The organism is Burkholderia cepacia GG4 (assembly GCF_000292915.1).
GTDB lineage: Bacteria > Pseudomonadota > Gammaproteobacteria > Burkholderiales > Burkholderiaceae > Burkholderia > Burkholderia cepacia_D.
The window spans coordinates 2346286-2401648 of record NC_018514.1 but is presented as its reverse complement, the minus strand read 5'-3'; the positions used below and the strand labels follow the sequence as shown (position 1 = coordinate 2401648).

The 55363-nt window shown below is 66.8% G+C and carries 55 protein-coding genes and 1 pseudogene (1 of these 56 cut by a window edge); 39 read left to right on the top strand and 17 right to left on the bottom strand.

Features of this window, described 5'->3' with window-relative positions; translation table 11 throughout:
- Window positions 1–74: 74 nt before the first annotated feature.
- Entirely contained in the window at window positions 75–734 is a 660-nt protein-coding gene (locus GEM_RS26420) for a response regulator (protein ID WP_014900487.1), read from the top strand.
- 81 nt (window positions 735–815) lie between these two features.
- Window positions 816–3824, top strand: coding sequence for a hybrid sensor histidine kinase/response regulator (locus GEM_RS26415; protein WP_014900486.1), 3009 nt, complete (start codon window positions 816–818; stop codon window positions 3822–3824).
- 235 nt (window positions 3825–4059) lie between these two features.
- Here the strand turns inward: GEM_RS26415 and GEM_RS26410 are convergent, their stop codons facing one another.
- Complete coding sequence (locus GEM_RS26410; RefSeq protein ID WP_014900485.1) at window positions 4060–5076, bottom strand: 1-aminocyclopropane-1-carboxylate deaminase; 1017 nt, start codon at window positions 5074–5076, stop codon at window positions 4060–4062.
- 191 nt (window positions 5077–5267) lie between these two features.
- On the opposite strand from GEM_RS26410, the gene GEM_RS26405 reads away from it, so the two are divergent.
- The 3 genes from GEM_RS26405 to GEM_RS26395 all read left to right on the top strand — a co-directional run bounded on the left by GEM_RS26405 (window position 5268) and on the right by GEM_RS26395 (window position 6852).
- A complete protein-coding gene (locus GEM_RS26405; protein ID WP_014900484.1) occupies window positions 5268–5768 on the top strand; it encodes an Lrp/AsnC family transcriptional regulator in 501 nt (166 codons plus the stop codon).
- A gap of 110 nt (window positions 5769–5878) precedes the next feature.
- Window positions 5879–6382, top strand: coding sequence for an antitoxin Xre/MbcA/ParS toxin-binding domain-containing protein (locus GEM_RS26400; protein WP_014900483.1), 504 nt, complete (start codon window positions 5879–5881; stop codon window positions 6380–6382).
- On the top strand, window positions 6379–6852 hold the full coding sequence (locus GEM_RS26395; RefSeq protein WP_014900482.1) for an RES family NAD+ phosphorylase: 474 nt from the start codon (window positions 6379–6381) through the stop codon (window positions 6850–6852). Before GEM_RS26400 ends, GEM_RS26395 begins: the two co-directional genes overlap by 4 nt.
- Window positions 6853–6912: 60 nt before the next feature.
- Here GEM_RS26395 and mdeB read toward each other — a convergent pair whose 3' ends face one another.
- A complete protein-coding gene (mdeB, locus tag GEM_RS26390) occupies window positions 6913–9639 on the bottom strand; it encodes an alpha-ketoglutarate dehydrogenase (RefSeq protein ID WP_014900481.1) in 2727 nt (908 codons plus the stop codon).
- A gap of 164 nt (window positions 9640–9803) precedes the next feature.
- Here mdeB and GEM_RS26385 point away from each other — a divergent pair, with 164 nt between their 5' ends.
- Both GEM_RS26385 and poxB read left to right on the top strand, forming a co-directional pair.
- Window positions 9804–10331: an Lrp/AsnC family transcriptional regulator gene (locus GEM_RS26385; RefSeq protein WP_014900480.1), complete on the top strand. Its 528-nt coding sequence runs from the start codon at window positions 9804–9806 to the stop codon at window positions 10329–10331.
- A 217-nt stretch (window positions 10332–10548) separates the two neighbouring features.
- On the top strand, window positions 10549–12270 hold the full coding sequence (gene poxB, locus GEM_RS26380) for a ubiquinone-dependent pyruvate dehydrogenase (protein WP_014900479.1): 1722 nt from the start codon (window positions 10549–10551) through the stop codon (window positions 12268–12270).
- Window positions 12271–12690: 420 nt separating this feature from the next.
- Here poxB and GEM_RS26375 read toward each other — a convergent pair whose 3' ends face one another.
- The gene (locus GEM_RS26375) at window positions 12691–13344 is read right to left on the bottom strand and encodes a TetR/AcrR family transcriptional regulator (RefSeq protein WP_014900478.1); all 654 of its coding nucleotides are present in this window, start codon (window positions 13342–13344) and stop codon (window positions 12691–12693) included.
- Window positions 13345–13755: 411 nt separating this feature from the next.
- Between GEM_RS26375 and GEM_RS26370 the strand changes: the two genes are divergently transcribed.
- From GEM_RS26370 to GEM_RS26365, 3 genes are all read left to right on the top strand, one after another.
- The gene (locus GEM_RS26370) at window positions 13756–14004 is read left to right on the top strand and encodes a hypothetical protein (RefSeq protein WP_014900477.1); all 249 of its coding nucleotides are present in this window, start codon (window positions 13756–13758) and stop codon (window positions 14002–14004) included.
- Window positions 14005–14042: 38 nt separating this feature from the next.
- Window positions 14043–14249: a hypothetical protein gene (locus tag GEM_RS30615; protein ID WP_014900476.1), complete on the top strand. Its 207-nt coding sequence runs from the start codon at window positions 14043–14045 to the stop codon at window positions 14247–14249.
- 149 nt (window positions 14250–14398) lie between these two features.
- Window positions 14399–14848 (top strand): hypothetical protein, encoded by a 450-nt coding sequence (locus GEM_RS26365; protein WP_014900475.1) that lies wholly within the window; start codon window positions 14399–14401, stop codon window positions 14846–14848.
- A 205-nt stretch (window positions 14849–15053) separates the two neighbouring features.
- Here the strand turns inward: GEM_RS26365 and GEM_RS26360 are convergent, their stop codons facing one another.
- The gene (locus GEM_RS26360) at window positions 15054–15971 is read right to left on the bottom strand and encodes a LysR family transcriptional regulator (protein WP_014900474.1); all 918 of its coding nucleotides are present in this window, start codon (window positions 15969–15971) and stop codon (window positions 15054–15056) included.
- A 119-nt stretch (window positions 15972–16090) separates the two neighbouring features.
- On the opposite strand from GEM_RS26360, the gene GEM_RS26355 reads away from it, so the two are divergent.
- From GEM_RS26355 to GEM_RS26335, 5 genes are all read left to right on the top strand, one after another.
- Entirely contained in the window at window positions 16091–17074 is a 984-nt protein-coding gene (locus GEM_RS26355) for an aldo/keto reductase (protein WP_014900473.1), read from the top strand.
- Window positions 17075–17305: 231 nt separating this feature from the next.
- Window positions 17306–17896 carry a class I SAM-dependent methyltransferase gene (locus GEM_RS26350; RefSeq protein ID WP_014900471.1) on the top strand — a complete coding sequence of 197 codons (591 nt, stop codon included), beginning with the start codon at window positions 17306–17308 and terminating at the stop codon, window positions 17894–17896.
- Between the two features lie 154 nt (window positions 17897–18050).
- On the top strand, window positions 18051–19484 hold the full coding sequence (locus GEM_RS26345; RefSeq protein ID WP_041491029.1) for an alkaline phosphatase: 1434 nt from the start codon (window positions 18051–18053) through the stop codon (window positions 19482–19484).
- Window positions 19485–19516: 32 nt separating this feature from the next.
- A complete protein-coding gene (locus tag GEM_RS26340; protein WP_014900469.1) occupies window positions 19517–20908 on the top strand; it encodes an alkaline phosphatase in 1392 nt (463 codons plus the stop codon).
- 33 nt (window positions 20909–20941) lie between these two features.
- Entirely contained in the window at window positions 20942–21685 is a 744-nt protein-coding gene (locus tag GEM_RS26335; RefSeq protein ID WP_014900468.1) for a hypothetical protein, read from the top strand.
- Window positions 21686–21809: 124 nt separating this feature from the next.
- Here the strand turns inward: GEM_RS26335 and GEM_RS26330 are convergent, their stop codons facing one another.
- A complete protein-coding gene (locus GEM_RS26330; RefSeq protein ID WP_014900467.1) occupies window positions 21810–22949 on the bottom strand; it encodes an acyltransferase family protein in 1140 nt (379 codons plus the stop codon).
- Window positions 22946–23767, bottom strand: a complete 822-nt coding sequence (gene blaOXA, locus GEM_RS26325) for an OXA-1043 family class D beta-lactamase (protein WP_041491028.1) — start codon at window positions 23765–23767, stop codon at window positions 22946–22948. Before blaOXA ends, GEM_RS26330 begins: the two co-directional genes overlap by 4 nt.
- Before the next feature lie 305 nt (window positions 23768–24072).
- Here blaOXA and GEM_RS26320 point away from each other — a divergent pair, with 305 nt between their 5' ends.
- Together GEM_RS26320 and GEM_RS26315 are read left to right on the top strand one after the other, a co-directional pair.
- A complete protein-coding gene (locus GEM_RS26320) occupies window positions 24073–24438 on the top strand; it encodes a hypothetical protein (RefSeq protein WP_014900465.1) in 366 nt (121 codons plus the stop codon).
- A 118-nt stretch (window positions 24439–24556) separates the two neighbouring features.
- Window positions 24557–25123: a hypothetical protein gene (locus tag GEM_RS26315; RefSeq protein ID WP_014900464.1), complete on the top strand. Its 567-nt coding sequence runs from the start codon at window positions 24557–24559 to the stop codon at window positions 25121–25123.
- Between the two features lie 30 nt (window positions 25124–25153).
- Here the strand turns inward: GEM_RS26315 and GEM_RS26310 are convergent, their stop codons facing one another.
- On the bottom strand, window positions 25154–26029 hold the full coding sequence (locus GEM_RS26310; RefSeq protein WP_014900463.1) for a LysR family transcriptional regulator: 876 nt from the start codon (window positions 26027–26029) through the stop codon (window positions 25154–25156).
- A 161-nt stretch (window positions 26030–26190) separates the two neighbouring features.
- Between GEM_RS26310 and GEM_RS26305 the strand changes: the two genes are divergently transcribed.
- Together GEM_RS26305 and GEM_RS26300 are read left to right on the top strand one after the other, a co-directional pair.
- Window positions 26191–27510: a DUF3422 family protein gene (locus tag GEM_RS26305; protein WP_014900462.1), complete on the top strand. Its 1320-nt coding sequence runs from the start codon at window positions 26191–26193 to the stop codon at window positions 27508–27510.
- A 30-nt stretch (window positions 27511–27540) separates the two neighbouring features.
- Entirely contained in the window at window positions 27541–27741 is a 201-nt protein-coding gene (locus GEM_RS26300; RefSeq protein WP_014900461.1) for a hypothetical protein, read from the top strand.
- Between the two features lie 192 nt (window positions 27742–27933).
- On the opposite strand, the gene cynR is transcribed toward GEM_RS26300, so the two are convergent.
- Window positions 27934–28863 (bottom strand): transcriptional regulator CynR, encoded by a 930-nt coding sequence (cynR, locus tag GEM_RS26295; protein ID WP_014900460.1) that lies wholly within the window; start codon window positions 28861–28863, stop codon window positions 27934–27936.
- Window positions 28864–28976: 113 nt separating this feature from the next.
- Between cynR and GEM_RS26290 the strand changes: the two genes are divergently transcribed.
- From GEM_RS26290 to GEM_RS26280, 3 genes are all read left to right on the top strand, one after another.
- On the top strand, window positions 28977–29636 hold the full coding sequence (locus tag GEM_RS26290; protein ID WP_014900459.1) for a carbonic anhydrase: 660 nt from the start codon (window positions 28977–28979) through the stop codon (window positions 29634–29636).
- A 30-nt stretch (window positions 29637–29666) separates the two neighbouring features.
- Entirely contained in the window at window positions 29667–30137 is a 471-nt protein-coding gene (cynS, locus tag GEM_RS26285; protein ID WP_014900458.1) for a cyanase, read from the top strand.
- Window positions 30138–30246: 109 nt separating this feature from the next.
- Window positions 30247–30714: a nucleoside deaminase gene (locus tag GEM_RS26280; protein WP_014900457.1), complete on the top strand. Its 468-nt coding sequence runs from the start codon at window positions 30247–30249 to the stop codon at window positions 30712–30714.
- A gap of 155 nt (window positions 30715–30869) precedes the next feature.
- Here the strand turns inward: GEM_RS26280 and GEM_RS31600 are convergent, their stop codons facing one another.
- Window positions 30870–31349 (bottom strand): hypothetical protein, encoded by a 480-nt coding sequence (locus GEM_RS31600; protein ID WP_148283897.1) that lies wholly within the window; start codon window positions 31347–31349, stop codon window positions 30870–30872.
- On the opposite strand from GEM_RS31600, the gene GEM_RS26275 reads away from it, so the two are divergent.
- From GEM_RS26275 to GEM_RS26260, 4 genes and pseudogenes are all read left to right on the top strand, one after another.
- Window positions 31348–32448, top strand: a complete 1101-nt coding sequence (locus GEM_RS26275; RefSeq protein WP_051138043.1) for an ABC transporter ATP-binding protein — start codon at window positions 31348–31350, stop codon at window positions 32446–32448. The genes GEM_RS31600 and GEM_RS26275 overlap by 2 nt on opposite strands.
- Window positions 32449–32458: 10 nt before the next feature.
- A complete protein-coding gene (locus tag GEM_RS26270; protein ID WP_041491027.1) occupies window positions 32459–33445 on the top strand; it encodes an ABC transporter permease subunit in 987 nt (328 codons plus the stop codon).
- Window positions 33442–34286, top strand: a pseudogene (locus tag GEM_RS26265) (ABC transporter permease subunit). The gene GEM_RS26270 and the pseudogene GEM_RS26265 overlap by 4 nt, the downstream one beginning before the upstream one ends.
- Window positions 34287–34450: 164 nt before the next feature.
- Window positions 34451–34885 carry a GNAT family N-acetyltransferase gene (locus tag GEM_RS26260; RefSeq protein ID WP_014900453.1) on the top strand — a complete coding sequence of 145 codons (435 nt, stop codon included), beginning with the start codon at window positions 34451–34453 and terminating at the stop codon, window positions 34883–34885.
- 37 nt (window positions 34886–34922) lie between these two features.
- On the opposite strand, the gene GEM_RS26255 is transcribed toward GEM_RS26260, so the two are convergent.
- The gene (locus tag GEM_RS26255; RefSeq protein ID WP_014900452.1) at window positions 34923–35513 is read right to left on the bottom strand and encodes a GNAT family N-acetyltransferase; all 591 of its coding nucleotides are present in this window, start codon (window positions 35511–35513) and stop codon (window positions 34923–34925) included.
- A gap of 639 nt (window positions 35514–36152) precedes the next feature.
- Between GEM_RS26255 and GEM_RS26250 the strand changes: the two genes are divergently transcribed.
- Together GEM_RS26250 and GEM_RS26245 are read left to right on the top strand one after the other, a co-directional pair.
- Window positions 36153–37313, top strand: coding sequence for a porin (locus GEM_RS26250; RefSeq protein ID WP_014900451.1), 1161 nt, complete (start codon window positions 36153–36155; stop codon window positions 37311–37313).
- A gap of 192 nt (window positions 37314–37505) precedes the next feature.
- Window positions 37506–38165, top strand: coding sequence for a M24 family metallopeptidase (locus GEM_RS26245; RefSeq protein WP_014900450.1), 660 nt, complete (start codon window positions 37506–37508; stop codon window positions 38163–38165).
- 67 nt (window positions 38166–38232) lie between these two features.
- Here the strand turns inward: GEM_RS26245 and GEM_RS26240 are convergent, their stop codons facing one another.
- A complete protein-coding gene (locus GEM_RS26240) occupies window positions 38233–38580 on the bottom strand; it encodes a hypothetical protein (RefSeq protein ID WP_272148412.1) in 348 nt (115 codons plus the stop codon).
- A 272-nt stretch (window positions 38581–38852) separates the two neighbouring features.
- Between GEM_RS26240 and GEM_RS26235 the strand changes: the two genes are divergently transcribed.
- Window positions 38853–39344, top strand: coding sequence for a molybdopterin-dependent oxidoreductase (locus GEM_RS26235; RefSeq protein ID WP_014900448.1), 492 nt, complete (start codon window positions 38853–38855; stop codon window positions 39342–39344).
- A gap of 100 nt (window positions 39345–39444) precedes the next feature.
- Window positions 39445–39768: a winged helix-turn-helix domain-containing protein gene (locus GEM_RS26230; RefSeq protein ID WP_014900447.1), complete on the top strand. Its 324-nt coding sequence runs from the start codon at window positions 39445–39447 to the stop codon at window positions 39766–39768.
- A gap of 35 nt (window positions 39769–39803) precedes the next feature.
- Here the strand turns inward: GEM_RS26230 and GEM_RS26225 are convergent, their stop codons facing one another.
- Window positions 39804–41147 carry a DUF2325 domain-containing protein gene (locus GEM_RS26225; RefSeq protein WP_014900446.1) on the bottom strand — a complete coding sequence of 448 codons (1344 nt, stop codon included), beginning with the start codon at window positions 41145–41147 and terminating at the stop codon, window positions 39804–39806.
- 109 nt (window positions 41148–41256) lie between these two features.
- Entirely contained in the window at window positions 41257–41760 is a 504-nt protein-coding gene (locus GEM_RS26220; RefSeq protein ID WP_014900445.1) for a hypothetical protein, read from the bottom strand.
- Window positions 41761–41844: 84 nt separating this feature from the next.
- Between GEM_RS26220 and GEM_RS32040 the strand changes: the two genes are divergently transcribed.
- Together GEM_RS32040 and GEM_RS26210 are read left to right on the top strand one after the other, a co-directional pair.
- Entirely contained in the window at window positions 41845–42048 is a 204-nt protein-coding gene (locus tag GEM_RS32040; protein ID WP_041490838.1) for a hypothetical protein, read from the top strand.
- Between the two features lie 148 nt (window positions 42049–42196).
- A complete protein-coding gene (locus GEM_RS26210; RefSeq protein ID WP_014900444.1) occupies window positions 42197–42601 on the top strand; it encodes a nuclear transport factor 2 family protein in 405 nt (134 codons plus the stop codon).
- Between the two features lie 354 nt (window positions 42602–42955).
- Here the strand turns inward: GEM_RS26210 and GEM_RS26205 are convergent, their stop codons facing one another.
- The 3 genes from GEM_RS26205 to GEM_RS26195 all read right to left on the bottom strand — a co-directional run bounded on the left by GEM_RS26205 (window position 42956) and on the right by GEM_RS26195 (window position 46459).
- On the bottom strand, window positions 42956–44437 hold the full coding sequence (locus GEM_RS26205) for an aldehyde dehydrogenase family protein (RefSeq protein ID WP_014900443.1): 1482 nt from the start codon (window positions 44435–44437) through the stop codon (window positions 42956–42958).
- Window positions 44438–44458: 21 nt separating this feature from the next.
- On the bottom strand, window positions 44459–45409 hold the full coding sequence (gene speB / locus GEM_RS26200) for an agmatinase (protein ID WP_014900442.1): 951 nt from the start codon (window positions 45407–45409) through the stop codon (window positions 44459–44461).
- Window positions 45410–45571: 162 nt separating this feature from the next.
- The gene (locus tag GEM_RS26195; RefSeq protein WP_014900441.1) at window positions 45572–46459 is read right to left on the bottom strand and encodes a helix-turn-helix transcriptional regulator; all 888 of its coding nucleotides are present in this window, start codon (window positions 46457–46459) and stop codon (window positions 45572–45574) included.
- 197 nt (window positions 46460–46656) lie between these two features.
- On the opposite strand from GEM_RS26195, the gene GEM_RS26190 reads away from it, so the two are divergent.
- The 4 genes from GEM_RS26190 to GEM_RS26175 all read left to right on the top strand — a co-directional run bounded on the left by GEM_RS26190 (window position 46657) and on the right by GEM_RS26175 (window position 50878).
- Window positions 46657–47001, top strand: coding sequence for a cupin domain-containing protein (locus GEM_RS26190; protein WP_014900440.1), 345 nt, complete (start codon window positions 46657–46659; stop codon window positions 46999–47001).
- Between the two features lie 84 nt (window positions 47002–47085).
- Complete coding sequence (locus GEM_RS26185; RefSeq protein ID WP_041490837.1) at window positions 47086–48546, top strand: NAD(P)/FAD-dependent oxidoreductase; 1461 nt, start codon at window positions 47086–47088, stop codon at window positions 48544–48546.
- An 87-nt stretch (window positions 48547–48633) separates the two neighbouring features.
- Entirely contained in the window at window positions 48634–49824 is a 1191-nt protein-coding gene (locus GEM_RS26180) for an MFS transporter (protein WP_014900438.1), read from the top strand.
- Between the two features lie 133 nt (window positions 49825–49957).
- Window positions 49958–50878, top strand: a complete 921-nt coding sequence (locus GEM_RS26175) for a LysR family transcriptional regulator (protein WP_014900437.1) — start codon at window positions 49958–49960, stop codon at window positions 50876–50878.
- A gap of 15 nt (window positions 50879–50893) precedes the next feature.
- On the opposite strand, the gene GEM_RS26170 is transcribed toward GEM_RS26175, so the two are convergent.
- Entirely contained in the window at window positions 50894–51724 is an 831-nt protein-coding gene (locus tag GEM_RS26170; protein ID WP_014900436.1) for a helix-turn-helix transcriptional regulator, read from the bottom strand.
- Between the two features lie 238 nt (window positions 51725–51962).
- Here GEM_RS26170 and GEM_RS26165 point away from each other — a divergent pair, with 238 nt between their 5' ends.
- From GEM_RS26165 to GEM_RS26155, 3 genes are all read left to right on the top strand, one after another.
- Window positions 51963–53687, top strand: coding sequence for an amidohydrolase (locus tag GEM_RS26165; RefSeq protein WP_014900435.1), 1725 nt, complete (start codon window positions 51963–51965; stop codon window positions 53685–53687).
- A gap of 210 nt (window positions 53688–53897) precedes the next feature.
- Window positions 53898–55013, top strand: coding sequence for a polyamine ABC transporter substrate-binding protein (locus GEM_RS26160; RefSeq protein WP_014900434.1), 1116 nt, complete (start codon window positions 53898–53900; stop codon window positions 55011–55013).
- Window positions 55014–55110: 97 nt separating this feature from the next.
- Window positions 55111–55363, top strand: the start of a protein-coding gene (locus tag GEM_RS26155) for a DUF3138 family protein (protein WP_014900433.1). It continues 1331 nt past the right edge of the window; only the first 253 of its 1584 coding nucleotides appear in the window; its start codon is at window positions 55111–55113; its stop codon lies off the right edge, out of view.

Below are 55363 nucleotides of genomic sequence, written 5' to 3'. Positions count from 1 at the left end.
GCGGGATCGACTTGAATCACGGCGCGTCGTACAACATGGCACGTTAGGCCGCGTGTATCGGGAGAAGAACAGAGATGGATGAATTTTTTGTGCGAGTGATGGTGGCGGACGATCATCCTTCGGCCGCACTCGGGATGTCGCAGGCGCTCGCGGGCAGCAGCACGATCAAGCTGCTGGGTGCCGTCTCCAATTCGACCGACCTGGTGGCGATGCTCGATGATCAGCAGAGCGACGTACTCGTCGTCGATTACGTGATGCCCGGCGGCAAGTATGGCGACGGCCTGTCGTTGCTGTCGTTTCTCCAGCGTCGCTACCCGGCGCTGCGCCTCGTGACGATCACGATGATCGACAACCCGAGCGTGCTGCTCGCGATTCAGAAGCAGGGCGTCGGATGCATCCTGAGCAAGTCCGATGCGATTTCGCACCTGGTCGGCGCCGTTCATGCGGCGTTCGTCGGGGCAAATTACCTGTCTCCGTTCGTCAAGAAGCTGCTGGAGGAATGCCGTCCGTCCGCGGGTGTCCGCACGCTGACAGCTCGCGAGATCGAAGTCGTGCGGCTTTACGGGGCCGGCCTGACGGTCGGCGAGATCGCCATCCAGCTGCACCGCAGCAAGCAGACGATCAGTTCGCAGAAGTCGAGCGCGATGAAGAAGCTCGGCATTGTCCGCGACGCCGATCTGATTCGCTACGCGAGCGAGGGCCAGTTGCCCGACTCGCCCGCGACCGATGCATAGACGGGCACGCGGCGGGCCGTACCCAACGAACCGCACGACGCATGACGCCGTGCCGGCGCCGATGCGACTTCGACGACACGTATGCCCACCAAACTGAAAACGCTGATCGCGCATACCGCCGCCGCGGGCCGCAGGCCATTCGAGCCCGGGCGCGTCCGGCGTCAGCAGCAATGGCTGCTATATGGGAGCGGCGTGGCGATCACCGTGTTCGTGCTGGTCTGCACGGCACTGGTCGCACGACTCGACCTGCAGGAATCGGTCGTGCGGTTCCGATCGGATTTCCTGGTCCGCAAGGCCGGCCTGCTGGCGGAGATGGAGGTGGTCAGGGCACTCCAGAATCGCTATGTCGAAAACCTCGAGATGATAGCGAGGCATGGCCCGGCTGCATCGCCCGCTACGCTCGGGCGGTTCGTCGACGATCGCGGCAGGTTGGTCGCCGTCGGCCAGGCGGGGCGTGTGACGTTCGCCGCGTTCGCGGTTGCTTCATCGTCGCAATCGGCGAGCGCCTACGCTCCCTTGCTCTGCAGACTGCTGGCGCAGGGCCGGGTCACCGGCATCATGCCGTTGCAGCAACCCGGTGACCCGGGAATGGGCGGATATCTGGTCGATCCGGACGGCAATTTCGTCGTTGTGACCGGCTCTCCGCTGGTCAAGCAGATGCTGGCGCTCCCGGCCGGTTTCGACATCAAGGCACTGGTTCGGCAGTTGCAACCGTCGCGTGAGTTCGTATCGGCGGCGGCCGCACCGGATTACCGGAAGATTCTGCTCGACCGGCGCGAGGACCCGCTGGCCGGGCGCTCGGTGCTGCGGTTCGTGCAGGCGGTGCGCGACGCGCAGGGCAAGCCGATCGCATGGTTCGTCGTGGTCACCTGGCCTGCGATCGACGATTTTCTCCGTTCTTCGGCCGCCGGCAAGGATTATGCGCTGGTGAGTCCGGGCGCGCAGGTCCTGATCGGCCGTGATGCCGATTCCGTGCTGACTGCCCGCGCCGTCGATTTTGCGCAGGCGGCCGGTGGCGAACGGGCGATGGCCCATCGGGTGGGCATGAATATCGTGATCGGCGACCGGATGCCGGGGTTCCGCGAGGTGCTGACCGCGACGATGTCGTGGCGCAGCCTGTTTGACGACGTGGCCGTCCGCCTGGGTATCGCAGTCGGTCTTGCCGTTCTCGCAATCGGAACGGTATGGTTCGTGATCCTGATGTTCGACCGGCGCGCGCTGCGTCCCGCGAACCGTCGCGCCATCCGCCTGATCGAGAGCGAGGCGCTGAACCGCACGCTGATCCGCACGGCACCGGCCGGGCTCATGCTGCTGTCGCTGGCCAATGGCGACACGATGGTGCGCAACGAGGCCGCACTGGCCTACGGCGATACCGGAACGGCGCCGCCGCTCGGCAAGCGTATCTGGCAGGCCTATCAAGGCAGTATCGCGGGCGGGCGGGCGCCACGCGTCGTCACGCACGAGTTGTCGGTCGACCTCGTCGGTGGTGGCACCGCCTATCTTGCCGCGCATATCGTCCGTACGCGTTTTCGCGGTGTCGACGTGCTGCTCTGCACGCTCACCGACATCACCGCACGCAAGCGGGTCGAGCACACGCTGCGCGAGGCGCGTGAAGCCGCGGACGATGCGAACAAGGCGAAGTCGACGTTCCTCGCGACGATGAGCCACGAGATCCGCACGCCGCTGAACGCGATCGTCGGCAACCTCGAGCTGATGGAGCGCGCGCCGTTGCCGACCGACGAGCGGCGACGGTTGAGGACGGTGATGACGTCGTCTGACGCGTTGCTGCGCACGATCAGCGACGTGCTCGACCTGTCGAAGGTCGAGTCCAACCAGATGGTGCTCGAGGCCATTCCGTTCGATCTGCGCGCGCTGGTGCGCGATGTCGCGGCGATCTTTCGCCCGCTCGTCGATGCGAAGGAGCTCGTGCTCGACTGCCGGATTGCATCGGAACTGGCCGATGGGTACGTCGGCGATCCGACCCGCCTGCGCCAGATCGTCTCGAACCTCGTCAGCAACGCGATCAAGTTCACCGAGCGCGGCAGCGTGACGATCGACGTGCGTCCGGCTGCCGCTTTCGGTAATGCGCACGGCGTCGACATCTCCGTGCGCGACACCGGGATCGGCATTCCGCCGGAAGCGCTTCCGACGCTGTTCGACGTATACGTGCAGACGGATTCGTCGATCTACCGGCGGTTCGGCGGCACCGGGCTGGGGTTGCCGCTCTGCGGCCGTCTCGCGCGCTTGATGGGCGGTGCGCTGACGGTCGACAGCCGGCCCGGAGCGGGCACAACGTTCGTCGCGTCGCTGCCGCTTGCGGCGGCGCCGTCCGGGTGGCGTGCCGCGCTCGACGACGCACCGGCAGCGGCTCTCGCGCTGCCGATGCAGGCGGATGACGGCGCGCCGCTACGCGTGCTCGTTGCGGAAGATCACCCCGCGAGCCGTGCGTTGCTGCGCGATCAGCTCGATGCGCTGCACTACGATGCGACGATCGTCAAGAACGGCATGGAGGCAATGCGCGCCTACTTCGCGCAGTCGTTCGACGTGGTGCTGACCGATCTCGGCATGCCGGACCTCGACGGCTTCGCGCTCGCCAATTTCCTGCGCGAGCAGGGTGCGACGGTGCCGGTGATCGCGATGACCGCGCATGCGACCGACGAGGACCGGCGACGGTGCGCGGAGGCGGGCGCCGTGGAGGTGGTGCTCAAGCCGCTGTCGATCGCGGCGCTCGACGCAGTGCTGCGCCGGCATGGCCAACGCGAGCCGACAGCGGGATCGAACCCGGTGGCGGCAAGTGCCGCGCCGGTCATGACGGACGAGATGCGCGACAAGCTACGAACGGCGACGCTGCATTCGCTGGCCGTGATCGATCGTGCGCTTGCGCACGGCGACATCGAGTCCGTCAGGATCGAGTTGCACTCGATGCGCGGCGGTTTCGCGCTGGCGGGCGACGGCGACGCGAGCGACGCGTGCGCGGCGATGGAGCAGACCGTGCATGCCGGCGATCGGCGCGCGCTCGAGGCGGGCTGGCCCGACTGCCGGGAGCACGTCGAGCAGGCGCTCGAGCGGTTGGGGTATCACGGTGCCTGACGGCAGCTCACGCAGGTATTGCAACGGCCGAATGGATCGATCCTCGTATCGGCGTCGGTGGTCATCGACATGACCGCTGACGTCGCGTGTGGAGTCAGCGTTGCACCGTTGAAAGTCAGAGGGACGATGAGCCGCCCGCAGGACTTCAGCGACGTGGCGAGCGGGACGCCGCGCTCGGAGGTCGGCTGCTTCCCGGTGTTTCGCTTCTGCCTCGCCGCTCGGCTGCCGCGCGGGCTCAACCTTCCCGAAAAATCCTGCTGTATGCGCTCAACGCCGGGACCCCGCCGAGATGCGCATACAACACCTTCGACCCCGGTTCGAATTCGCCGCGCCGCACCTTGTCGATCATCCCGTGCATCGATTTCCCTTCATAGACGGGATCGGTCAGCATGCCTTCCAGCCGCGCACACAGGCGAATCGCGTCCAGCGTGCCGTCGTTCGGCAGCCCGTATTCCGGCCCGGCATAACGTGTGTCGAGCACCACGTCCTTTTCTTCGATATCGCGGCCCAGCCCGACCAGCTCGGCCGTATGCCGCGCGATGCGCGTGATCTGTTCGTGCGTGCGCTCGGGCGTCGCCGACGCGTCGATGCCGATCACGCGATCCGCGCGCCCGTCGGCCGCGAAGCCGACGACCATCCCCGCCTGCGTGCTGCCCGTCACCGAGCAGACCACGATGTAGTCGAACTTGAAGCCAAGCTGCGCTTCCTGCTCGCGCACTTCTTCCGCGAAGCCGACGAACCCGAGCCCGCCGAGCGGATGCTCGGAACAGCCGGCCGGAATCGGATACGGCTTGCCGCCCGCCTGCCGTACGCTCTCCATCGCTTCTTCCCAGCTGCGGCGAATGCCGATGTCGAAGCCGTCGGCAACGAGCCGCACGTCGGCGCCCATCATGCGCGACAGCTGGATGTTGCCGACGCGGTCGTACACCGGATCCTCGTAGTTGACCCAGTGCTCCTGCACGAGCACGCACTTCATCCCGAGATGCGCGGCGACGGCCGCGACCTGGCGGGTCTGGTTCGACTGCACGCCGCCGATCGACACGAGCGTGTCGGCGCCTTGCGCAAGCGCGTCGGGGACGAGGTATTCGAGCTTGCGCGTCTTGTTGCCGCCGAACGCGAGGCCGCTGTTGCAATCCTCGCGCTTCGCATACAGCTCGACCTTGCCGCCGAGGTGCGCGCTCAGGCGCTTGAGCGGCTGGATCGGCGTCGGGCCGAACGTGAGCGGATAACGGGGGAAACGTTGCAGATTCATCGACAAGCTCCGAGAGGCGGTGGGCGGGAATTCGAATCGGTCGGGCACGGCCGACACGCCGTGTCCCGATGGAAAAATGATAGGCAGGACCGCGCGAAATGAGCTTGCGAAATAAATAGTGAAGACCTACGTTATCGATAACACGAAGCAGGCATGGATAATTTTGCTTCGTAAAATCGACAGGGGACGCAATGAAATTAGATCGCACCGGCGCGCCGCCGGCCGATGCCACGCCTGCGCTCGATCGCATCGACCGCGCGATCCTGCGGCAGTTGCAGCAGGACGCGTCGATCTCGAACGTGAGCCTCGCCGCGAAGGTGAAGCTGAGCGCGCCGGCATGTCTGCGGCGCGTCGAGCGATTGAAAGAGATGGGGTTGATTCGCGGCATCGTCGCGTTGCTCGATCCGAAGCCGCTGGGCGCCGGGATGCTGGTCGTGATCGGCTTCGTGCTCGATCGTTCGACGCCGGAGGCGTTCGCCGAATTCGAGAAGGCCGCGCAGAAGGTGTCAGGGTGCGTCGAGTGCCACGTGGTGACCGGCGAATTCGACTACTTCATGCTGGTCCGCACGCGCGACAACGAGAGCTTCAACCGTTTGCATGCCGAACAGTTGCTGTACCTGCCCGGCGTGCGGCAGGTGCGCTCGTTCATGGTGCTCAAGGAGATTCTGTCGACGCATGCGCTACCGGTGTAGCGCGGAGCGCCGTCGATTCCCGTTGTTTACGGATATCCCGTTTGGTCAATTGAAAATTCCCGATTGAGTGTATACAATGAGAATTTGAATTAACCCACTTGGGAGTCGCCATGGCAGCAACCACACCTGCGGCCCGTCAGCCTGCCAAGCGGGTTGCCGCGCCCCGCGCCGCGCCGCCGGCGAGGAGCTCGAACGGTCTGGGCGCCGGCAAGGACGATTTCGACACCTTTGGGCGGATGGCGCCGATGGCGCAGCGGCGCGCGATTGCGGAGGGTTTCGACGCGATCATCATCGAGCGCGTCGCGCGCGAGTTGCTCGGCGTGCCGGTTCAGTCCCTCTTGAGCGCGCTGAGCCTGCCCAGCTCGACCATTCTGCGGAAAATTGCCAAACACGACCGGTTGTCGCATGGCGAGTCCGATCGCGTTGCGCGCGTGCTCTACGTACTGGGTCTCGCCACCGATCTGTTTGAGGACGGCGAACGCGCGGCGGCGTGGATGAACCGGGCGAACGCGGAGCTCGACGGTTTGAAGCCGCTCGAAGTGCTCGACGTACAGCCCGGCTACGACCGGGTGCGCGACATTCTGAACCGTGCCCAGTTCGGGGTCGGCGCGTGAGGGTGTATCGTCTCGCGAAAGAACGAAAAGGGCACTACCTGGCCGACGACCTGAGCGGGAACGGCGCGGCGATCGCTGGCGGCCGCTGGAATCCTCGCGGCATGCGGGTGCTGTACACCTGCTGCCATGCGTCGACGTCGTTGCTCGAGGCGCTCGTCCATATGTCCGGTTTGCTTCCCGCTGGCGGATTTTTTTTAGTGACGCTGGACGTGCCCGACACCGTGCATGACCACGCGTATCAGCCGGACCTGCCGGACGATTGGGCGGTACTGTCGCAGGATCCGGAGTCGACCGCCCGGATCGGGCAGGTCTGGCTCGAAGCGGGCGAGCAGCTGGCGATGCGCGTACCGTCCGTCGTCTGCCCGACCGACTTCAACTTGCTGCTGAACCCGCTGCATGCGGATTTTGCTTCAAGTGTGAAAGTGATCAGCAAAGAAGCGTTCGCGCTGGATCCTCGCCTGTTTGGCTAGTCGGACGTATTGTTTCGGTCGACGAATCATCGTCGGCCGGTGCTCGGTCGCGTCGCCCGATCAGCGCTGCCATGGCGCGACGCCTGGATGCGAGGTCTTGCCGAGCCGTTCGCGTGCGGTGTGCAGCACCGCCGCATCGAGTTCCCCGTCGTCGGCCAGCGCCTTCAGCGCGGCGAGCACGATGCTCGCGCGATCAACTTCGAAGAACGCGCGCAGTGCGTCACGCGTGTCGCTGCGCCCGAACCCGTCGGTGCCGAGCGTCACGTAGCGGCGCGGCACGTAGGCGCGGATCAGCTCTGGCACCGCACGCACGTAGTCGGTCGCGGCAATCACCGGGCCGTGTGTTCCTTCAAGCATCCGCGTGACATACGATGATGCCGATCCGTCGCCGAGCCGCGACAGCCGTTCGGCTTCCATCCCGTCGCGCTGCAGTTCGCTGAAGCTAGTGACACTCCAGACGGCTGCATCGATCCCCCAGTCGTCCTGCAGCATCCGCTGCGCGGCGAGCACTTCGCCGAGGATCGCGCCCGCGCCGAACAACTGCACGCGCGAAGTTGCGTTCGACGCGGACGGCAGCCGGTGCATGCCCTTCAGGATGCCCTCGCGTCGCGCCGCCGGATCGTCGTCGGGCATCGACGGCTGCGCGTAGTTCTCGTTCATCACGGTCACGTAATAGAACACGTCGCGTTGCTGCTCGACCATCTCGCGCATGCCGGCGTCGACGATCGTCGCGACTTCGTACGCGAACGCCGGATCGTATGCGCGGCAGTTCGGAATCGTCGACGCCGCGAGATGGCTGCTGCCGTCCTGGTGCTGCAACCCTTCGCCGCCGAGCGTCGTGCGCCCTGACGTCGCGCCGACGAGGAAGCCGCGCGAGCGCTGGTCGGCAGCCGCCCAGATCAGGTCGCTGATGCGCTGGAAACCGAACATCGAGTAGTAGATGTAGAACGGCAGCATCGGCAGGTCGTGCACGCTGTACGACGTCGCGGCGGCGATCCACGACGACACCGCGCCCGCTTCCGAAATCCCTTCCTCGAGGATCTGCCCGCGCGTGTCCTCGCGGTAGTAGAGCATCGAGCCGAGATCCTCGGGTTCGTAGCGCTGGCCGAGCGGCGAGTAGATGCCGACCTGCCGGAACAGGCTCGCCATGCCGAACGTGCGCGCTTCGTCGGCCACGATCGGCACGACGCGCGGGCCGAGGTCGCGATCCTTGATCAGCGCGGCGAGCATGCGCACGAGCGCCATCGTCGTCGACATCTCGCGGCCGGCCGCTTCCAGCGCGAACGCACCCCAGGCCGGCATCGAAGGGACGGTCAGCCCCTTCGATGCCGCCATCCGCCTTCTGGGCAGATAGCCTCCCAGGGCAGCCCGGCGGTCATGCAGGTAACGCATTTCCGGGCTGTCTTCCGCTGGCTTGTAAAACTTCAACTGCTCGACGTCGCCGTCCGACAGCGGCAACCGGAAGCGGTCGCGGAACGCCTTCAGGTCGTCGACGTCGAGCTTCTTCTGCTGGTGGGTCGTCATCCGGCCCTGGCCGGCCGTGCCCATGCCATATCCCTTCATCGTCTTCGCGAGGATCACGGTCGGCTGGCCGCGATGGGCGAGCGCACGTGCATACGCGGCGTGCAGCTTGCGCGCATCGTGGCCGCCGCGGCGCAGGCGGTCGATTTCGGCGTCGGTGAGCTGCGCGGCGAGCGCCTCGAGCGCCGGGTCCTGGCTGAAGAAGCGCGCGCGGTTGTACGCGCCGTCGTTCGCGGAGAAGGTCTGGAACTGGCCGTCGACGGTATCGGCGAACGCGCGGGCGAGCGCGCCCGCGTGATCGCGTGCGAACAGCGGATCCCAGTCGGAACCCCACAACACCTTGATCACGTTCCAGCCGGCGCCGGCGAACAGCGCCTCCAGTTCGTCGATCACGCGGCCGTTGCCGCGCACCGGGCCGTCGAGCCGCTGCAGATTGCAGTTGATCACGAACACGAGGTTGTCGAGCCCCTCGCGCGCGGCGAGCGACAGCGCGCCGAGCGATTCGGGCTCGTCCATCTCGCCGTCGCCGAAGAAACCCCACACGGCGCGGCCGGCGGTGTTCGCGAGCCCGCGATGCTGCAGGTAGCGCATGAAGCGCGCCTGGTAGATCGCGTTGATCGGGCCGATGCCCATCGAGCCGGTCGGGAACTGCCAGAAGTCCGGCATCAGCCACGGATGCGGATACGAACACAGCCCGGGCCCGGCGATTTCGCGGCGGTAGTGGGTGAGATGGTCTTCACCGAGAAAGCCTTCGAGATACGCGCGCGCATAGACGCCCGGCGAAGAATGCGGCTGGAAGTACACGAGATCGCCGCCCGCCCCGCTTTCATTGCCCGCGTCGGCGGGCGTCGCGCGGAAGAAATGGTTGAAGCCGACCTCGAACAGGTCGGACGCCGACGCATAGCTCGCGATGTGGCCGCCGAGCTCGCCGTATGCCCGGTTCGCGCGCACGACCATCGCGAGCGCGTTCCAGCGCAGCGCGGCGGACAGCCGCTCCTCGAGCTCGGCGTCGCCCGGGTAGGGCGGCTGTTCGTGCGCGGCGATCGTGTTCACGTACGGCGTGACGGGGCCGCGCGGTGCCGCGAGCCCGCGGGTGTGCGCATGCGCGGCGAGCCGCCCGAGCAGGTATTGCGCGCGCGCCTTGCCGACGTGCGCGACGACGGCGTCGAGCGCCTCCAGCCATTCGGCGGTTTCTTCAGGGTCGGCGTCGGCGTGAGCTGCGCCCGCGCGCCGCGTGGCATCGATACCGTTCGACAGGTCCGTCATCGCAGGTCTCCAGCGCGCCGGTTCGAGGCGGCGCGCAATCAGTGGCAATCGGTCGGATCATGCTACCCGCCGATCCGCAAAATATGCGTCTGATTTCATTGGGATTTCGCGCGCAGATAGTGTAAATATTCCGGTTGTGGCCACTCTTCCGGAATATTTCGACCATGAGCACCAACCCAAGGCGGCTCGACCGCATCGACATCGGCATCCTGAACCAGCTGCAGCAGAACGCGCGGATCACGAACGCGGAACTCGCGCGCGCGGTGAACCTGTCGGCCACGCCGTGCTTCAACCGCGTGCGCGCGCTGGAGAAGCTCGGGCTATTCCGCCAGCAGGTCACGCTGCTCGACCCCGAGCCGCTCGGGCTGCGGATCAACGTGTTCATCCAGGTCAGCCTCGAGAAGCAGGTCGAGGATGCGCTGCAGCGATTCGAGGAAGCGATCTCGCAGCGGCCCGAGGTGATGGAGTGCTACCTGATGTCGGGCGACGCCGACTATCTGCTGCGCGTCGTGATGCCCGACATGCGCACGCTCGAGCGCTTCATCATCGAGCGGCTGACGACGATTCCCGGAGTGTCGAACATCCGGTCCAGCTTCGCGCTGAAGCAGGTGCGCTACAAGACAGCCCTGCCGCTGCCGGCGGCCGGGCTGACGCTCGTCGATCCGGACGAAGCGGCATCCGACTGGAGTTGAGCGCGCCTGCCGGTCCGTTTGCCGACGAAACGGTGACACTTGCCCGACACCGCCGAAAGTGACGGACGGCAGCGCGGCCGGTCGCCTCCGCGCGAGGTGCCTGGGTCTTCACGACGTCGCATCGCACCTTCGCGTATGCTCGTCCCGTCATCGGCGAAGGCGGCGGCCGCCGGAGCCGGATCAATCGTGTGACGACCCATCAACGAGCGAGGGCACCATGGCAAGACAGACGATGGCGGAATACCTGGCGAAGACGCTGGCGGCAGCGGGCATCGAGCGCATCTGGGGCGTGACGGGCGACAGCCTGAACGGGCTGTCGTTCAGCCTGAGCCAGATCGGCACGATCCGCTGGATGCATACGCGGCACGAGGAAAGCGCCGCGTTCGCGGCCGGCGCGGATGCCGCGTCGACCGGCCGGCTGGCGGTGTGCGCGGGCAGCTGCGGCCCCGGCAACCTGCACCTGATCAACGGCCTGTACGACTGCCACCGCAATCACCAGCCGGTGCTCGCAATTGCCGCGCACATCCCGTCGACCGAGATCGGCCTCGGCTACTTCCAGGAAACCCATCCGCAGGAACTCTTCCGCGAGTGCAGCCACTTCGCCGAACTCGTGACGAACGCGTCGCAGTTCCCGCGCGTGCTCGCGCGCGCGATGCGCACCGCGATCGAAGAGCGCGGCGTCGCGGTGATCGTGCTGCCCGGCGACATCGCGCTCGGCGACGGCCCGGACGAGCTGCCTGCGTGGAGCGAATCGGCGCCGCCGTCGATCCTGCCGGCGGACGCCGATCTCGACCGGCTCGCGGCGCTGCTCAATGCGTCGGACGCGGTCACGCTGCTGTGCGGCAGCGGCACGCAGGGCGCGCACGACGAGGTGGTCGCGCTGGCCGACACGCTCGGCGCGCCGGTCGTGCATGCGCTGCGCGGCAAGCAGTTCGTCGAATGGGACAACCCGTTTGACGTCGGGATGACGGGGCTGATCGGCTTCAGCTCGGGCTATCACGCGATGGAATCGTGCGACACGCTGCTGATGCTCGGCACGGATTTCCCGTACCGGCCGTTCTATCCGTCGAACGCGAAGGTCGCGCAGATCGACTGGAAAGGCTCGCAGCTCGGCCATCGCGCGCCGCTCGCGCTCGGGCTCGTCGGCACCGTGAAGGAAACGATCGCGGCGCTGCTGCCTCGCCTCACGCGCAAGACGCAGCGGCGCTTCCTCGAGAACGCGCTGAAGCACTACGCGGCCGCGCGCAAGGGCCTCGACGATCTCGCGGTGGCCGAGCCGCCGGGCCGCGCGATCCATCCGCAATACCTGACGAAGATCGTCGACGAAGTTGCGGCCGACGACGCGATCTTCACTGCCGATGTCGGCACGCCGACGCTGTGGGCCGCACGCTACCTGACGATGAACGGCAAGCGCCAGCTGCACGGTTCGTTCAATCACGGCTCGATGGCGAACGCGATGCCGCAGGCGCTCGGCGCGCAGGGCGCGCATCCGGGGCGGCAGGTCGTGTCGCTGTCCGGCGACGGCGGGTTGTCGATGCTGCTCGGCGATCTGTTGACCGCACGCCAGCTCAACCTGCCGATCAAGATCGTCGTGTACAACAACAGCCTGCTCGGCTTCGTGTCGATGGAGCTGAAGGCGGCCGGCTATCTCGACACGAACGTCGACCTGAGCCCGACCGACTTCGCGGCGATCGCGAAGGGCGCGGGCATCTTCAGCCTGCGCGTCGAGCATTCGGAGGACGTCGAGCACGCGCTGCGCACCGCGTTCGCGCACGACGGGCCGGCGGTCGTCGACGTCGTCACGTCGAAATACGAACTGGCGCTGCCGCCGAAGATCGAGATCGCGCATGCGAAGGGCTTCAGCCTGTTCATGCTGCGCGCGATCCTGAGCGGGCGGGGCGACGAGATCGTCGAGCTGGCACGGACCAACCTGCGGTGAGGCGGCCGGGCGGCGCGGGTGAGGGGCCCGCGACCGCTCGCTATCGACCTCCGGCCACGGTCCGTCGAGCCTGGCTGGATTCCGATAATGTCGACGCGACACTCACTGCCTGATTGGTCACGGAATTCCGCCGCAGGTCATCATCAGGTATCAGTCGTGGCAAAAGCAGAGGTGGGTTGTGCACTTCTCCCGGATGCAGGCGCACGCTGCATGGCGCAGGTCAGGGTTGCGGTTTTGCATGGCGAATTCACGCCTTGTCGCATCTCGACGTTCAAGACGACCGGCACCGGTTACGGCAAATGCACCGGGCTAGCGTCGGGCGGCATCTTTCGATGGACAGAAATGAGCGGGAAATCATGTCGTAAGCTATGGATACCTGACGAAAACATTCTTCCCGATTTTTGCACGCTCTCGCCAACGTCATTCGCCAGCCATGCCGATACCGTTCCATACGGCCTTGACGGCTTTGCGGAATGCATGCAAATGCGCAGCATCGCCTTCGTTCCAGCGAAGGAAAATAACGAGGCCTTGGCAACTGGACACGATCAAGGCGCCACGCAATTCCCGTTCCTCCGTTGACAGTTCCGGATTGATTTCGCCGACAAGCAGTGCAAAGAGCCTCGTGAACTGCTTCTGTACGTCCACGATGACATCGCGCGCGAATGGCTCATGTTGCGCCAATCCCCAACTTTCGATGACGCCTGCCGACAATCCCGGTTTGACAAAGTCGGCGAAAGCGTCGTCGATGATCGATTCGAGCCGCGCCTGCGGGGAGCGGTTCCTGTTTTCGGCAAACCCTCGAAAGCGTTCGAAGTACCGTCTTGCAATCTCCTCGATCGTGGCGCGTAACAGCGCTTCCCGGGTTGAAAAATAGTGCTGCAGCGTGCTCAGACGAATGCCCGCATCGTTGGCCACGCGGTTGATCGTGTACCCTGCGTACCCCGCGGCAATCAGCACGCCAATCGATACATCGATGATCTCGGGCACCCGGCTCTCCCGATTGCCGCGCCGCCGCACCGGTGCAGTGGTTTGCGGATCAAATATCGCTGCGGAAGTGAGGGTCAGTTTTTTCACGTGCACTCCGTTCTGAGGCGCTGACTGCTTCGCTGTTCAGCGCAAAGTCGAGCGGACCGTGGGGGCGCGCTTGCCCGGTGGCCCAACAATCAGCATTGCAGTGCTGCATCTCCTGGACAGCGCGCTTTGCCGCTGCGCGGGTGCGCCGGCTGCTTCCGGAATCGCATGGCGTAATAGGTTATCCAACCGTACTTGAGTATAGGTTGAGCAACCGGTTTTTCCCAGCCGCTCACACACCAAACATCCTATGGATAAAGGCTGTCGAGGTCGACATCGTTTACCCGGGCACCGGGATTTTCAGGTTTACATATAGGTTATCTAACCTATATTTGACGGTAGGGTGACCGACGAATTGTTCGGGCCACGACGTGGCGAGGCATGATGGTTGCGCGGCAGTCAGGGGAGAGCGAGATGGGTTCCGGCGAGAAGTGCTTGCGAACGCTGGTTGGCAAGTGGTTTGGCCTGTCTGCGGTGGCGACGGTACGCGTGATGGAATTCAGTCGTACACGAACGGATCGAAGGCGCTACGTACGCATCGGCGCGGTGCAGGCGGACGGAGGGTTGACCATCGTCTTTTTCCGGCACGAAGACGGCACGTGGAACGTGTTCCCGGCAAAGGCGAGCACGCCGGCGATGCGTGCTTACCTGCTTGCGGCGTGAGTGATGGGTCGATAGTCAGGCAACCTGCGGAGGGCGCAATGAACATCCTGAAATTGGCGGCGGATGCCGGCATGCTGGTTGTCCTTGATGGCAAAATCGGTCGCACCGAGTACCGAAGTGTCCATGGAACCCTGGATGCATTTCAGCGTTTCGTGCAGGCAATGGAATCGGCATTGGCGAATGCCGACGGGGCCGATGAGCCTCGAGTCAGGAACGAATTATGCGCGGAGTCTTCGCCATCCTGAATGATTGGCCAGCGTGCCAAGGAAGTCCTCGTTCGGACCCGGAATACTCATCTTGCGCTTGCCATGCAACTGGAACGGGGACATGGCATGCTGGTGCCGGATGGTGTTCATCCACACTGGGGAACACGCTCGATATAGCGGAGAGGCTGATGAAGGTTTCTGCAATCCATGCCTGGGCAGCGATGCTTGCCGCGCTCGCCTCCGCCTTGCTGCCGATCTCGTCCTACGCCTACGAACTCGATCCGCAACTCGACTGTCGCTCGAACGCACATGCGTTCATCGCCCCGCTGCTAAAGGATCGGTATATCGATCCGAAACCGATGCGCGTCGAAGCGAACTCAGTCAACGCATTTCGACCGGTGCACGGTAGCAACTTGACGGCATTTGGATTTCGCGTCTATGCCGTCCTCGGGTATGAGCGCGGTGATGCACTGTTCAAACGCGGAGAGGGCCAGCCCATTACGGACTCGGCGTATGGCGCGGTCGTAATCGGCGCCGCCGATTCAGTCGAAGCACAAGCGCGCCAGGCAGGCAGCAGCGCGGTCATTCACCAGGTCGTCCCCCTCTTGCTGACGGCCATTTTCTGCGGCGGATCGTGACGCGCAAGCGTCGCCGACTTTCGACACGTCATTTCGAAGGTCGGTCTCGCTTGAACGCCTTTTGGCGGAAGGCGGCAGGCGTCGAACCTACTCGGGCGTGTCCGTTATCCCCAACCGGATGTGAAGGCCGGGCTGGACAGGCAACTAACGGCGCTTGCGCAGGGCGCGGCCGTCCGTCGCCGTTCCTGGCCGCGCTCGCGATCCGTCATCCGGGCAACGCGTCGCCTCCGGCTGCCGTCCACTCGCGCACGGCTTCCACGAACAGCCGCAGCGCGGCCGGCGGATGCCGGTTCGCCGGGTAGTAGAGGCACAGGGCGCCGAAGTCCTGGCCCCACGCCGGCAGCACGCGCACGAGTCGTCCGGCGGCCACGTGCTCGGCGACGCGCGATTCGATGATCCAGGCGATCCCGATGCCGGCGAGCGCGGCGTCGACCATCAGGTTCTGGTTGCCGAGCGTCAGCGGCCCGTCGACGTCGACGGTCATGCGCTTGCCGTCGCGCATCAGGTCCCAGCGATACAGCGTGCCGCTTTCGAAGCGGTAGCGGATGCACGCGTGCCGCGTGAGGTCCTGCGGGCTCTCGGGCGTCGCGTGCCGCGACAGGTAGCCGGGCGACGCCACCGCGATGAAGCGCACCGGCGCACCGAAGCGCACGGCGATCATGTCGCGCGGGACGTCTTCGTGTACGCGGATGCCGGCGTCGAAGCCGTGCTCGACGATGTCGATCAGCCGTGAATCGACGACGAATTCGACGTGAATGTCCGGATAGCGCGCGGCGAAGGCCGGCAGCACCTGCAGGATCAGCGGGCGCGATGCCGCTTCCGACGCGCTGATCCGGATCTGGCCGGACGGCCGGTTGCGGGCCGTCGCGGCGTCGTTCATCGCATCCTCGAGATCGGCCACCGCGGGCCGCACGCGCAGCAGCAACTGTTCGCCGGCCTCCGTCAGCGCGACGGAACGCGTCGTCCGGTTGAACAGCCGCACGCCGAGCCGCGCCTCGAGATGACGGATCGCATGGCTCAGCGCCGACGGCGACACGCCGAGGAGGCGGGCCGCGCCGCTGAAGCTGCGCTGCTCCGCGATCGTGATGAAGGTCGTCAGTTCGCCGAGGCCGGTGCGTAGCATTGATGAAATTTCCTCAATAACGCATGAAATGGTACGCGGATTGTTGAGGGGAATCCATCAACCTACACTGGCTTCCACGGCATCCGTCGATCGTCATCCATCTTCAGCAGGAGAGCTTCATGCAAACACGCAAACTCGGAAAGAGCGGCCTCGAAGTCTCGGCAATCGGGCTTGGCTGCATGGGATTGAGCTACGGCTACGGCCCGGCCACCGACAAGGCGAGCGGCATCGCGCTGATTCGCGCCGCCTTCGAGCGCGGCGTCACCTTCTTCGATACGGCCGAAGCGTACGGCCCGTTCGTCAACGAGGAACTGGTCGGCGAGGCGGTCGCACCGTTTCGCGACCAGGTGGTGATCGCCACCAAGTTCGGTTTCGAAAACGGCGAGGCGATGAAGGGCGTCGACAGCCGGCCGTCGCATATCCGCGAAGTGGCCGACGCGGCGCTCAAGCGGCTGAAGGTCGATCGCATCGATTTGTTCTACCAGCATCGCGTCGATCCGAACGTGCCGATCGAGGACGTGGCCGGCACGGTCAAGGACCTCATCGGCGAAGGCAAGGTCGCGCACTTCGGCCTGTCGGAAGCCGGTGAGCAGACGATTCGCCGCGCGCACGCGGTGCAGCCGGTCGCCGCGCTGCAGAGCGAGTACTCGCTGTGGTGGCGCGAGCCGGAGGCGCGGATCCTGCCGACGCTCGAGGAACTCGGCATCGGCTTCGTGCCGTTCAGCCCGCTCGGGAAAGGCTTCCTGACCGGCGCGATCGACGCGAACACGACATTCGCCGAGAACGATTTCCGCAATGTCGTGCCGCGTTTCTCAGAGGAAAACCGCGCGGCCAACGCGGGCCTCGTCGATCTGCTCGGCCGGATCGCGACCGACAAGGGCGCGACGCGCGCACAGATCGCGCTGGCGTGGCTGCTGGCCCGCAAGCCGTGGATCGTGCCGATTCCGGGCACGACCAAGCTGCATCGGCTCGACGAGAACGTGGGGGCGGCCGCCGTCGTGCTGACGGCCGACGATCTCGCCGCGATCGAGACGGCGCTGCAGCAGATCCGGATCGTCGGCGAGCGTTATCCGGCGCACTTCCAGCAGCGCATCGATCGCTGATCGGGGGCCGGCGGCGGCCTGGACGCACAGCGGCGCGACGCGGGATACTAGGGACAATCTTCACGTCGCCTTAAGTTTGCGTTTCCTAGAATCGATTTGATCGTCGCTCTTCCTGCGGCGGACCGATTCGTCCAGGAGGATACGCATGCAAAAGCCCCGTGTCGCCGTAGCCCTGTTCAACGCAATCATCGGCAGGTCGCAGCCGACGGCGCAACCGCGTAAGGCCGGCGAATGATCTGGCCTAACGCGTGGCGTGTCTCGGCACTGTTCGTGCGCGAGTGGGTCGGCCGTCCGGCCGCGGTGGGTGCGTTGTGCCCGAGTTCGCGGCATCTGGCGCGCGAAATGGCCGACGCGGTGCCGGACGGCGACGGATTGGTCGTCGAGCTCGGCGGCGGAACCGGCGCGATCACCGCGGCGTTGCTCGAGCGCGGTGTCGCGCCACGGCGCCTCGTCGTGGTCGAACGCTCGCCGGCGTTCGTGCAGCACCTGCGGCGACGCTTTCCGGGCATCTCGATCGTGTCGGGCGACGCGCGGCAGCTCGAGCGGCTGCTGCCGCCCGACGCGCACGTCGACGCGATCGTGTCGTGCCTGCCGCTGCGCACGCTGCCGCGCCAGGACGTGGCGGCGATCGTCGATCAATGTCATCGCGTGCTGTCGGCCGACGGCGTGATGATCCAGTTCACCTACGACTTGCGCCCGCCCGGCCGCCATCCGCTCGGCGATTCGGCATTTGTTGCCTGCGGCAGCCGGATCGTCTGGGCAAATATTCCGCCTGCGCGCATCGTGACCGTGCGCAACGCCACCGCCGAACACGCGGATTGACGCCGTCGCGCGCAGGGCACCCGGGCACGATGCCGCGCCACATCCTTTCATAAGTCATACCGATCCTTCCATTTGCCATTCATATTGCCGTCACATCGGGTTTCTACCATCGCCTTTCATTTCGAAAGCATCAATGGCGGGGGGAATCGGCAACATGAATCGAATCAAAATGGTGGCGCTGCTGTGTGCCGGCGCCTTTGCGCTGGCCGGATGCGGCAGCGACGACGGCCCGACCGGCTCGACGCCCGCGCCCGTGAAGGCGGCGGCGCGCAACGTGATCTTTTTCCTCGGCGACGGGATGGGGATGACGACGATGACGGCGGCGCGCATCTATGCAGTCGGTGAAGACGGTGCGCTCACGATCGACACGCTGCCCGAATCCGCGTTCGTGAAGACCTATTCGAACGACGCGCAGGTGACGGACAGCGCGCCGTCGATGTCGGCGTACATGACCGGCGTCAAGACCAACAACGAAGTGATTTCGATGTCGCCCGACACGAAGGCGATCGAGCCGAGCGCCGGCCTCACCGGCAACTGCGGCGCGAACAACGGCAAGTCGGTGTCGACGCTGCTCGAGATCGCGAAGGCGAAGGGGATGGCCACCGGTGTCGTGACGACCACGCGCGTCACGCACGCGACGCCCGCCGCCACCTATGCGCACGTGTGCCATCGCGATGCCGAGAACGACATCGCCGCGCAGCTCGTGCCGGGCGGCGCGGGCTACAACGGCGCGCTGGGCGACGGCGTCGACGTCGTGCTCGGCGGCGGTACGCAATTCTTCGTGCCGAAGGACGGCGGCGGCAAGCGCACCGACGGGCGCAACCTCGTCAACGAGCTGAAGGCGAAGGGTTACGCGTTCGCCCAGAACCGCGACGACCTGCTGGCCGCGGATGCGACGAAGAGCGGCAAGCTGGTCGGCCTGTTCGCGTCGAGCCACATGAGCTACGACCTCGATCGCGGCGCGACCAGGGAGCCGAGCCTGTCCGACATGGCGACGCGCGCGCTCGACGTGCTGCAGAGCAATCCGAACGGCTATTTCCTGATGGTCGAGGGCGGCCGGATCGATCACGCGCTGCACGACACCAATGCGAAGCGCGCGCTGCAGGACACGGTCGCGTTCGACAACGCGATCAAGGCGACGCTCGACAAGGTGCGCAAGACCGATCCCGACCTGAAGAACACGCTGATCGTCGTCACGGCCGATCACGACCACACGCTGGTGCTGAACGGCTATGCGGCGCGCACCGGCAAGACCGAAGCGGGCAAGCCCGGCGTGCTGGGGGTGCTGCGCAGCTACCAGACGGGCGCGATCGCGAAGGACGCGGATGGCGCGCCGTACACGATCATCGGCTTCGGCAACGGCGAGAACCGCGTGCAGGGCAGCCGTGCGGGCACCGCGCTGACCGACGCGGTGACGGGCGCCGACGACTATCGCCAGGAAGCGGTCGTGCGGATGGAGAAGGGCAGCGAGACGCACGGCGGTACCGATGTGTTCCTCGGTGCGATCGGCCGCGGCGCGGATGCGTTCCACGGCGTGATCGAGAATAACAAGGTCTTCGAGCTGGTGCGCAACGCGGTGCAGCTTTGAGCGCCGACAACACGGGTACAGGGGAATACAGGATGTCGACCATCAAGTGCATCGCGGCGGCGCTGGCCGCCGTGGGTTTCGCATGCAGCCCGGCGCAGGCCGCCGGCCAGGCGAAGAACGTGATTTTCTTTCTCGGCGACGGCATGGGGCCGACGACCGTGACGGCGAGCCGGATCTACAAGGTCGGTGAGTCGGGACAACTGACGATGGAGAAGCTGGCCCGCACCGCGCGCGTCAAGACCTTCTCGAACGACGCGCAGACGACCGACAGCGCGCCGTCGATGGCCGCGTACATGACCGGTGTGAAGATGAACAACGAAGTGCTGTCGATGTCGTCCGACACGCGCGCGGTCGCGCCGGGCAGCGACGTCAACGGCAACAAGACCGTCAACCACTGCGCGCCGGGCAACGGCCAGCCGGTCGCGACGCTGCTGGAGCTGGCGAAGTCGCGCGGCAAGGCGGTCGGCGCGATCACGACGACCGAGCTCACGCACGCGACGCCGGCCGCGACCTATTCGCACATCTGCCATCGCGATGCGCAGTACGACATCGCCGCGCAGGCTGCGCCGGGCGGCGCCGGCTACAACACGGCACTCGGCGACGGCGTCGACGTGCTGATGGGCGGCGGCCGCAATCACTGGACGCCGTTCGATCCGGTGACCAACAAGCGCGGTCGCGCGGACGGGCGCAACCTGCTCGACGAGATGAAGACGAAGGGCTACACGGTCGTGGCGAACAAGGACCAGCTCGCGCAGGCCGGCAACGGCAAGCTGGTCGGCCTGTTCAGTTCGACGAGCCATCTCGAGTACGAACTCGACCGCGTGGCGGGCAAGGGTGAAGGGCCGTCGCAGCCGAGCCTCGCCGACATGACGTCGAAGGCGATCGACGTGCTGTCGAAGAACTCGAACGGCTATTTCCTGATGGTCGAAGGCGGCCGGATCGATCACGCGCTGCACGGCACCAACGCGAAGCGCGCGCTCGAGGATACGGCGGCATTCGACGAAGCGATTCGCGTCGCGCTGTCGAAGGTCGACCTGTCGAATACGCTGATCGTCGTGACGGCCGACCACGACCACACGATGACGATCAACGGCTATTCGAAGCGCGGCAATCCGATTCTCGACATCAGCCGCAACTATCGCGACGGCCAGCCGAGCAAGGATGCCGACGGCAATACCTACACGACGCTGGTGTTCGGCAACGGCGCGAACCGGCCGAACGTGCGCGCGTCGGTCGATTCGGCCACCGCGATGAACGAAGCGTATCTGCAGGAAGTCGGCGTGCGGATGGGCAGCGCGGGTTCGGAGACGCACGGCGGCGGCGACGTGATGCTGTTTGCCGACGGCGCGGACGCGAAGGCGTTCAAGGGCACGATCGACAACACGAAGGTGTTCGGTCTCGTGCGCTCGGCGTTCGGTTTCTGAGCCCGGCGACTTGACGATGAACGGGAACCTTCGATGAAACGCCAGTTTCTCGGTGCGCTCGCCTGCGGATTGGCCGCACTGCCCGCCTTCGCGGCGGCGGATCTCGACGCCGTGCTGGTGCACGAAAGCCGCACGGTGACGGCCGACGGCGTGACGCGGACCACGCTGTATCGCGAACGGATGGTACGGCGCGACGGGCATGTGTGGGTCGAACGCGTGCTGCCCGCCGCGGCGGCGGGCGGCGCGCATGACGACGATCACGACCACGATCATGACCACGACGCGGGCCGGCGCGCCGGCGTGCAGCCGGCTGCCGCGCACGCGGGCCACAAGCACTTCAACTTCCAGGCGGCTGCGCGGCACGTCACCTGGGACGGCAAGACGGCGCGCATCGAGTACGTGGATGCGGCGAACCGGACGGTCGTCAGCGTGCCGCCGGCCGAGTACGAAACCACGGGCTTCGACGGGTCGTGGGACAACGCGTACTACGTGACGCCGCCGTCGCAGCTGAAGCGGCTCGCGGTCGCGAAGCGCGGCGACGCGCCCGGCACTGTCTGGTACGAGCAGGCCGTGGATACGCCCGGCGCGCGCGGCGTGAACCGGATCCTGTGGAGCGACCGGCTGCAGGCACCGCTGTCGGTCGAATACCGCAGTGCCGACGGCCGCGTCGTGCGCAAGCTGACGTTGACGCCGGCACCGGCCGCGCGGCGGGACGCGTTGCCGTGGCAGACGCTCGCCAGCTATTCACGCAAGGAATACGCGGACTATCTGGACTGATCGACCTTCGTAGGTGGGCCTTGCGGTCAGGCCGGCCGGATCGTGCGAAGCGTCGTGCGATACGGCCGGGCCCTGGCCGATTTTTCTGTTCCGCCGCCACGCGGCATGGGTGGCCGATGACGCGCTAGACGCGCGCGCCGTCCGTCTCACGCGCCGCAGGTCGCGACGCAACCCGCTTGATGAGGCGGTCGAGCGGCGTCGCGTAGCCGCGCGCGATGATCGCGCTCAATCCGGCGGACAGCATCAGGTACGCGATCAGCAACGCGAGCTTGCCGTCGCCGTGCGTGGTGGACGGCGGCCACAGCGTGCGCAGCGCGCCGAGCGCGATCAGGTGGAACAGGTACAGCTCGTAGCTGAACCGGCCGCTCCAGCGCAGCGGCGCGAGCACGCGGCCCGCTGCGCGCTCGCCCTTGGCATGCGCACCGATCAGCAGCACGGCGGTGCCGAGCGCCATCGCGGATACGCCGACGACGTGGCTTTGCGCGATCGGCCATGCGAGATAGAACGCGGCCATCGCGATCGCCATCAGCCATTGCACGGGCGCTGCCGCGAGCACCTGCCAGCGTGCGCGCCCGGCCAGCAACGCGGTGCAGCAGCCGATCGCGATCCCGTCGAAGCACGCGAAATACGCGTACAGGAATCCGCCTTCGTCGCCCGCATGGGTGAAGCGGTACACGGGGCCGATCGCGACCATCACCAGCCAGAACGCGAACAGCCGCGTGTCGCGGCGCAGAGCGATGCACAGCAACGGAAACGACAGGTAGAACACCTCCTCGACCGACAGCGACCACAGCACGCCGAGCGCGTAGTTGACCCATCCGTACGCGCCGATCAGCACGTTCATCCAGAACGTCAGCGACGCGAGGTTGACGAGCCAGAACGACACGGCGATACCTTGCGGCGCGTGGTTCGCGAAGATCGGCACGCCGGCCGCGGCCAGTCCGTTGACGAGCGCGAGCAGCAGGAGCAGGCACGGGACGATGCGCGCGATGCGCGACACGTAGAACGCGCGCACGTCGAGCGCGCCGAGGCTGCCCCAGCGGCGCCGCGCATTCGACGTGATCAGGTAGCCCGAGATCACGAAGAACATCGTCACGCCGTAGTTGCCGTTGCGGACGACCGCATGCACCGCATCCCAGCCGAACATGCGCGCGACGGACGTGTCGCGCAGCGAATACGGGATGTTGAAGTGATGCAGCAGCACGAGCAGGATCGACACGCCGCGCAGCACGTCGATCCGCGCATTGCGCGGCCCGGCGGTCATTGCGGCCGGCCCGGTTCGGCGAGCGCCGGCAGCGCTGCGAGGAATGCGTCGCGCGAACGCATGCCCGCGCCCGGCTGTTGCTGGTGGTCGTCCTGGATCAGGTTGGCGAACACGAGCGTGCGCGGTCCCTTGGTCGCCCAGCCGACGAACCAGCCGTATGCGTGCGCGCCGTCGTACTTGAAGCCCGGCGAGCCGGTGCCCGTCTTGCCGTGCACGGTCCAGCCGCCCGGTTGTGCGTCGAGCCGCGTGATGCGCGCGGTCATGTCGTACGCGTGCGTGCTGACGGGCAGCGTCCGCTGCACGATCTTGCGCATGAACGCGACCTGCTCGAGCGGCGAGATCTGCAGCGACGAGTTGGCCCACGCGCCCATCACGCCGCTCAGCTCGCCCTGCTTGCTGGTGACGTCGGCGTTGCCGTAGCCGAACGCGCTCGTGTATTGCTGGAAGCGTGCCGGCCCGAGTGCCTGCGCGACCTGTTCCGAATACCAGAAGATCGACAGCTTCATCCAGCGCGCCGGGTCGGTCGGCTCGCGCCACGGCGCGCCGCCCCAATCGGGGTAGCCGGCGTGGAAGTCGAGCGTCGGCGTATGCTCGTCCTTCAGCACGCCGGCGTCGAAGCCCATCAGGCTGATCGCGACCTTGAACGTCGATGCCGACGTCACGCGCGTTGCGCAGTCGCCGTGCTGTACGAGCATCTGGCCGGTCGCGGCATCGGCGACGACGGTGCAGACGGGGTGGGCATGCGCGGATGCGGCGGCCAGCAGGCCGGCGGCGAAGGCGAACAGCGTGCGGCGCCAGTTGTTCAAGTGAGACTCCATCGGATCGGGGCGGAATGCGCGCATGGCAGGCGGGCCGCCGCAGACGTGGCGGATCGTGCGCGCAATGAAAGCGACGTCCGGCATCGCGGATGCCGGACGTCGAGGTGGCACATAGTGTATCGGCGGATCGCCGGCGGTTGACCTGTCATCGTTGACGGGGGGGCCGCAGCGCAACCCGGCGAGGCCGTGCCGGCCGCCCGGCAGGCCGTTTTTTGCACCGCCATGCCGTTTTTTTGCACGGCATTTATGCCGGGGCTTCTAAGCTGCGGATGTGTCCAACAGCCGGGACGGCTTCCGTCCGCGCCATGACCTTCATCCATCCCGTACCCGGGTTCGACGTCGCCGGTCGTCAACGCCGTGACGGCGCATGCAGCAACGTCACACCCTTGCCGCCGCCGCGCCCGCGCCTGCAGCTGCCCGTCACGCTGACGGCCGACTCCCTCGCGCTCGCGCATGCCCGGCTCGCGGCGCTGCTGCGTTCTCCGCTCGGCGTCTATGTGGTCAGCGCGCGCACCGTGCGCGACGTGATCCACGTGCAGTTCGACATCGCGGCGGAGGATCTCGACTTCACGCTGCACATGCTGATCGCGCAGCAGGCCGACGCGGTGATCGGTCCGGTCGCCCGCCGGCTGCGCGTCGGCCCGCAGGCCCGTTCGGCCGCGGCACGCTGATTGCTCTTGAGTTCCCGCGGCAGCCGTTTCACCGGTCGCCGTGCTGTCCGCCGGCCGGCTGCGGCGGACGTTCGTGCGTCGCGTCGTACGCGGCGCCGGCCCTCGACAGGGAGGATCGATGTATCTCACGGAAGAAGTGCGCACCGCGCGTCAGGCAAGCGGCCGCGCGCGCGGGGTGACGCTGCCGTCGGGCCCGCAGCTTGCCCGGCAGTTGCTGATGACGGTTCACGCGGCAGATGTGCTGCTGCGCCAGGCGATCCGGGTGCCGGATCGCCATCAGTGGTCGGTCGACATCGAGCGCGTCGACGCGGCCGGCGGCCCGCTGGCCGCATGGGATTCGCACGTGACGCTGCGCATCGCGAAGGCGTTCGCGCCGTCGGTCGATGCGAACACGCGTGCCGGCGACCCCGACCAGGTCGCGGTCGAGATCCGGCTATTTCTCCCCGAGCAGGCTTATATGGGCGAACAGCGCGTCGGCATCTTCGGCCGGCGGCATGGCAACCGGTTCGGCGCGACGCTGTCGGCGACGGCCGGGTCGCAGTGGGGCGGCAGGCGCCACGAATGCATCCCGCCGGCCGGGCGGCACTTGCACGGCGACACGCTGGAAGCGCTCGTCGACACGGTGGCGGCCATCGTCAACGCGGCCTTGCTCGTGGCCGGCCAGCTGCGGCCGGGCGGTCCGTGACGGTGCCGGCGGCGCACGCCTGGTCGCCGCTCAGGCGTCGCTGGTCTGGCCGGTTTGCCGCTGCAGGTCTTCCATCAGTTGTTCCGCGAGAAAGTCGCACGGCGGGCGCTTCGATTTCGTGCTGCGCGCGAGGATCAGCTCGAGCGGCGGCAAATCGGGCAGCCCGTGCGAGCGGCCGAGCATCGACAGCTGCGCGGGAATCGCGCAGCGCGCGAGCGGCGCGACCGCGAGCCCGGCCTCGACCATGCTGAGCAGGCCGAGCAGGCTCGGGCTTTCATAGGACGTGCGGAACGGCAGCTTCGCGCGTTCGAGGCTGCGGATCGCGTTCTCGCGCGCGACGCTGCCCGGCATGAACACTGCGATCGGCAGCGGCCGTTCCTCCCACACGCGCGGCCCGTTCGTCATTGCGGCCCAAGCCATCGGCTCGTGGCGGATGAAGTCGCCGGACAGCCCCTTGATGCGCGTGCCGCACACGAGATCGACGGTGCCGTCCTTCAGCAGCGGCGCGAGCGCACTGCTCGGCAGCCCGATCACCTGGATCTCGACCTTCGGATAGGTGGCCGAGAACTTCTTCAGCACCGACGGCAGCAGCGACGACGCATAGTCGTCCGGCACGCCGATCACGACCTTGCCGGTCACTTCCGGCCGCACCACGGCCGCCCACGCCTCGTCGCGCAGCGCCAGCATTCGTCTGGCAAATCCCAGCAAGACCTCGCCTTCGCGGGTCAGCACGATACTGCGCGGCTTGCGCACGAACAGCGGCCGGCCGATCGCGTCCTCGAGGCTCTTGATCTGCATGCTCACGGCCGACTGCGAGCGGTTCACGGCCTCGGCGGCGCGGGTCATGTTGCCGGTTTCCGCGACGGCGACGACGGTGGCCAGCACGTCGTGATCGAGCATCTTCATCGGTATCAGGAAAACTGAAGGTAACGATCAGCATTATGCGTTTTTATTGTCGCTGTGTGTCTGCCATAGTGGCATCGAGCGTGCCGCATCGTGCGATGCGGTGCGGCCATCTCGCCGGCCTGCCCGGCACGCAGCGTCGAACAGGGAAGAGTGGTGTACCGATGATGGATCATCCGTTGCGCGCCGCACTGGCCGCGGAATTGCATGCCCGGCCGTTCCTGCGGCTCGCCGAGGCCGTGTCGCTCACCCACTACGCGATCTATGCGGACGGCCAGTCCGACCTCCACGAAACGCTGCTGCACGCGCTGTGCCGCGACACCGGCATTGCCGCGCCGCAGGAGGGCGCGACGCACTACGCGGTGCAGTCGCCGTCCGGCTGGCACCTGAAGTGGGAACGCCACACCGAATTCTCGACCTTCACGTTCGTCGCGCCGCGCCGCGACACCAGCTATTTCGACGATCTCGCGATCGAAGGCATCCCGGCCGAGTGGTTCGCGCGGCTCGCCGGCATCCGCTTCGTTGCGGTGCGCATGGAGTTGCTGTCGGGGGATGCTGCGCGGCTCGTGTGCGGCGACCTGCGCCGCTGGATCGACGGGCCCGTGCTCGTCGGCAGCAACGTGCTCGGCGGCGGCAAGGTGTTCTGCGACTGGCATGTGCGCGACGACGGCTTCATGCGCTTTCTCGTCGTCGACGAGGATTTCCGCGAGGAGCAGGGCGGCCGCCTGCTGCAGCGGCTCTATGAAATCGAAACGTACCGGATGATGGCGCTGCTCGCGTTGCCGGTCGCGCGGCGGATGAGCCGCGAGCTCGACGAGATCCACGCGGCGCTGCATGCGCTGATGCAGCGGATGGATGCGAGCGGCGCCGACAGCGACGACGCGGCATTGCTCGTGAAGCTCACGCATCTCGCGGTGCGGGTCGAAGCGCTGTCGGGGTCCGGCGGCCGCTTCAGCGCGTCGCGTGCATACGAGAAGCTCGTGCTGGCGCGCATCCACGAACTGCGCGAGGAGCGCATCGAAGGCATGCCGACGATCGCGGAATTCATGGAGCGGCGCTTCGCGCCGGCGATGGAAACCTGCCGCAGCGTGTGGGCGCGTCACGAGCAGATCGCTGCGCGCATCGCCCGTGCGGTCGACCTGCTGCGCACGCGCGTAAATCTCGCGCAGGAAAAGGACGTGACGCGCTTGCTGGCGGGCATGGAACGCACCGCGCGCAATCAGCTTCATCTGCAGCACGCGGTGGAAGGGCTGTCGGTGGCGGCCATTTCGTACTACGTGCTGTCGCTCGCGACCGCGGCGTTCAAGGCGCTGCACGTGATGAACCTGCCGGTCGATCCCGAACTGGCGGAAGGCCTGCTGATCGCGCCGGTCGTGTTCGCGGTGATTCACATCACGCGGCGCACGCGCGCGCAGCTCGCGCGGTCGGAGGCCGCGCATGACGGCGCACCCGTGCAGGCGGCGGCGTTGAAGCAGGCAAATTAGAACATCGATGACCTATCAAAAGGAGTGGAGATGACTTTTTCGCAAACGCAACCCGGGTTTTTCAGTGGCCTCGACGCATTCGACGAGCCGGTGTGGGACGACACGGGCGCACCGGAAGAGCAGCGCGTGACGTCGTATCAGGCCGTGCTGCAGGAGCCGATGACGTCGCTCGTCGGCAGCACGATCGATCGGCCGGATGTCGCGGCAGTGGCGATTCTCGGGTACAACTGACGCGCGGTCGTTCCGCGTCGATTCAACGTCACGCGGGCACGCCGGTCGCTTCGACGATCGGGCGCTCGCGCGGGACGGTTCGTGCGTCCTGTGCGACCGCGGCTTGATTCCTGCCTGCGTCGGCGTGCCCGCCGCTGAATCCGGTCGCGGTTGCATGTGATGTGCTCACCCCTTCATTCCGCCCGTCGGCATTCAGCCGGGCGTCTTTTTGCGTGGCGTGCGCGCATCGCCTTCCCCCTTCGATTTTCCCGCCCCGTGCGCGAGCGCCAGCTCGACGAACGCGCGCGCCGCAGCACTGCGGTAAGCCCCCTTGCGCTGCAACAACACTGCGGTACGCCGCAGCACCGCCGGATCGAGCGCGACGGCGACGAGGTCCTCATGCTCGGCGGCGATCGTCGCGGGCAGCAGCGTCGCGAGATTCGTGCGGCGCACGATCTCGATCACCGCGCCGATCGAATTGGCCTCCATCAGCACGCGCGGCTGCACGTCGTGCTCGCGGAAATAGCGGTCGATCTGGCCGCGTGTCGCGAATTCGGCCGTGAGCAGCACGAGCGTCGCGTCGCGTAGCGCGCGCTGGCCGGCCGTGCGCTTGTTCGCGAACGTATGCCGGCGGTTCACGACGAGCGCGAGCGTTTCGACCAGCAGCGTCTGCACTTCGATATCGGCGGTCTGCACGTCCTCGAACGCGATGCCGACGTCGAGCTCGTCGTCGACGAGCTCCGCCTCGATGCGTTCCTGCGACATCTCGCGCACCGACAGCGACACGTCCGGATAGCGGCCGTGGAACGCATCGACCAGCGGCCCGACGAGATAGCTCGTGAAGGTCGGTGTGACCGCGATACGCAACGAGCCGCGGCTCAGGTCCTGCACGTCATGAATCGCCCGCCGGCCTTCCGCGAGATCGTGCAGCGCCTGCCGCGCATAGCGGAAATACACGTCGCCCGCGTCGGTCAGCCGCGTGGCACGGCCGGTCCGGTCGAACAGCTGCGCGCCGAGCGTGTCCTCGAGCTGGCGGATCTGCTGCGACAGCGCGGGTTGCGACACGTGCAGCGCGGCCGCGGCGCGCGTGAAGCTGCGATGCTCGGCAACGGCCAGGAAGTAGTTGATATGGCGCAGCAGCATGTCCGTTCCTATAAGTCGTGCTTATGCGATAGATCATAAATCAATCTTTTACGTTATTGGAAGTCGGGCGTAACCTGCCCTTCATCGATCTCGCACGCACCGGAGGACACGCGATGAAGGACATCATCGAAGGATTTTTGAAGTTCCAGCGCGAAGCCTATCCGGAGCGTGCCGCGCTGTTCCACGATCTCGCGCGCCGGCAGAACCCGCGGGCGCTGTTCATCTCGTGCTCGGACAGCCGGCTCGTGCCGGAACTCGTCACGCAGCGCGAACCGGGCGACCTGTTCGTGATCCGCAATGCCGGCAACATCGTGCCGTCGTACGGCCCGGAGCCGGGCGGCGTGTCGGCGTCGGTCGAATACGCGGTGACCGCGCTGCGCGTGACGGACGTCGTGATCTGCGGCCATTCGGATTGCGGCGCGATGACCGCGATCGCGACGTGCAAGTGCATGGATCACATGCCGGCCGTCGGCCACTGGCTGCGCTATGCCGATTCGGCGCGCGTCGTGAACGAGGCGCGCACGCATCGCAGCGAGCGCGAGCGAATCGACTCGATGGTGCGCGAGAACGTGATCGCGCAACTCGCCAACCTGAAGACGCATCCCGCGGTGCGGCTCGCCCGCGAAGAGGGCCGCCTCGTGCTGCACGGCTGGGTTTATGACATCGAGTCGGGGTCGATCGACGCCTACGACGGTGCGACCGGCCGGTTCGTTTCCCTTGCCGAGCATCCCGGCGTTTGTGCCACGCCCGCGGCGCTGTCTGCCGCAGCCTGAAACCTTTCTGCTCACCTACGAGGTATTGCCATGATCCAGTCCCAGCACAGCCAGACCGCGCGCCATGCGCTTGCCGAAACCGTCGTGCTCGCGAAGGCGCGCAAGAACCTGTCGTTCGCGCAGCTCACCGAAGGCACCGGCCTGAGCGAGGCGTTCGTCACCGCCGCGCTGCTCGGCCAGCATGCGCTGCCGGCCGACGCGGCGCGCAGCGTCGCCGACAAGCTCGGCCTCGATGACGACGCGGTGCTGCTGCTGCAGACCATTCCGCTGCGCGGCAGCATCGACGATCGCGTGCCGACCGATCCGACCATCTACCGTTTCTACGAAATGCTGCAGGTGTACGGCACGACGCTGAAGGCGCTCGTCCACGAGAAGTTCGGCGACGGCATCATCAGCGCGATCAATTTCCGGCTCGACGTGAAGAAGGTCGACGATCCCGAGGGCGGGTCGCGCGCGGTGATCACGCTCGACGGCAAGTACCTGCCGACCAAACCGTTCTGATGCGGTTGCCGCGCCGCCGCCGCCAGGTTGCGCGGTGCGGCTCCGCCCGACGTGCGCCGGCCGCCGGCGGCGCACGGTTTCGCCCATCCGTTTCAACGAGGACGCGGTCATGGATTGTGTGACACGCACGATCGATCTCGCGATGAAAAACGTGGAAGAGGGCGGCCGCCCGTTCGCGACGGTGATCGTCCGCAACGGCGAGATCGTCGCGGAAAGCCCGAACCTCGTCGCGCAGACCAGCGACCCGACCGCGCACGCGGAGATCCTCGCGGTGCGCGACGCGTGCCGCAAGCGCGGCACCGAGCACCTGATCGACTGCGAGATCTGCATCCTCGCGAGCCCGTGCCCGATGTGCCTCGGATCGCTGTACTACTGCAGCCCGAAGCGCGTGATCTACATCACGACGCGCGACGACTATGCGCCGTTCTATCGCGACGACCGCAAGGACTTCGAGCTGGACACGTTCTATGCCGAATATGCGAAGCCGATCGAGGAGCGGCGCCTGCCGATGGTCCAGCAGAAGCACAGCGACGCGATTCGCGTCTATCGGCGCTGGAAGGAACTGAACGCGAAGTGATGCAAGCCGCGCGACGCAGCCGTCGCGACTGCTCGTTTTCCCCACCTTCCGCTCCGCCCGGCGGCCATCGTGCCGGCCGGGCGTCCGCCCGTGCGTTGCCGCGCGGGCGTCCCCCTTATTCCCCGTTTTCCCGCCCTGCCAAACATCGACTCCGTTCAATGTCCGGAACGGAAATCCGCGATCCAAAAAGTTTTTGACGGGTTTAAAAATTCGCACTGGAGACGACAGAAACGTGCGGAAAGCCCGATGAAAACCGATGAAATCATTATGACAGCCAGCGCGGCGGACGATGCCGGCGGCGTGCCCGAGCGGCCGCTGCCGATCGCCGTGCGCAATGGGTCGGCGCGGTTGCATGCGCCGGCCGGATGCCGTCGCCGCTGATCGTCGCACGTTGCCCCCGATACCTGCTTCCTTGCGCGATTCGATCCGGATGAGGAATCGCTCGATCCCTCTCCGCCGGCACCGCGCGACCGTACGCCCGGTCGCGCCGCAGGCCGCCTGCCGGACGCGTGCCGCGCCGGCCGGCGGTCGAGCTTGACGCCCGACATTCGCTTACCTTGCTCAAAACGGACCATCATGAAACGGGATTCATTCAGTACACCTGATGCAGTGCGTCGCGCGACGACGACCGACATGCTCAAGCCGAACGACGCGTTCGTGCGCATCGAAAACGTCGTGAAGAAATTCGGCGACAGTACCGCCGTCGACAACGTGAACCTGACGATCGCGAAGAACGAGCTGTTCGCGCTGCTCGGCAGCTCCGGCTGCGGCAAGTCGACGCTGCTGCGCATGCTCGCCGGGCTGGAGACGGCCACCTCCGGCAAGATCTTCGTCGACGGCGAGGACCTTGCCTCGCTGCCGCCGTACCGGCGCCCGGTCAACATGATGTTCCAGTCGTATGCGCTGTTCCCGCACATGTCGGTCGAGTCGAACGTCGCGTTCGGCCTGAAGCAGGAAGGCACGCCGAAGCACGAGATCAAGGAACGCGTAGCCGACGCGCTCGCGCTGGTGCAGATGAGCAAGTACGCGAAGCGCAAGCCGCATCAGCTGTCCGGCGGCCAGCAGCAGCGCGTCGCGCTCGCACGCTCGCTGGTCAAGCGCCCGAAGCTGCTGCTGCTCGACGAGCCGATGTCCGCGCTCGACAAGAAGATCCGCCAGAAGACCCAGCTCGAACTCGTGAACATCATCGAGAAGGTCGACGTGACCTGCGTGATGGTCACGCACGACCAGGAAGAGGCGATGACGATGGCGAGCCGCCTCGCGGTGATGAGCGAAGGCAAGATCGTGCAGATCGGCACGCCCGGCGAAGTATACGAGTACCCGAACAGCCGCTTCTCGGCCGAGTTCATCGGCTCGACGAACCTGTTCGAAGGGCGCGTGGTCGAGGACGAACCGGATCACATCTTCGTCGAAAGCGACGACCTCGAGGCACGCATGTACGTGAGCCACGGCGTGACCGGCCCGCTCGGGATGCCGGTCGGCATCTCGGTGCGCCCGGAGCGCGTGCACGTATCGCGCGACAAACCGGGCTCGCATCACAACTGGGCGCGCGGTGTCGTCACCGACATCGCGTACATGGGCAGCTACTCGCTGTATCACGTGCGGCTGCCGAGCGGCAAGACGGTGGTGTCGAACCTGTCGAGCTCGCACCTGCTGCACGACGGCGCGCCGTCGTGGAACGACGACGTGTTCGTGTCGTGGTCGCCGGCCAGCGGCGTCGTGCTGACGCAGTGAGGGCGACATGATGAGAACTTCCGCTTCCACTCCGTCCGCGCCGGTGCCGACCGGTGCTACCGCTGCGACACGGGCCGCCAAGCGCCGCAGCCGTTTCGCCGCGCTGTCGCGCTTCCTGCCGTCGGGCCGCAACCTCGCGATCGGCGTGCCGTTCCTGTGGCTCACGGTCTTCTTCGCGTTGCCGTTCGTGCTGGTGTTCAAGATCAGCTTCGCCGACCAGGTGATGGGGATCCCGCCGTACACGTCGCTCGTCGAGATCAAGGACGGCGTCGTGCACTTCGCGCTGCAGCTGTCGCACTACGCGTTCCTGCTGCAGGACGACCTGTACATCGCGACCTACCTCAGCTCGCTGAAGATGGCCGCCGTGTCGACGCTGCTGTGCTTGCTGATCGGTTTCCCGATGGCGTACTACATCGCGCGCTCGGAACCGGGCCGGCGCAACGTGCTGATGATGGCCGTGATGCTGCCGTTCTGGACGTCGTTCCTGATCCGCGTGTACGCATGGATCGGCATCCTGAAGGACGACGGCCTGCTGAACCACGCGCTGATCGCGCTGGGCATCATCCACACGCCGCTGCGGCTGTATCACAGCGATGCGGGCGTCTACATCGGGATGGTCTATTCGTACCTGCCGTTCATGGTGATGCCGCTCTATGCGCACCTCGTGAAGATGGACCTCACGCTGCTCGAGGCCGCGTACGACCTCGGCGCGAAGCCGTGGGTCGCGTTCACGCGCATCACGCTGCCGCTGTCGAAGAACGGGATCATCGCCGGCAGCCTGCTGGTGTTCATCCCGGCGGTGGGCGAGTACGTGATTCCGGAACTGCTCGGCGGCGCCGACACGCTGATGATCGGCCGCGTGATGTGGGATGAATTCTTCAACAACATGGACTGGCCGATGGCGTCCGCGGTGACGGTCGCGATGGTGCTGCTGTTGCTGGTGCCGATGGCGCTGTTCCAGTACTACCAGGTCAAGGAACTGGAGGACGCGAAATGATCAAGCCGAGCAAACCGCTGTCGACGGGCGTTCTCGCCTTCGGCTTCCTGTTCCTGTACATCCCGATCATCAGCCTGGTCGTGTACTCGTTCAACGAGTCGAAGCTGGTGACGGTGTGGTCGGGCTTCTCGCTGAAGTGGTACGCGGCGCTGTGGCAGGACGACGAGCTGCTGACGGCCGCGTGGCTGTCGCTGAAGATCGGGCCTGCTGACGGCGACCGCGTCGGTCGTGATCGGCACGTGGGCGGGCTTCGTGCTCGCGCGCTTCGGCCGCTTCAAGGGGCTTCACGCTGTACACGGGGGATGATCAACGCGCCGCTGGTGATTCCGGAGGTGATCCAGGGGATCTCGCTGCTGCTGCTGTTCGTTGCGCTGGAGCAGATGTTCGGCTGGCCCGAAGGGTCGCGGGATGGGACGATCTGATCGGGCCAACCAATTGGCTGTGCGTGTCGTACGTGGCGATCATCGTGCAGTCGCGCGTGAAGGAGATGAACAAGTCGCTGGAGGAGGCGGCGCTGGATCTGGGCGCAACGCCGCTGAAGGTGTTCTTCGTGGTGACGCTGCCGCTGATCTCGCAGGCGCTGCTGTCGGGGTGGCTGCTGTCGTTCACGCTGTCGATCGACGACCTGGTGCTGTCGGCGTTCCTGTCGGGGCCGGGCTCGACGACGCTGCCGCTGGTGGTGTTCTCGCGCGTGCGGCTCGGGCTGAACCCGGAGATGAATGCGCTGGCGACGCTGTTCATCACCGCGGTGACGATCGGCGTGATCGTCGTGAACCAGATGATGATCGCGCGCGAGCGGCGTCGTGTGGCCGACCTGAAGGCGGCGTTCGCGGCGGCTTGAGCAGGCGCCATGCGTGATGAAACGGCGGGTGCGCGATGCGCCCGCCGTTTCCCTTCTTGTCATGATCGGCGTGACCGCGCGCAGCTGGCGGACGCGCTATAGTCGTGCGACGACCGCTGCGGACACTGCATGTCCGGCGGCCCATGTACGCACGCCTTCATACCATGACCGCGCACCCCGCCGTTTCCCTGCAGTTGACCGACACCGAACAACCGGCCGCACGCGACCTCATCAGCCGCAAGCTCGGCGAATTCAACCATGCGATGACGGGGCGAGCCGACGCGGCGGCGCTCGACGTCTACGTGACCGATCCCGCGACCGGCGAGGTGCTGGGCGGCCTCACCGGCCGGACGTCGCTCGGGCTCTTCTTCATCGACCTGTTCTACCTGCCGGAATCGCTGCGCGGCGGTGGCTTCGGCAGCAGGCTGCTGCGCGAGGCCGAAGCAGAGGCGAAGCGGCGCGGGTGCGCCCGCGCGGTGCTCTACACGATTACGTTCCAGGCGCCGGATTTCTACCGGAAGCACGGTTACGAGGCGTTCGGCGAGGTGCCGTGCGAGCCGGAAGGGACGGCGCGCGTGTTCATGGTCAAGACGCTTTGAGCGCGCCGGCCTGACGTCACCGCTTCGGCGTCGCGCGTCAGGACACCGGCCGCACCGATTCCGGGTCGACCGTCCGGCTCTTCGCGCGCTGCCCGTCGCGTAGGTCCTTGTACCAGAAGAGCGCGACTTCCCCGTCGTTCGCGCCGTCGGCATACAGGAAGCGGTCGTGTCCGCCCACGACGAAGCCGGCGCGGGCGTACGTACAGCAGGCCGCGACGTTGTTCGCCTGCGTCTCCAGTCGCATGAAGCCGAACCCGCGGCTGCGCGCCCACGCTTCCGCGGCCGCCAGCAGGAACTGGCCGATGCCTTGCCGTCGGCAGGCACGTTCGACCGCGAGTTCCGCGATCTCGGCCATCCCGTTCCAGCTTTCCGTGATCGCGACGAATCCCGCGAGGCGTCCGCCCGCGGTCGCCCGAAACAGCGCGGTGCCGCCGGACGCCTCGCGTGCCCAGCCGGCCGGGTCGAAGCCGTAGTCCTTGCGCCGCACGGGCAGCGCGCGCAAATCGAGCAAATCCTGGTACGGCGCATTCAGCTCCCATGCGATCTCGAACGAAAAGTCGCATCCGTTCAGTTCGTCGGCGGGCAGGTCGATCGCCTGTTCGATGCTGATGTGCTCGGTTCGGTCCATGTGTCGGTATCCTGTCTTCAGCGGGATTGTCTTGTATTCCCCCGGGGGGCGCGCCGCCGCCATGCGGCGAGCCGGAACGCACCCGCTCCTGTTTTGAATTGCTGCGCCCGCACAATGCTTACCCCCGAGGCGCCATGCAACGCCTGATTATGCGGGATATCGGCGCGGACCCCGCCGCGCGTCGGCTGCCGCCATCGGATTGACGTTTGTCGCATGCGCTGCGCGCCTGTGGACGAAAGGCGACAGGAACCCGAATAATTGTTTACCGCTTGATGACAACTCGATATATTCCGCAGGATATATCGAAGGTCGTGACACCGACAGGCGACACGCAGTCCACCGCTCCACGACAGCCGGAAGAGATTCTGGCCGGCATCGCCGAAGCAAGGCGTCGCGATCGCATGTGCAACCGATGCGCACGCGCAGCGGCGCTGCAAGTCGAGCGACTGCCCTCGCGGCATGCCGCTTCAGCAAGACCACACCGGCATCGTTCCCGAACATCGTGCACCCGCGCATGAGGCGTGCGCGCGTCCGGCCGATCCGGCGCGGCTTGCGTCCGTTCGTCATCGTGTTTTTCGTCAACACGCCGCGCGTCATGCAGCGATGCAGGCGCGTGCGTCCACAACAACAGGAAGCAGCATGAAGAAGACCATCGCGGCCGCGGCCGCACTCGGGATGTTCGGCGCCGCGCACGCGCAAAGCAGTGTCACGCTTTACGGGCTGATAGATGCGGGTATCACGTACTCGAACAAGGTGGCGACGTCGTCGGGGCACGACAAGCTCGTCAAGTACGGTGACGGCGTCGCATCCGGCAGCCGCTGGGGCATTCGCGGCACCGAGGATCTCGGCGGCGGGCTCAAGGCGCTGTTCGTGCTGGAAAACGGCTTCAGCGGCGGCGACGGCACACTCGGCCAGGGTGGCGCGCTGTTCGGCCGCCAGGCGTTCGTCGGCCTGTCGAAGAACGGTGTCGGCTCGTTGACGTTCGGTCGCCAGTACTCGTTCTCGACCGACTACATCGGCGGCAACTACACGATGGGCAGCCAGACGCCGGCCGGCAATTACGCGTATCACATCAACGATCTCGACCAGCTGACGTCGAGCCGCATCAACAATGCGGTGAAGTTTCAGAGCGCGAATTTCGCTGGCCTGACGTTCGGTGCGATGTACGGCTTCTCGAACTCGACGCAGTTCGCCGGCACGCCGACGACGACCGGTGCGAACGGCGCGCAGGGCGCGTCGAGCGCGTACAGCTTCGGCGCGAACTATGCGCAAGGGCCGTTCGGCATCGGCGCCGCGTACACCAACATCCGCTTCCCGAACGGCGCATCGCCCGCGTTCGGCGTGAGCATCGCGAACATCAACACGCTCGGGTTGCGCGACCTCGAAACGTTCGGCATCGGCGCACGCTATGCGATCGCGGCGGGCCTCGTGTGGGCGAACTGGACGCATACGAAGTTCGAACCGCTGTCGGGCGAATCGTCGAAGCTGGACAACTATGAGATCGGCGGCCGCTATGCGTTCACGCCGGCGCTGAGCGCGGGCCTCGGCTACACGTTCTCGAAGCTCGACGACCGCTTCGAAGGAAAGTGGCACCAGGTCAACGCGGCCGTCGACTATGCGCTGTCGAAGCGCACGGACGTGTACGTGAGCACGGCGTACCAGAAGGCGTCGGGCTGCAATACCGTCAACGGCCGCGTGGTGCCGGTGCAGGCCGAGATCGGTTCGTCGCCGTCGTTCATCGGCAGCGCTGGCGCGAACACGCAGTTCGTCACGCGCATCGGCGTGCGTCACAAGTTCTGAGCGACGGGCAGCACGGGCGTTGCCGCAGCGGGCGACGTCCGGAGAGCGGGCGCTCCTTGCGAGCGCCCGTTGCGCTGTGAAGGATGACGCAACCAGCCGACGCGTCGGCGCGGAACGCGATATATTCGTATGTACATATCGAAACGATAATCGACTGTACCGACCCACAGTCACCAGCACGGGAGCACCAAGTTGAATTCGACGCAGCGGGAAGCCGTCGGCGAAGCGTTTTCGCTCGACGCGATGCAGCACGCAAGGACCATGACGTGGCAGGCCGTCGAGGCGATCGACGCCGGCATTCGGCCCGGCATGCGGGAATCGGAGGCCAACGCGCTGGGCTTGAGCGTGCTCAAGGCGCTCGGGATGGACCGCATCTGGCATCCGGTAATCGTCCGTTTCGGGGAAAACACCCTGCGCACGTTCAAGGAGCGCTCGGTAGCCGACCCGGTACTCGCCGACGACGACATCTTCTTCATCGACCTCGGCGCCGTCTGGGCCAGGCACGAGGGCGACGCGGGCGCGACCTTCGTCCGTGGCGACGATCCGGACATGCATGCCTGTGCGCGGGCCGCGCGCGTCATTTACGACGAAGTCGAGCACCACTGGCGCACCACCGGATGCGCGGGCATCGCGCTGTACGAATTCGCGGCGCAACGCGCCGATGCGCACGGCTTCCGGCTGAACGTCGACATCAAGGGCCATCGCGTCAGCGATTTCCCGCACGCGATCTACAAGGCCGGCAATCTCGGCGATTTCGACGGCGCGCCGGCCGCCGGGTTGTGGATCCTGGAAATCCAGATCGCGCACCCGACGCGGCCGTTCGGCGCGTTCTACGAGGATCTGCTCGTCTGAGGCCGAAGCTTGGCCTGAGCAAGGCACAAGGCGACGCGCGCCGTGAACGCGCGTCGCCAGTCCGTCATCAGATGCTGATCGCGACAGGGCCTGCCAACGGCGTGTAGCCGTCGTCGAACAGGAACCACGCATCGTACTGGCCCGGCGCCAGCGCGCTGTTCGCCGTCGAAGAGAACAGCAGCGAGCCCGTGCTCTTCGGCAGATAGGCCCACGACTTGTAGCCGCCCTTGGTCGGCTGCGCACCGCGTGCGTAGATGCCGACCCAGTTCTTCGGGCTGTGGCGCCAGGGCGGCACGACATAGTCGAACCGCAGCGTGCCGTACGACGATCCCTGCGACGCAAGCACGGGCACGAATTTCCCGTTCGTATTGCCGATCGCCGAATCGGTCACCAGCGTGCCCGCTTGCGCCTGCACGCAGCCGGCCACGCGGCGCAGGAAGTTCGGATCGTTGGCGTCGCGGATGCTCGCGTCGTACCAGAAGGCGGAATCGGTCGACAGCTACAAGAGCATCAAGCAAGTCATCAAGCACATCGTGCTGTCGTGACGCCAGCCGGCGCGCCGGACGTGATCCGGCGCCGTTATCCCGCGCATGCGGCCTGCCTTCTGTCTCGCGGCCGTTTCCCGGCGTAATATATCGACCAATACAACGAAGGCGCGCGTCAGGCGGGCCGGCATGGAGGCGGGCGATGGGGATGGCAGACACGACAGCGCCTTCGGCGCATCAGGTGGCAGCAGGCTCGATCGCGCTGGCGGGCGCATTCGAGCGACCGATGACGGTGACGCTCGACGACTTGCGCCGGCACGCGTGCGTGAGTGCCGAACCGTTCGACCTGCGCTGCTTCACGACGAACCGCTTCATCCGCTCGGTCGAGCCGTATCGCGGCGCGCGGCTGAAGGACCTGATCGACGCGGCCGGGCTGCGCAACGACATGCCAGGCGACTTCAAGCGGATGGCGTTCATCGCGTATGCGCACGACGGTTACGCAGTCACGTTCTCGTGGCATGAACTGTTCAACACGCCGATCGGCGAGCGCGTGATCGTCGCGTTCGAATGCGGCGATGCACCGCTGTCGATCGACGACGGCGCGCCGCTGCTGTTCTCCGGCGCGGACGTGCTGCCCGCGCCGCGTCACGTGAAGCGGCTGGCGGGGATCGTTGCGCGCGTGCTCGAGATCTGAGCCGGCGCCGCGCCATCGATCGTGTATGCTTGCCCGCATCGTTCAACCGGCAGAAAACATGAAGACTTCGGCACACCCCAAGCCAGAGGTGCGGTTCAGGATGCGCATCCAGCAGGCCGACACGATCGCGCTCGGGCCGGGCAAGGTCGCGCTGCTTGAGGCCGTGCGCGAGCACGGATCGATTTCGGCGGCGGCGCGCAGCCTGGAAATGTCGTACCGGCGCGCGTGGCTGCTGATGGACGAGCTGAACCGGTCGCTGAAGTCGCCCGCGACGATTTCCGAACACGGCGGCCAGAGCGGCGGCGGCAGCGTGCTCACGCCGGTCGGCGAGGAGATCATCCGGCTCTATCGCGAGATCGAGGCGCGCGCTTACGCGGCCTGCGCGAACGAGATCACCGCGCTCACGAAAATGGTGCGTCGCTGACGGCACGGTTGCGGCGACGCGTGGCCTGACCTGACCTAGCCGTGCCGCAAGCAGAAGCGCGGCGGGTCGCCCGCCGGCGTATCCCGCGGCATGACGTCACGCGCATGCGCATCGAGCCGCCCGATCAGTTCGACGAAGCTGGCGACGCTCGCAGTCCGCAGCGGGTAGTACGCGATCTGGTGACGTTCGCACATGCGCTTGAGCAGGTTCACCGAATCGTGGTCGATGCAGTCGACCGGGAACACCACCATGTTCGCGCCCGGCAACGCGGCGGCCAGCAGGCCCTTGCGGTCCTCGATGCCGCCGTCGTGCAGCGTCAATTCACCGCCTGCCGTTTCGACGATGCGCCGGATCGCCCGGGTCGAGCCCGGCCGCCCGCCGACGTAGACGACGCGCTTGTGCTGCAGCATCGACAGTGAATCGGCAGCCGCATCGGCCGGATCGTCGGTCGACGCCTGCACCGCCTGTTCGATCGCGCTCGCTTCGGCGCGCAGTGTCTTCACCATCGCCATCAGGTCGTCGAGCCGCGCGCGCATCGCGCGGGCGCTTGCTTGTTCGGCTGCGATCCGCTGTTCCGCCGCCTCGCGGCGGCTCGTGTGCAGCGCCAGGCGTTCATCGCGCGCGGCCAGCGCGTCGCGCAGTTCCCGCACTTCGTCGTGCAATGCGCTTTCAGCGCTTGTCGGCTGCGCGTTCTGGCGTGCATGACACGCATCGCGTTCGTGCAGCGCCGCATCGCGCTGCGCGCTCATCTCGTGCAGGCGCGCCTGCTGCCGTTCGAGCTTCGCCTGCAGCGCGGCATTCTCTTCCTCGAGCGCAACCAGCCGGCGGATATCCGCGCGATTGGCCGCGCCGACCAGGTGCGACAGCATGTGCAGGTCGCCGAACGCGGCCTGGCGGACGGCCATCGTCGTGCGCGGATGCGTCATCAGCGCCCAGTACGCGGGCGGAATCTCGCCGCTTTTGAGCGCGTCCTGCCACAGCGCGAGGAGTGCGTCCGCGTCCCTGGCGTGGTCGAATGCGCGGATCGCGCCCGCATAGCGTTCGTCGAGCGCCTTGTGCAGCGCCTTGCCGCCGGCCGTACCCTCGATCGCGAGTTCGACTGCCGCGTGGTGGATGTCCAGGTCGGTCGCGCGCTGGCGGTCGAGATCGGTGTATTTCGGCACGAGCTTGCGCAGTTCATGCGTGGTCAGGCAGGTGCCGATGATCGAGCAGTGCAGGTTCGAATCGAGTTCGGACAGGCGTGCGCGGCGCTTCAGCTCGGCTTGCTGCGCACGCGACGGCGCGCAGCAGGCGTCGATCCGTCCGGCGCCGGCGGGTGAAGGGCCGCCGGACGACGGCAGGCCCGCCGTGCGGGCCAGGCGAAAGGGCGGAGCGTGCATGTGGACCTCGATCCGGGCCCGACGGGCCGGAGACGGATGCGCGAAAGATTGGCGAAATATACCACGGAATATAACGCGCGAAATGCCGGGGAAACGCCCGGTTCGCGGTTCAACCGAGCGCGGCGGATTCGGCGCGCGATGCCGGCGTGTGACGTTCGATCACGTGGTCGACGCACAGCCCGACTAGCAGCACGTCGACGCGCTCCAGTGCGGCGACCGCGTCGCGCATCGCGGCCGGGTCGTTGCTGAACGCGTCGGAGAACACGTCGTCGCGCGTGCGCTCGAGGCCGCGCGCCTGCGCGATCGCGCGTTCGAGGTCGGGCAGGCGGGTGAAGCGCGCCGCGCGCGCGTCGCTTTCGAGCGTCGCCAGCAGGTCGCGCAGACTCAGCGCGGACAGCGTTTCGTCGGTCGCCGCGGAGAACATCCGGATGAAGCGCATGACGCTGCCGCGCAGGCGCCGGAATGCATCGACGACGTCCGTGACCAGCTGCGCGCGACCGTCGCTCGGCAGCGGCTTGAGTGCGCTGATCTTGCGCGTCAGTGTCAATGTTGGCGTCGGCGGCTGGGCGCGTGCGGTGCGCAGCGGGGCGCGGTCCGTCGGCGTGCGGGGCATGGTGCGTCTCCGGTGGTGCAGATGGCGATATATTCTAGTGGATATAACGATGGCGTAGCGAAGACGCTTCGCGGATCTCGATGGATGTCGTTGATCGACTCGTTGCGGTCGCGCGACGCCGCCGCCGCTTGCTGCCCAGGAACGCCGCTGCAGGACGAAATCGCTGCGCGCGATGCCGGCCAGCGTCAACTGGCGATGGACCGGGCGACGGAGGCCATTGCCGCGTGCGATGGCGACGGGCTGGTGGCCGGAAAAATTCAGGCGCATGGGATCGTTGCGGCAGGATAGCGGCGCGCCGGATTGCTCATATCAAATCGACGCCGCTCGATTGCTCGCGAACCCTATATGTGCCGCCCCGCGGTTCGACTATGCTGAATTGTTTGCGGCCCGTACTCCGCGCCGCAACGCGGCGAACCGGCGATGGCGGGAGGGTGCGATGAGCGAGCAGGACAACGTGCAACTGGTGCAGCAGGCATACGCGGCGTTTGGCAGGGCCGATATCGACGGCATTCTGCAGACGCTTTCCGACAGCATCGACTGGTTCATACCGGGGCCGGCCGACGTCGTTCCGTTCGTCGGCAGAAGGCAGGGGCGGCAGGAGGTCGCGGCGTTCTTCACGGCGCTGGCGTCGACGCAGACTGCGGAACGGTTCGAGCCGCTCGAGTTCATCGCCAGCGGCAACCGGGTCGTCGTGCTCGGCACGCAGCGCTGGCGTGTCCATTCGACCGGGCGCACCTACGAGGACGACTGGGTGCACGTGGCCACGATCGAAGGTGGAAAGATCGCGACGTTTGCCGAGTATCACGATACCGCGGCCGAAGCGGCCGCACATCGACAGTGACGGCATCGCACGCGCGCCGGGCCGCCGAGGAAAACACGGTAGAACAGGTAAGGCCGTATCTTGCGGCAGCGGCATCCGGCGCGGCGGTTCCAGTCCGCGGTACCGGTGCCGGAAGTGGCCTCACATGAAGCCCGGATTCCGCGGAGATGGCATCTCCAGTCGCCCCAGTCGGGCGTCGACATCGACACCATGGGCAGCGTGAATCGGATGCTTCGGCTGGCCGCGATCGCCATCCCTTTCTGACGGAACGCAGACCGGCCCCTCCACCTTCCCCGGCATGCCGCAAGAACCAAAAAAAAAGCGACGCCGCCCCGCCGGGCACGGCGCCGCCAACGGCCTGAACGGCCGCCCTGGTCAACCGATCGCGCGCATCGCATGGCGCAGTTCCTGGTAGCTGCGCAGGCCGGTCACGCCGAGTTCGCGGCCGATCCCGCTGAGCCCGAAGCCGCCCCAGCACACGTGCGGGTAGATGAGCTGTGGCGCGTTGATCCACACGAGCCCGGCCCGCACGCGCGTCTGGAACTGCTTCGCGACATCCGCGTCGCGCGTCACGACGGTCGCGACCAGCCCGTAGCGGGTGTCGTTCGCGAGCGCGATCGCCTCGTCGTCGGTGCGGAACGACTTCACGCACGCGACCGGGCCGAACACCTCGTCGGTCCACAGCAGGTTGTCGGCGGCCGGCTCCGCGACCACGACGGGTGCCATGAAGAAGCCGTCGCCGCCCGCATCGGCGACGCGGCCGCTGAACGCGACGCGCGCGCCCGCCGCGATCCCTTGCTCGAGCATTGCCGCGACGCGCGTGCGTTGCGCGGCCGAGATCATCGGCCCCATCACGACCTGTTCGGTATGCGGCGGCGCGACGACGAGCGCGCGCACGGCCGTTTCGAACGCGGCCATGAAGCTGCGGTAGACGCTGTCGTGCACGAGGATGCGTGCGGTGGCCGAGCACATCTGGCCCGCGTTCGTGAACGCGCCGGCGATCGCGAGCGACACCGCGACGTCGAGATCGGCGTCGTCGCGCACGATCAGCGACGACTTGCCGCCGAGCTCGAGCGTCACGCGCTTCATGTCCTCGGCCGCGGCCTGCATGACCTTGCGCCCGGCAGCAGTGCTGCCGGTAAACGAGATCTTGTCGATCAGCGGATGCGCGGTCAGCGCCGCGCCGACCTCGGCGCCGCCGTTCACGACGTTGACGACGCCGTCCGGCACGCCGGCTGCGGCGATCAGGTCGAAGAGCGCGTGCTCGGTCGGCGACGTCAGTTCGGATGGCTTCAGCACGACCGTGCAGCCGGCCGCGAGCGCGGGCGCGAGCTTCCACGCGGTCGTCACCATCGGGAAGTTCCACGGCATGATCAGCGCGGCGACGCCGACCGCGTCGTAGAAGCGTTCGGCCACGACGGCGTCGCTCGGCAGCGCGACGGGCTCGGCCGCGAACAGCGCTGCGTCGTCGCACAGCTGCGCGTAATACGCGAACGTCGCGGCGACGTCGCCGACGTCGGCGTCGGCCTCGAACGGTGGCTTGCCGCTCACCTGCATCTGCAGCGCGGCAAGGCGCTCGCGTTCGGCTTCGACGCGTTCGGCGATCTTCGCGAGCAGGCGGCCGCGTTCGGCGGGCGGCGTGCGTTGCCAGCCGGCGAGTGCGTCGCGCGCGGCACGTACCGCAGCGTCGACGTGCGCGGGCGTCGCGAATTCCTGCCAGCCGATCGTCTCGCCGGTCGAGGCGTTGAAGATCGGCGCGCCGGCTTCATCGGAATGCGTGCGCACGGGCTGGCCGGCGATGCGCGCGGCGGGCAGCACGAGCGTCGCGGCGGAAGGGGAAAGCTCAGCGGTGGACATGGTGTTTTCCTGTCGATCGGGTTAGCGGTAGGCGACGCCCGGCATCACACAGAGCATCTCGAATGCGAGGTTCGCGCCGACGAGCGCGGTGGTGCCGGTCGGATCGTACGGCGGCGACACTTCGACGAGATCCGCGCCGACGATGTTCAGCCCCTTCATCCCGCGAATGATCTCGAGACCCTGCTGCACCGACAGGCCGCCGATTTCCGGCGTGCCGGTGCCGGGCGCGAACGACGGGTCGAGGCCGTCGATGTCGAAGCTCAGGTAGACCGGCGTGTCGCCGACGCGTTCGCGCACCTGCGCCATCAGCGGCGCGAGCGACTTGTTCCAGCATGCTTCCGCCTGCACGACCGTGAAGCCCTGCTGGCGGCACCAGTCGAAATCTTCCGCGTGGTAGCCGGTGCCGCGCAGGCCGATCTGCGTGACCTTGTCGCATTGCAGCAGGCCGTCTTCCACCGCGCGGCGGAACGGCGTGCCGTGTGCGATCTTCTCGCCGAACATCGTGTCGTTCACGTCCGCGTGCGCGTCGACGTGCACCACGGCGACCTTGCCGTACTTTTTATGCAGCGCGCGCAGGATCGGCCACGCGATCGTGTGGTCGCCGCCGAGCGTGATCGGCCGGCAGCCGTTCGCGACGATCTCGTCGTACGCTTCCTCGATGCGGCGCACCGAATCCTTCAGGTCGTAAGGGTTGGTCGCGACGTCACCGATATCGGCGACCTGCAGCGAATCGAACGGCGCTGCGCGCGTGGCCATGTTGTACGGGCGCAGCAGCACGGATTCGGTGCGGATCTGGCGCGGGCCGAAGCGCGAACCCGAGCGGTTCGACGTGCCGAGGTCGAGCGGCACGCCGACGAAACACACGTCGAGCCCGTCGGTCGTGTCGGCCTGCGGCAGGCGCATCATCGTGGCGATGCCGCCAAAACGCGGCATCTCGTTGCCGCCCATCGGTTGGTTCAGTTCGCGGTGCATGGGGCCGTCTCCTCTTTCTGGTGAAAAACGATCGGCCGATGGTAGAGGAGAACGCGGGCGCGAAGATTTTGAAGTCGCAACGTTTACATCGACGGGTCTCGATGCGAGTGGTGCCGCCGCATCGACACGGCGCAACCGTCAGCGACGGTGGTCAGCGAACGATCAGCGTGAGGGCGCGGGCGGCGCGTCGTCGCTATCGTGCGCCGCAGCCGCAGGGAACGCCGGTGCGGCCGAACCCCATGCGGCGAGCTCGCGCTTCGTGCGCACGCCGAGCTTCGCGAACGCGCGCTTCACGTACGACTCCGCCGATGCGACCCGCACGTCGAGGATGTCGGCGGTTTCCGGCACGGTCTTGCCGGAGATCAGGTGCTTGCAGGTTTCGTATTCGCGCTTCGACAGCTTCACGCCGTCGGCCGCGATCCGCGCATCGAACTGCGCGAGCGGATGCACTTCGGGCATCGGGTGCGCGACGCGCCGCGCGGCGGTGGTCGACGCGTGCAGTTCGAGCAGCGGGAACAGCACGTCGCTGATGCTGCGAAAGCGGTTCATCTCGGCGAGCGTGAACGGCGGTCGGTCGCGGCCGCGTTCCAGCGCGATCGAATGCTGCGCATAGCGGGTGCCGCGCGCGAGCACGCATTCGTGGCCGATATGCACGTCGTCGAACAGCCGCTGGCGGAATTCGCCGGGCGGAATCGCCGCAATGTCTCGCACGACCAGCATCGTGCCCGTCTTGCCGCGCAGCCCCGCGAACAGTGGGTCGCTGTCGAGAAAGCGCTCGTAGTAGAGCGTCATCACGTCGGAGATTTCCGCGGTCCCGGTGCCGATGCCGCTGCTGCCGATCCACTCGCAGCGGTAGCCGGTGGGCATCGTGCCGTCGACGCGCGAGCGTTCGACGTGCGCGACGTCGAGCGGCACCACTTCATTCAGCAATTGCGTGAGACGCGGCACGAAGTGCGGCGTGCCGACCGTCTCGATCAGCTCGCCCAGCGCCTTGAACGACACGTTGAAGCGGTCGTTGTCGCGGTGGAAGGGGTTCACGTTGAGCAGCATGCGGTTCCCCGGTGAAAAGCGGGCAGATTGTAGCGTCGACAACGAAAAACGTCATTAGGGGGAAATACCGGCAGGTGTCCTTGCGACCTGCCCGGCCCCGGAAAACACGGTTTGTCCCCCCCGGAGGGGGGCATACCGGGGCAGTGTAAATGAGTAACTTTGTCTCTGCTTTTTCAATCAAGAGACGAAAGATTCTGATGACCAAACTGATCAAGGACATCCTGCCGCTGGGCGCAGGCGTGGGCGAATTCACGAAGCTCGACTTCGGCATGGACGAAAGCGACTGGCGCGCGGCCGAAGGCAAGAGCGGCAACTACCTCATCGGCTGGTGGGAAGGCAAAGTCGGCTCGGTGGAGTTTCCGGAAACGGCGGCCGACGAAGCGGTGTGGCTCGTCGAGGGCCGGATCGCGCTGACCGACGTCGAAGGCAACCGCAAGGAATTCACGCCGGGCCAGGGTTACCTGCTGCCGGCCGGCTTCGCGGGCCGCTGGGAGACGATCGAGGACGCGAAGAAGTTCTACGTGCTGCTCGAGAAGTCGTGATGTCCGAAGCCGCCGCCGTGGTGTCGTCGTCCGTGTGACGCGAACCCGGCGGCGGTTTCGTTTCCGCGTGTGATGGGTGGGATCATGGAAATGGAAGTCAACGAAGCAAAACAGACCGCGCCGATGCAGGCGCACGCGCTGCGTGGCGCGCCGGTCGCGCTGGGCGTCGAGGCGGCGCTCGCGAATACGAAGCTGTTCCCGTACTGGCTCGACAACCCGGCTGCGCCGGCCACCGAGCCGGAACTCGTCGGCGACGTGACGGCCGACCTGCTGATCGTCGGCGGCGGCTTCACGGGGCTGTGGTCGGCCGTGCAGGCGAAGGAACAGATGCCGCACCTGAACGTGGTGCTGATCGAGGCCGGCAAGGTCGCGCATGGCGCATCGGGCCGCGCGGGCGGGATCATCTCGACGTCGGTGATGCACGGGCTGCCGAACGCGGTGCGCGTATTCCCGAACGACATCGCTGAGCTCGAGACATTCGGTCATCACAACCTCGACGGCTTCGAGGAAACGCTGAAGCGCTACGACATCGACGCCGATATCGAGTGGAACGGCGAAATGACGGTGGCGGTCGACCCAGAGCACATCGCGCACCTGAAGGGCGACTACGACCTGCATCGCGAATACGGGCACAACGTCGTGCTGCTCGATCGCGAGGAAACGCTTGAGCAACTGAACTCGCCGCTGTTCGCGGGCGCGCTGTGGTCGCGCAACCGCAGCGGCATCGTGCATCCGGCGAAGCTCGCGTGGGGGCTCAAGCGCGCGGCGCTGTCGCTCGGCGTGAAGCTGCACGAGCACACGCCGCTCACGACCGTGACCGACGAAGGCAGCACGGTGTTCGTGAAGACACCGAAGGGCAGCGTGCGCGCGCCGCGTGTGGTGTTCGGCAGCGGCACGGCAAAGGTCGGCATTCCCGACATCAACCGCCGCGTGATGCAGGTGCGCGACCACGTGCTCGCGACCGAGCCGCTGACCGACGAGCAACTCGCGCGGATCGGCTGGAAGAATCGCCAGGGCGTGTACGACACGCGCACGCAGCTCAACTATTTCCGGCTGACGAAGAACAACAACATCATCTTCGGCGGCCTCGTCAGCTATCACTTCGACGGCGATCCGGAGCCGCATCAGGACGGCCAGCGCGAGACGTACTACCGGCTCGCGGAAGCGTTCTACCGCACGTTCCCGCAACTGAGCGACGTGCGCTTCTCGCACGCGTGGGGCGGCCCGATCGACTACTGCTCGCGCGGCTCGGTGTTCGCGAAGCGCTATCTCGGCGACAAGGCCGTGTTCGTCGCCGGCTATACGGGCTTCGGCGTCGCGGCGAGCCGGTTCGGCGCGTTCATGGGGCTGAACATCCTGTTCGATCGCGACAGCCCGGAGCGCAAGCTCGACATCGCGAACCAGAGCCCGAGCTACATCCCGCCCGAGCCGATGCGCTGGGTCGCCGCGAAGATCACGTTCCATGCGTTCGACGGCGCGGATGCCGAAGGCGGCTGGAAGCGCGCGTGGATCAACGGGCTCAAGGCGATGGGCTTCCCGATGTAAGCGACACGGCGGCCCGGGCCGGGCCACCGCCATACCCAACTCCCCTGAGGAGACGGTCCGCGCCGCGGACACGGAGAGAGACACCGAATGAACGTAGTGAACCTGCAGGATGAAGCGCGACAGGAAAGCGCGCTGTTCGTCGTCGTGATGCTGCTGCTCGGCATTCTCGGGCCGACGGTATTTCTCGGCCTGCCCGCGATCGTCGGGCAGGTCGAGCGTCATTGGGGCTTCGGCGAAGCGGCGCTCGGCCTGTCGAGCTTCGTCGAGGTGCTCGGCGAGTCGAGCGGCACGCTGCTCGTCGCGTTCGTGCTCGGCCGCCAGCCGGTGCGGCTCGTGCTCGCGGGCGCGGTCGCGCTCGCGGCCGGCGCGAACCTCGGCACGCTCGCGACCCACGGGCTCGTCGCGTATTCCGCATTGCAGTTCATCGCGGGCGTCGGCTCGGGCGGGCTGAACGGGATCGCACTGCGCTACCTGTCGTACTCGCGCGCGCCGGAACGCAATCTCGGGATCATGCTGATGGGGCAGGTGACGTGGAGCATGGTGCTGCTCGCCTACATCTTCCCGATGCTGAGCGGCACATGGGGCGCGCACGGTGTGTTCGGCTTCGTCGCGTGCGTGCTCGGCGTGTTCGTGCTCGCGACGCCGCTGTTTCGCCGCGGCGAGACGATGGCCGCGCCGACGCCAGCCGGCGTGGCCGGCAAGATCGACCGCAAGGGCGCGATGCTCGTGCTGTGCGCGCAGCTTGCGTTGTATGGCGGCGTCGGCGTCGTGTGGACCTTCCTCGAAAAGATCGGCACCGATGCGGGCCTGAGCGGCAAGTCGGTGTCGCTCGTGCTCGGCATCGCGAACGTCGCGAGCCTCGTGATCTGTGCGGCGATGCCGAAGCTCGGCGCCGGCAAGGGCCTGCGCCGCTGGACGCTCGTGAACCTCGGCGGCTGCGCGGTCGCGGCCGTGCTGCTTGCGATGCCGGCGTCGGTCGCGACGTTCACGCTCGGTGCGATCGTGTTCATCGGCTGCTGGACGGGCGGCGCGTTGCTGATCTATGCAACGATTCCGCAGTACGACCTGATCGGCAAGTCGGCCGCGCTGTCGCCGGGTTGCGTAGCGCTCGGTTACGGCGTCGGGTCGGTCGCGGGCGGTTCGCTGATCGAAAGCGCGGGCACGCAGTCGGCGCTGATCGCGGCGATCGTGCTGTGCGCGGTGGCGTTCCTTTGCTACAGGCGGCTGCGGCCGGCCGTGTTCGGCATGGAGCGCGCGCTCGCAGTGGTACCTGAATGACGGATGCGACGCGCGCCGCTGCCGATGGCGGCGCGTGTCCGGTTCGGTTCATCGGCGAAGGCGGCCGGCGTGGCGCGCGATGCGCGTCGTGCGGGCCGGCCCGGCAACGCGCGCACGCGCAGCGGCTTGAAGCATGTTTTCGAATACCACCGATCTCGATCTCCGGCTCATCCGGGTCTTTCTGGCCGTCGTCGACGCACGCGGCATCACGGCCGCCGAGGCATCGCTCGGCGTGCGGCAGTCGACGATCAGCACGCAGCTCTCGGCGCTGGAAGCGCGCGTCGGCTTCAAGCTGTGCGATCGCGGGCGCGGCGGGTTTCGCCTGACGTCGAAGGGCGAACGCTTCGCGGCCACCGCGCGCACGCTCGTCGCAGCGACGTCCGAATTCGTCGCGCGCGTGCGCGACATCGACCGCAAGCTGGTCGGCACGCTGTCGATCGGGTTGATCGGCCAGGCGCCGCTCGTCGAGAACGCGCGCGTGGCCGACGCGATCGGCGCATTCCGCAAGCGCGACCAGGCCGTCACGTTCGCGATGAAGGTCGCGTCGCCGCAGGAGCTCGAGGAAAGCCTCGTCAACAACCAGCTCGATCTCGCGATCGGCTATTTCTGGCATCGCGTGCCGGGCCTGCTCTACACGCCGCTCTTCACCGAGCAGCAGGTGATCTACTGCGGGCGCGGGCATCCGCTGTTCCATGCGTCGCGGCCCGTGACGGCCGACGACCTGCAGCTTCACGACTGGGTGTGGCGCACCTATCCGGTGCCGGAGGAGCAGTATCCGCTGCCCGAGCGGCGCGTGACCGCGAGCGCGGACAGCATCGAGGCCGCGACGATCCTGATCCTGTCGGGCGGCCATCTCGGCTACCTGCCCGCGCATTACGCGGAGCCGTTCGAGCAACGCGGGCTCGTGAAGGCCGTCGGCCGCACGACGTTCAGCTTTGACGTACCGCTGCATCTCGCGATGAAGCGCAGCACGAGCGACAAGCCGATCGTCGATGCGTTCTGCGAGGACCTGCTGCGCGCCTTCAATATCAAGGCGGCCGCGCTGGCCGCATAAGCACGCGCCGCGCGCTCAGCAGTCGACGAGTACCCAGTCGAACAGCTCGCGGCGCGTGCGTACGCCGAGCTTCGCAAACGCGCGCTTCACGTACGACTCGGCCGTCGATAGCTTCACGTCGAGCTGCTGCGCGGCCTCGGGCACCGAGCGCCCGCACAGCATCAGCCGGCAGATCTCGTGTTCGCGGCGCGACAGCTGCACGTCCTGCCGTTCGAGACGTGCATCGAAGCTCGCCTGCGATTCGGCATTCACCGACACCGCCGCCACGCGCCGCGCCGCGCAGGTGCGCGCATGCAGCTCGAACATCGGGAACAGCAGGTCGACCATCTGCCGGAAGTGGAACAGCTCGTCCGTCGTGAACGCGGCGCGCCCGACGGTGCGCGCGAGCCCGAGCGCGTACTGCAGGTGCGCGTTGCCGTGCACGAGCAGGCATTCCTGCCCGATGCCGGGTTCGTCGAAGATCCGCCGGCGGAACTCGCCTTGCGCGATGCCGTCGACATGGCGCTGCACGAGCAGCGTGCCGGCCTTGCCGCGCAGCGGCGCGACCAGCGGGTCGGCCTGGCAATAGTCCTGGTAGTAGACGTCCATCACGCGCAGCGTATCGGCCGCGAAACGCAGGCTGCCGCTGCCGAGCCATTCGACCACGAAGCCCGACGTGCTGCCCGTGTCCGCGCGCCAGCGTTCGAGGTGCACGGCGTCGGCGTCGATGCTGTCGTTGACGAACTCCGTCACCGCGCCGACGAAATCCGGCGTGCCGACCGCGCGTAACGTCGCGCCGAGCGAGTCGGGGCGCACGCCGATCAGGTAGTGGCCGCGGGCGGCAGGGTCGGGCTGGAGCAGTCGCATGGTCGGGCGGGGGCGGTCAAGGGACAGCGCGACGTTACGCGAACGCCGCGCGTGCGTCAGCCGGGAATTCACCGGATCCACCGCGCGGATTTCGTGCGTTGTCCCCAAAACGATGACAAGACCGTGCGTGCGGCGGCCGGAATTCGCCGAAGCCCCGGCGGCGGGGGGGCATACCGGTGCGTATCGTCTGCCTATAGTGAAAGCACTTCGAAAACCTGATGACCAAAAAGGACAGGCCATGCAGATGCAACCGACGCACCCCGCCGCGACGCCGGCGGATTTCGTTCTGACCAATGCGAAGGTCTATACCGTCGATCCGCACAAGCCGTGGGCGCAGGCCGTTGCCGTGCGCGACGGCCGGATCGTCCACGTCGGCGACACGGCAGCTGTGCAGGCGTACGTCGGTGCGCAGACGAAGGTCGTCGATGCGGCCGGCCGGCTCGTGCTGCCGGGCTTCGTCGAATCGCACTGGCACTTCGAGACGACCGCGTTTGCGTTCCAGGCGTTCGTGAACTACGAGGATCCGCAGAAGGTGCTCGGCGCGCTGAGCGCCTACGTCGAATCGCATCCGGACGAGCCGGCGATCACCGGGATGGGCTGGGTGCAGGCGACGATTCCGCCGGCGATGTTGCGCAAGGAGACGCTCGACGCGATCTGCGCGGATCGCCCCGTGTGCCTGCTGTCGACCGATTTCCATTCGATGTGGGTGAACTCGAAGGCGCTGGAGATCGCCGGCATCGACGCATCGACGCCGCCCGTGCAGGAAGGCGCGAGCTGGTTCGAGAAGGACGCGGTGACGGGCGAGCCGACCGGCCTGATCGTCGACGGCGCCGCGTATTCGCTGCTGATGCAGCGGATCAGCGCGGCCGGCCTGTTGCCGACCGGCATCGACCTGTACCTGAAATCGATCCCGCCGTGGCAGAAGAAGCTGTGCGCGGCCGGCGTGACGACCGTGTTCGATGCAGGCTTCTTCGACGCGAGCGGCGACCAGTCGCTGCTGTACGAGACGCTGCAGACGATGGAGCGCGCGGGTGACCTGAAGCTGCGGGTGGTCGGCAGTGTCGCGGTGATCGGCGAGATCGACGATCCGGTCGGCACGCTCGTCAGATACCGCGAGCAGTACGATTCGCCGCTCGTGAAGGCGCGCGCGCTGAAGCTGTTCCTCGACGGCACCGAGGCGAACCACACCGCCTACCTGCTCGAGCCGTACGCTGATCGCCCCGACACCTGCGGCGCGCCGACGATGCCGGCCGACACGTTCAACCGCTACCTGGTCGAAGCCGATCGCGCGAACGCGAACGTGATGGTCCACTGCGTCGGCGACGCGGCCGTGCGGATGGCGCTCGACGGCTTCGACGAAGTCAACCGCTCGAACCCGCCGCGCGACCGGCGCCACGTGATCACACATGCGTTCCTCACGCATCCGGACGACATCCCGCGCTTCCGCCGCGCGGGCGTGATGGCGAACACGCAGCTGCAGTGGGGCGTGGTCGACGCGTACACCGAGCAGCTGCGCGACCACTACGGCCACGAGCGCTGGAGCAACATGTACAAGTTCCGTACGTTCCTCGACGAAGGCGTGACGGTGTCGATCGGCATGGACGGCCTCGCGTGCCAGTGCCGCTGCCAGCACAAGCCGCTCGAACACATCGAGTCGGGCCATACGCGCCAGCTCGCGGGCGAGCCGGATGCGCCGGTGTTCCCGGACCTCGCCGAGCGCCTGAGCATTCCGCAGCTGATCGCCGCGTACACGATCCACGGCGCGTACCAGCTCGGGATGGAGCACGAGGTCGGTTCGCTGACGCCCGGCAAGCGCGCGGATCTCGTCGTGCTCGAGAACGACCTGTTCGAGGTTGGCCAGTACGACATCGGCCGCATCGACGTCGGGCTGACGATGATGGGCGGCCGCATCACGCACGTGGGCGAGGACTTCGGCGCGCGCACGGGTATGCAGGCATCCTGACCGGGCAACGGCTGACGAAGCGGTGACGGAAGCTTTCGGATGGCTTCCGTTTTCGCGGATCGGCGCATCCGGCCGGAACCGGATGCGCCGATTGTGCGGCGTGTCCCCCTATTGGCAGGGCAGACCGGCCAATTTCCTCTGGCTACATTTTTCCGGACCGAAGCACACACCGTTCATCGCGAGCGGATCATGATATCGACGGAGGAAACCATGGCAGGGGATTGGAGCAAGCATCTGGGAACGGCATGCGCGGCGCTCGCGCTCGGCGGCGTCCTGTGGGCCGGCGCGCCCGTCGCGCACGCGGCGGACGTCGTCAACGTGTACAACTGGGGCAACTCGATCGGCAAGGCGACGATCGCGAACTTCGAGAAGGCGACCGGCATCAAGGTCGTCTACCAGGAGTTCGATTCGAACGAGACGCTGCAGGCGAAGCTGCTGTCGGGCACGTCGGGCTACGACGTCGTCGTGCCGTCCGACATCTTCTGGGCGCGGCAGCTGCAAGCCGGCATCTTCCGCAAGATCGACAAGAGCCAGGTGCCGAACTACGGGCTGCTCGATCCGGAAATCATGAAGGTGCTCACGAAGGACGATCCGGGCAACCAGTACGGCATTCCGTGGACCTGGGGCACCGACGGGCTCGGGATGAACGTCGAGAAGGTGAAGGCCGCGCTCGGCAACGACGCGCCGCTCGACAGCTGGGCGCTGCTGTTCGACCCGAAGTACGCGCAGAAGCTGAAGCACTGCGGCGTGTCGGTGCTCGATTCGCCGGTCGATGCGTTCGGGATGGCGTTCGTGTACCTGAAGAAGGACCCGAACACGACGAACCCGGCCGACTACCAGGCCGCCTATGAACTGCTGAAGACGGTGCGGCCGTACATCACGCAGTTCAACTCGAGCAGCTACATCAACGATCTCGCGGGCGGCGACATCTGCCTCGCGCTCGGCTGGTCGGGCGACGTGAACTCCGCGCGGATCGCGGCCGCTTCCGCGAAGAAGTCGTATCACATCAAGTACGTGATCCCGACCGAGGGCAGCGCGATGTGGTTCGACATGATGGCGATCCCGAAGGACGCGCCGCACCCGGACGCCGCGCTGAAGTTCGTGAACTTCGTGCTGTCGGAGAAGGAGAGCGCGAACCTGACCAACGACACGTCGTATCCGTCGGCCGTGCCGTCGTCGAGGCACCTCGTGCGCGCTGAAGTGACGAGCGATCCGGCCGTGTTCCCGCCCGCCGACGTGATCCGCAAGCTGAGCCTCAGCAAGCCGGTTCCGCCCGAGCTGATGCGTCTGCAGAACCGTCTCTGGACGAAGCTGAAGACCGAGTAAGCCGGCCGCCGTTCCCCGCACTCCCGCATACCTTTCGCGCGCCCCGCCGCTCATCGCGGCGGGCGGGGGCGCGCTTGTCCCGACGACCACCCAGAACATGAAAATCAAACACATGACGGCGCTGTGCCTGCTCGCATTCGAAGCGGCTTCGGCATTCGCGCATACGTCACCGCAAGCGACCGACGCTGGCAAGATGAAGGCGCTGCAGGCGCAAGTCACGGCGCTGCAGCAGCAGGTCAACGAGCTGCGCGCGAGCATGCTGGCGGCGAAGCCGGCCGGCGCCGCCACGACGGAGGCTGCCGCATCGGGCAGCGCGAAGATCGGCACGATCAACACGGCAGCGGCCGCCG

What these genes read in the sequence shown, in the direction of transcription:
- blaOXA (WP_041491028.1), bottom strand. Translation starts at nt 23,767, where the DNA reads ATGGAGTCTCACTTGAACAACTGGCGCCGCACGCTGTTCGCCTTCGCC.
- GEM_RS26385 (WP_014900480.1), top strand. Translation starts at nt 9,804, where the DNA reads ATGAGCACCAACCCAAGGCGGCTCGACCGCATCGACATCGGCATCCTG.
- GEM_RS26415 (WP_014900486.1), top strand. Translation starts at nt 816, where the DNA reads ATGCCCACCAAACTGAAAACGCTGATCGCGCATACCGCCGCCGCGGGC.
- GEM_RS26250 (WP_014900451.1), top strand. Translation starts at nt 36,153, where the DNA reads ATGAAGAAGACCATCGCGGCCGCGGCCGCACTCGGGATGTTCGGCGCC.
- mdeB (WP_014900481.1), bottom strand. Translation starts at nt 9,639, where the DNA reads ATGACGGACCTGTCGAACGGTATCGATGCCACGCGGCGCGCGGGCGCA.
- GEM_RS26335 (WP_014900468.1), top strand. Translation starts at nt 20,942, where the DNA reads ATGAAACGCCAGTTTCTCGGTGCGCTCGCCTGCGGATTGGCCGCACTG.
- GEM_RS26410 (WP_014900485.1), bottom strand. Translation starts at nt 5,076, where the DNA reads ATGAATCTGCAACGTTTCCCCCGTTATCCGCTCACGTTCGGCCCGACG.
- GEM_RS26180 (WP_014900438.1), top strand. Translation starts at nt 48,634, where the DNA reads ATGAACGTAGTGAACCTGCAGGATGAAGCGCGACAGGAAAGCGCGCTG.
- GEM_RS26400 (WP_014900483.1), top strand. Translation starts at nt 5,879, where the DNA reads ATGGCAGCAACCACACCTGCGGCCCGTCAGCCTGCCAAGCGGGTTGCC.
- GEM_RS26330 (WP_014900467.1), bottom strand. Translation starts at nt 22,949, where the DNA reads ATGACCGCCGGGCCGCGCAATGCGCGGATCGACGTGCTGCGCGGCGTG.
- cynS (WP_014900458.1), top strand. Translation starts at nt 29,667, where the DNA reads ATGATCCAGTCCCAGCACAGCCAGACCGCGCGCCATGCGCTTGCCGAA.
- GEM_RS26185 (WP_041490837.1), top strand. Translation starts at nt 47,086, where the DNA reads ATGGAAATGGAAGTCAACGAAGCAAAACAGACCGCGCCGATGCAGGCG.
- GEM_RS26355 (WP_014900473.1), top strand. Translation starts at nt 16,091, where the DNA reads ATGCAAACACGCAAACTCGGAAAGAGCGGCCTCGAAGTCTCGGCAATC.
- GEM_RS26255 (WP_014900452.1), bottom strand. Translation starts at nt 35,513, where the DNA reads ATGGACCGAACCGAGCACATCAGCATCGAACAGGCGATCGACCTGCCC.
- GEM_RS26175 (WP_014900437.1), top strand. Translation starts at nt 49,958, where the DNA reads ATGTTTTCGAATACCACCGATCTCGATCTCCGGCTCATCCGGGTCTTT.
- GEM_RS26205 (WP_014900443.1), bottom strand. Translation starts at nt 44,437, where the DNA reads ATGTCCACCGCTGAGCTTTCCCCTTCCGCCGCGACGCTCGTGCTGCCC.
- GEM_RS26270 (WP_041491027.1), top strand. Translation starts at nt 32,459, where the DNA reads ATGAGAACTTCCGCTTCCACTCCGTCCGCGCCGGTGCCGACCGGTGCT.
- GEM_RS26290 (WP_014900459.1), top strand. Translation starts at nt 28,977, where the DNA reads ATGAAGGACATCATCGAAGGATTTTTGAAGTTCCAGCGCGAAGCCTAT.
- GEM_RS26340 (WP_014900469.1), top strand. Translation starts at nt 19,517, where the DNA reads ATGTCGACCATCAAGTGCATCGCGGCGGCGCTGGCCGCCGTGGGTTTC.
- GEM_RS26220 (WP_014900445.1), bottom strand. Translation starts at nt 41,760, where the DNA reads ATGCCCCGCACGCCGACGGACCGCGCCCCGCTGCGCACCGCACGCGCC.
- GEM_RS26350 (WP_014900471.1), top strand. Translation starts at nt 17,306, where the DNA reads ATGATCTGGCCTAACGCGTGGCGTGTCTCGGCACTGTTCGTGCGCGAG.
- speB (WP_014900442.1), bottom strand. Translation starts at nt 45,409, where the DNA reads ATGCACCGCGAACTGAACCAACCGATGGGCGGCAACGAGATGCCGCGT.
- GEM_RS26225 (WP_014900446.1), bottom strand. Translation starts at nt 41,147, where the DNA reads ATGCACGCTCCGCCCTTTCGCCTGGCCCGCACGGCGGGCCTGCCGTCG.
- GEM_RS26230 (WP_014900447.1), top strand. Translation starts at nt 39,445, where the DNA reads ATGCGCATCCAGCAGGCCGACACGATCGCGCTCGGGCCGGGCAAGGTC.
- GEM_RS26210 (WP_014900444.1), top strand. Translation starts at nt 42,197, where the DNA reads ATGAGCGAGCAGGACAACGTGCAACTGGTGCAGCAGGCATACGCGGCG.
- GEM_RS26280 (WP_014900457.1), top strand. Translation starts at nt 30,247, where the DNA reads ATGGATTGTGTGACACGCACGATCGATCTCGCGATGAAAAACGTGGAA.
- poxB (WP_014900479.1), top strand. Translation starts at nt 10,549, where the DNA reads ATGGCAAGACAGACGATGGCGGAATACCTGGCGAAGACGCTGGCGGCA.
- GEM_RS26160 (WP_014900434.1), top strand. Translation starts at nt 53,898, where the DNA reads ATGGCAGGGGATTGGAGCAAGCATCTGGGAACGGCATGCGCGGCGCTC.
- GEM_RS30615 (WP_014900476.1), top strand. Translation starts at nt 14,043, where the DNA reads ATGAACATCCTGAAATTGGCGGCGGATGCCGGCATGCTGGTTGTCCTT.
- GEM_RS26370 (WP_014900477.1), top strand. Translation starts at nt 13,756, where the DNA reads ATGGGTTCCGGCGAGAAGTGCTTGCGAACGCTGGTTGGCAAGTGGTTT.
- GEM_RS26300 (WP_014900461.1), top strand. Translation starts at nt 27,541, where the DNA reads ATGACTTTTTCGCAAACGCAACCCGGGTTTTTCAGTGGCCTCGACGCA.
- GEM_RS31600 (WP_148283897.1), bottom strand. Translation starts at nt 31,349, where the DNA reads ATGTCGGTCGTCGTCGCGCGACGCACTGCATCAGGTGTACTGAATGAA.
- GEM_RS26310 (WP_014900463.1), bottom strand. Translation starts at nt 26,029, where the DNA reads ATGAAGATGCTCGATCACGACGTGCTGGCCACCGTCGTCGCCGTCGCG.
- GEM_RS26165 (WP_014900435.1), top strand. Translation starts at nt 51,963, where the DNA reads ATGCAGATGCAACCGACGCACCCCGCCGCGACGCCGGCGGATTTCGTT.
- GEM_RS26405 (WP_014900484.1), top strand. Translation starts at nt 5,268, where the DNA reads ATGAAATTAGATCGCACCGGCGCGCCGCCGGCCGATGCCACGCCTGCG.
- GEM_RS26420 (WP_014900487.1), top strand. Translation starts at nt 75, where the DNA reads ATGGATGAATTTTTTGTGCGAGTGATGGTGGCGGACGATCATCCTTCG.
- GEM_RS26260 (WP_014900453.1), top strand. Translation starts at nt 34,451, where the DNA reads ATGACCGCGCACCCCGCCGTTTCCCTGCAGTTGACCGACACCGAACAA.
- GEM_RS26320 (WP_014900465.1), top strand. Translation starts at nt 24,073, where the DNA reads ATGACCTTCATCCATCCCGTACCCGGGTTCGACGTCGCCGGTCGTCAA.
- GEM_RS26275 (WP_051138043.1), top strand. Translation starts at nt 31,348, where the DNA reads ATGCTCAAGCCGAACGACGCGTTCGTGCGCATCGAAAACGTCGTGAAG.
- cynR (WP_014900460.1), bottom strand. Translation starts at nt 28,863, where the DNA reads ATGCTGCTGCGCCATATCAACTACTTCCTGGCCGTTGCCGAGCATCGC.
- GEM_RS26305 (WP_014900462.1), top strand. Translation starts at nt 26,191, where the DNA reads ATGATGGATCATCCGTTGCGCGCCGCACTGGCCGCGGAATTGCATGCC.
- GEM_RS26235 (WP_014900448.1), top strand. Translation starts at nt 38,853, where the DNA reads ATGGGGATGGCAGACACGACAGCGCCTTCGGCGCATCAGGTGGCAGCA.
- GEM_RS32040 (WP_041490838.1), top strand. Translation starts at nt 41,845, where the DNA reads ATGTCGTTGATCGACTCGTTGCGGTCGCGCGACGCCGCCGCCGCTTGC.
- GEM_RS26195 (WP_014900441.1), bottom strand. Translation starts at nt 46,459, where the DNA reads ATGCTGCTCAACGTGAACCCCTTCCACCGCGACAACGACCGCTTCAAC.
- GEM_RS26315 (WP_014900464.1), top strand. Translation starts at nt 24,557, where the DNA reads ATGTATCTCACGGAAGAAGTGCGCACCGCGCGTCAGGCAAGCGGCCGC.
- GEM_RS26170 (WP_014900436.1), bottom strand. Translation starts at nt 51,724, where the DNA reads ATGCGACTGCTCCAGCCCGACCCTGCCGCCCGCGGCCACTACCTGATC.
- GEM_RS26360 (WP_014900474.1), bottom strand. Translation starts at nt 15,971, where the DNA reads ATGCTACGCACCGGCCTCGGCGAACTGACGACCTTCATCACGATCGCG.
- GEM_RS26365 (WP_014900475.1), top strand. Translation starts at nt 14,399, where the DNA reads ATGAAGGTTTCTGCAATCCATGCCTGGGCAGCGATGCTTGCCGCGCTC.
- GEM_RS26190 (WP_014900440.1), top strand. Translation starts at nt 46,657, where the DNA reads ATGACCAAACTGATCAAGGACATCCTGCCGCTGGGCGCAGGCGTGGGC.
- GEM_RS26345 (WP_041491029.1), top strand. Translation starts at nt 18,051, where the DNA reads ATGAATCGAATCAAAATGGTGGCGCTGCTGTGTGCCGGCGCCTTTGCG.